Raw genomic sequence first — 57671 nt, 5'->3', positions numbered from 1 at the left:
ATCACCATCAACATGGCAGCAATGCGCGTATAGGGCCAAAAATAGTTGGCTATCCAATCAAGTACGACACTGGCTGGGTATTCCATCGCGTCGCCTAGTAGAGAACTTGCGGCAGACGTTCAATGATCGAGTAGAAATACTCGGTCATCATTTGCGTCATCATATGCCCAAAAAACATCAGTGCCAGTAACGTCACCACCAAACGGGGCAAAAAGCTCAAGGTTTGTTCGTTGATAGAGGTTGCCGCTTGGAAGATCGCCACAACTAAACCAATCAACAAGCTGGGGATCACAATCGCGCACACCATGATAAGCACCATCCACAGCGCGTCACGAAACAGCTCTACAAACATTTCAGGAGTCATAAGCTTCTCCCGCTACAAGGCAAAACTGCCGGCTAAAGTGGACAAAATCAGATTCCAGCCATCAACTAACACAAACAGCATCAGCTTAAATGGCAACGAAACGATCATAGGAGAAAGCATCATCATACCCATTGCCATCAGTACCGATGCCACCACCAAATCGATAATCAAAAATGGCAAGAAAAGCATAAAGCCAATTTGGAAAGCCGTTTTCAGCTCTGAGGTGATAAAGGCAGGGATAAGCACCGCCATTGAGACCTCTTCTGGGTTTTGCGCGGTTGAGCCAGAGATATTAACAAAGGTCTCTAAGTCCTTCACACGCGTTTGCTTGAGCATAAAGTCTTTCATCGGGATCTGCGCTAAGTCAAACGCTTGGCGCGCAGTGATCTGCTCGTTGATATAAGGCTGGACAGCGGTGTCATTTACCTTGCTCAGCACTGGCGACATAATGAAGAAGGTGAGAAACATCGCAATACCGATGATCACTTGGTTGGACGGGGTCTGTTGTAAACCCATCGCCTGACGCAAGATAGACATTACCACCACAATCCGGGTAAAGGATGTCATCAAAATAACCATGGCTGGCAAAAAGCCCAGCATGGTCATTAAGGCTAAAATCTGCAGATTAACTGAATAGTCTTCAGTGCCGTCGCCGTTGGTGGTCACCGTAAAGGCAGGAATGCCGCCGCTACCCCCAGTAATGGTACTGGTCGAGATGGTTTTTGCCGCGCCCGCTTCTCGCTCCATAGCGGAAGCCGTCACTGAACTTGCAGCAACCGAATCATTGAGTGGTGTTTCTAACTCTTGATTGGCAAAAGCCATTGCCGACACGCTTGCCAACAACAATGTTAAAAGCAGCGTCACAAATTGATTAGCCAATGAGCGATTATTTTTTATCATTCTTTTTTAGTAGCTGAGTCAGTTGATTGGCAAATGGACTGGCTGCCAGCTCCTCCTGAGACAAAGGTTTTTCCAGTTTATAGATCAATTGGATCGACTGCGGGGTAATACCGACCAAAAACTGCTCTTCTCCCGCTTGTACAATAGCAATACGCTCGCGTGTTCCTACGGCGATTTGTCGTACCACACTAAGTCCTTTTTGATTGGCAATAGTAGGTACTCGCATACGTTTGAGTAGCCAAGCCAAAAACAAAATCAGGGCAATAACGAACAAGAGCGACCCAAACGTGGTCGCCCAATCAAGCTGACTAGACGGAGCCGCAGGCGCCGCCATTGCCGTTGGAGATAACATCAGTAGCCACGATAAACTCGGCTTCATAGCTTACCTAAGCTTCTTAATACGCTCAGTTTGGCTAATTACGTCCGTGAGACGAATACCAAACTTATCGTTGACCACGACCACCTCACCATGGGCGATCAGTGTACCGTTAACTAATACATCTAATGACTCACCCGCTAGGCGCTCAAGTTCTACCACTGAACCTTGGTTTAGTTGCAGCAGGTTACGAATGCTGATCTGTGAGCGACCCACTTCCATCGAAATCGTCACCGGGATATCTAAAATGGTATCGAGTTTACGACGCTCATCATCAGTAATTGGCGCAGAGGTATCTTGCAACTCATCAAGTTGCGCCGCCATCACCTCATCAACGTCAATACTTGGTGCGCTTGGATCTTCGCCTAATGCTGCCGCCCATTCGTCAGCCAGTCTTTGATCGTCACTTGGTTCCATACCTATGTACCTATCTTATATTGTTAATCTTCAATTTCGCCGTCATCGTGCTCTAACTCGGAGATCACATCTTTACCGAGGAACGCGATGTCGGTTTTCACCACATCAGGGCGTTTAATTTTTTCTGACACTTGCACCGCAAGCTTGTCACCTGAACGACCCATTTTCACGCGATATGTTGGCAATTCTTCCACAAACATCACCGCATGTTCAGGCATATCAATCGGAATAATGTCGCCCGGTTGAAGTTCCATTAAGTCGCGCAGCGAGATGTCTTTTTCCAGCAAATCAACGCGGAAGTTGACCGGAACATCCATAATTTCTTCGCGCAGCGCTGAGCTCCAACGCACGTCCGTTTCCATCTTGTCTGACTGGACACCAGCATCAAGTAGTTCACGGATCGGTTCGACCATCGAGTACGGCATAACCATATGGAAATCGCCGCCACCACCATCAACTTCGATGTGGAACGAGCTCACGACAATCACTTCAGTCGGGCTGACGATGTTCGCCATACTTGGGTTCACTTCCGAGTCGAGATACTCAAACTCAACCCCCATCACCGGAGACCAAGCTTCTTTGTAATCTTCAAACACTATTTTCAGCAACAACTGAATAATTCGACGTTCAGTTGGGGTAAATTCGCGCCCTTCGATACGGGCATGGAAGCGACCATCACCACCGAAAAAGTTCTCTACTAGGATAAACACTAAACGTGCTTCCATGGTGATAAGCGCAGTACCTTTTAATGGTCTAAAGCGCACCATGTTCAAACTGGTTGGTACATACAGCGTATTTTGGTATTCACCAAACTTCATCATCTGAACACCGTTGATCGATACCTCGGCGGTTTTACGCAGCATGTTAAACAAACTAATGCGCATATGACGCGCAAAACGCTCGTTGATAAGTTCGAGCGTCGGCATTCGACCACGAACAATTCGGTCTTGTGACGAGAAGTCAAAGTCGACCGCATCACTATCACTGACGACCTCATCATCATCGACGTCATCAACATCGTCTACGCCATGCAGTAGCGCATCAATTTCGTCTTGGCTTAATAAATCGGTCACTCTAATTCCTACTGAATAACAAAGTCAGTAAACAGCACACGCTCAATCACTGGCTGTCCGACTGCGCGAGTTAAACTCGCTTTAATATCTTCGGTTGCTTTATCACGTAGCTCAACGCGACCGTTGGCACTGCGCAGTTGATCGACGGTTGCCGAGGCAAACGTCGCCAGCAACGAACTTTCAATCAATGGTGAATGGTAACGAGCTAAGTTTTCGTTATCGATACCACGCACCATCATTTGCACATTGATTTGTACTAGGCGATCTTTTTTATCACCTGTAACGTTAAACAAAAACGGTTGTGGGATATTAACGTATGAGACCGGTAGCTCGGTTGAAGCAGGGGTCACTTGAGCGGCGGTGTCAGACTTGGCACTCTCACCCGAACTCATAAAGAAAAACGCTGCGGCACCACCACCGATTAACAGCACCAACACTGCAACGATAATGATGATCAGTTTTCCTTTGCCCTTAGGGGCGTCATTTGCGACTTCTTCTGCTGCCATAATGTAAGATTCTCTCGCTAATCAATCCGTTAATTCCATGCACCTTGGCATAGTCTAAGCGTAATAACTGATTCCATCACGCTTTGCCGCCACATTCAAATCAAGTTTGACGTCCGGTTCAAGGTTTTCTTCTCCTGAGAAGTGCTGACCGCTGCTCCCTTGACCAGTTCCACTGTCATTTCCAGTTGCATAGCGACCTTGTTGTTGTCCAGAGGCTTGTTGTTGAACCGAGGACTCGCCAAGTTGCATTCCTTGTTGTGCGAGCATTTCACGTAGTCTTGGCATCGCTTGTTCGACGATATCGCGCGCTTGTTGGTTAGCAACGGTAAAATGGACCGTGGCGTTATCGCCATTCATGTTCATGCGAATTTGCATGCGTCCCAGTTCCGGTGGATCAAGACGAATGTCGATGTTCTTTAAGTTTTTCGACAACATCATCTGAATGCGCTCGGCTACTTGCTCACCAGCCATTTCACGACTTAGCTGCAGTGCCGGTTGCGCTTGGGCGGTTTGCTCAGCGCGCATCTGTGCCGTCACACCATTTTGCCCAGCCGCTTGCCCTAACTGCTGAGCAAACGAAGCTTCACTGCCGTTACTGTTTTCACCTGGCGTGGCTAACTTGCCGATAGTGGCTGCCGCTTTGGCGCCAAGTGCGCTTTGCAGCATCATTTGCTCAGGTTTCACCGCAGGCGCAGCACTAGCTTGCAATTGCGCGGCAGCAGAAAGATCCATCGGCGTTGCTGGGGTTAGCGCGCTCGCTGGCGTACCAGACACTGCAGGGTTAGCCACTTGGCTGTTAGTTGCGCCATTGGTCACGGTCGCCGCAACGCCCGCTTGCAACTGGGCAGCATTGGTGGCTGGTTTATGGGTTTGCTTATGCAAAAGGTCGGTCTCAACCATTTGCTTGCTAATATCATCGGTAGCGACTGCGCTGTTACTTGACCAAGCAATCGCAGGTGCGATGGCTTCACCATCACCTCTCACAGTTGGCTCACCTTGCTGTTCGGTCATTGGGCTTGTAAGCCCAACCTCATCGGTATCTTGGCTAGTCGTTTTAGCACCACTCACCATATTGGCTTGGCTCGCATGCGCGGCTGCTACCTCAGCTTCGCTCATTGTTGGCGCTTGCTCGCCAGATGCGAGTGCGGCGCTATTAGTTTGCTCGGTTTGAACACCGTTTTCGGTCAGATTTGGCAATGATTCGGCGTTTATCGGCTGCTCACTAGTCGGCGCTTGAGCCGCAACCGCCTGTAAAGTCACACCATCTGTTGAATGGGCAGTTTGTGCTACCATCACGTCATCGCCGAGTGATGATTTTTCATCTAGCGCGGCTGTCTCACTGGTTAGCTCAGCGTCTTGCGGAGGCAAAGTGTTGCCGTCTTTCGCTTGCAAAGCCTTGTTAGCTTGCTCTAATCGACCCAGTAGAGCCTCACTTTCGGCAACGGTCTGTTTAACCTGCTGACTACTGGATTCAAGCTCGTCACTGTTTTCGATAAATTTTTCTAGCTCTTTCGGCACCGCGACCGCGCTTTCTTGCGACTCCTTCGCCGTTAACTCGCTGCTCGCTTCCACTTCAGACGCTTCACCTTCAAGCTCAGCATCAGCACCTGAAAGTAGTGCATCAGTACTCTGCGCTTTGCCGCCTTCAAGCACCTCAGCATCTTCTGAACTTACTTGCTCTGCTGCTTTGCCTGACGCACTGTCAACGCTTTTTAACTCAGACTTACTCTCACCTTTGAGCATCGCCGTCAATTTGGCGAAAAAGCCTTCCGCTTCTGTCGCTTCATCACTCGCTGTCGTCTTATCTGTGACGCCTTTGGTGATTTTGCTCGACTCTGTCGCGGATGTTAAATTTACATTCATGGTCGCTGACTCGCTATAACAAACTGATATTGTTGAAGTGTTTATCTTGCTGTTCACAACCGCTGACATTGAAGATGCCAACAAACAGTCGTACAAAAAACAAACATTTATTTGTATAGAACAAAGCAAAAAACGCGCCAATAAGCTAGGCTAGCTTAAACGATTCGCTTGCTGACGAGAAAACTGCAAGGTCGAGAATTCATCCATCTGCTTCTGCTCACGAATGTTTTCCAAACGCTGCTTTTCAGCCTGTTTTTTCTCAATCAACCACTCGTAAGAGCGGCGCTGCTTGCGACACTCTAACCAATGGTTTTCACAGTTTTCGACTTGATCTTTAAAGTGAGATTCCGCTTGTTTCTGCTTAGACAAGGTATTGTCTAGGGTGGTAAGAAAGCGATTTAAGTGGGTATATTGACTGGCAGTCAGACCTTGTTTTCCGCGATCGACTAACTGCTGACAATAATCTAAACGGTATTGCTCGATTTGCTGTAACTGCTGGTAATAACCATCCAGATCGGTGCGCGCTTTATTGAGTGCCAGAACGGCTTGATTTTCGCGCTCTTTCGCTTGCTCTAAAAGAAAGTCGAGGGCATTATTCATAGACTAGCTACTCCCCTTTCAATAAGCGTCCGAGCATATTGACGCACATGTCATATGGCACGCTCTCTTTCATGCTTTGCTGCAAGAACATATCGAGCTTAGGCTTAAGGGTAAATGCCGCATCAATCGCCGGATCAGTACCCGGTTTGTACGCGCCAATAGACACCAAATCTTGGTTTTTACGACACAATGACAACACTTGGCGCACCGCTTTTGACATCAGAACATGCTCTTCAGTCGTAATTTGTGGCATAACACGGCTAACCGACTTCTCAACATCGATTGCTGGATAATGACCGGCATCAGCCATTTCACGCGACAGGACAACGTGACCATCTAAGATCGCTCGCGAAGCATCAGCGATAGGGTCTTGTAAATCATCCCCTTCGGTAAGCACAGTAAAAAATGCGGTGATAGAGCCTTGTTCAGGACTGCCGTTACCTGCTCGCTCAACCAGCGCGGGTAATTTAGCAAACACAGATGGCGGATAACCTTTGGTTGCTGGAGGCTCACCCACCGACAAGGCAATTTCACGCTGCGCTTGGGCAAAACGTGTCAACGAGTCCATCAACAGCAACACGTCTAAACCTTGATCGCGGAAGTATTCAGCGATGGTCAATGCCGTTTGACAGCCTTTTAGACGCATCAAAGGGGATGCATCCGCAGGCGCGGCGACAACCACAGAACGCTGACGACCATCAACGCCAAGAATCTCTTCGATAAATTCTTTAACTTCGCGTCCACGCTCACCAATCAAGCCCACCACAACCACTTGTGCGGTAGTGCCGCGAGTCATCATGCCAAGTGTGACCGATTTACCCACACCAGAACCAGCAAACAGACCGATACGCTGCCCTTTGCCGACAGTCAGCAAACCATTTATTGCCTTAAGCCCCACATCAAGTGGTTCGGTAATCGGCTTACGTGCCAGTGGGTTAATTGGTTCGGCGTTAAACGAAGCCCGCTTTTCGGTATAGATAGGACCTAAGCCATCTAACGGGTTACCGACACCATCAATCACGCGCCCCAGCAACTCCATTCCAACCGGCAAGCCGGCATCACTGGTTAAAGGGGTTACTTTCGCGCCAGGCAGAACACCTGTGATTTGCTCACTGGGCATCAAGAAAAGGTTGTCACCGGAAAAACCGACCACTTCAGCTTCCATCTCACCATGCATGGTTTCGACTTTACATAAGCTGCCAATTGGCGCGCGGCATCCGGTCGCTTCAAGAGTAAGTCCAACCACGCGAACCAGCTTGCCAGCCGCAACAGGTCGGCAAGTTAATCCTTGGGTTTTGTATTGGGAGAGGCGATCAGCCAGCGCAAGCACTACTCACCACCTTGGTGGCGATTAACGCCGCAAAAACTCTTTAGCACGTTACGAATGCGCTCTTCCATGCGGTAATTGACGCTCGACTCACCCGCTTCGATTTGCACATCGCCGCGGTTAAGAGCTGGCTCGTCAACTAAAGTCCAGTTACGAAACTCGAGTGATTCTTGACCATAAGAAGAGCGAATAATCTCAACATCATCGGGGTGCAATTTTAAGGTGATAGCGTGCCCAGAAACAGGCAGCGCTTCGACTGATTGCTTAATGGTATCGAGAATAACTTGCGGATTAGTTTGTACTTCTACATGGACCACCTCTTTCACTAAGGTCAGCACCATATCGACTAACTGTTTTTCCACTTGCGCATTCATCAACTCAAGTGGCTGAGCAAACTGATTAGCAAGACCAACAAAGGTTTGCACTTGCTGCTGGATAAACTCTTGTCCTGCCGCAACACCTTCAAGCTTACCCGCTTCAAGACCTTCTTGGTGACCTTGTTCAAGGCCTTGCTCTTTACCTTTGTCATAACCTTGTTTAAAACCCGCTTCTTGCCCTTGCAGCAAACCTTCTTGATAAGCTTGCTGCTTAATCAAGTCGATCTCTTCTTGGGTCAACTCCGCCGGCGCTTCTTCTTCAGGCTCAGCAAAGTTTGGGATCCAACTTGGGTCATAATTAAGCGCGGTTGAACGCGCTTCAGAGCGGGTTTCTGGCGTGTAGTCAGGTAAGCCCCACTTCTGGGCTTTTTCGACTTGTTGATCATCATCGAGGCGCAAAAATCCGCGCTTTCTCTCACCTGACATTGTATTCACCTTGCAAGAGCAAAAATATTAGAGGAACTCGTCCGCGCCACCAGAGAGCATCAACTCGCCTGCATCGGCCATGCGACGAGCAATCGCCAGCACTTCTTTCTGTGCAGTTTCCACGTCAGAAACTTTAATCGGTGGCATCGCTTCAAGATCATCACGCATCATCTCAGCGGCACGCTTAGACATGTTCTTGAAGATCTTATCACGCAGTGCATCATCGGCACCTTTAAGCGCACGTTGCAGTACATCTTGTGGTACGTCACGCAGCAGCTTTTGAATACCTTGGTCGTCCACCTCGATAAGGTTTTCGAACACAAACATAAGATCCTGAATTTGGGTCGCCATGTCTTCGTCTTGATCGCGGATTTGCTCCATCAACACGCCTTCGATGTTATTGTCCATGTAGTTCATGATCTCGGCAGCCGCCTTCAGACCACCAATCTTCGCGGCCTGTGCACCAGCTTGACCTGCAAACTGTTTCTCCATGATTTCGTTCAGCTCTGCCAATGCCGATGGCTGAACTTCTTCAAGGTTGGCGATACGCATCATCAAATCAAGACGGTCACGCTCAGCAAACTGAGACAAGATTTCCGCCGATTGATCTGGTTCGAGATAAGACAGAACGATAGTCTGAATTTGCGGGTGCTCATTGATGATAATGCTAGCCACTTGACGTGGGTCCATCCATTTCAATGAATCAAGACCTTTTGAACCGGTACCCAGTAGGATCTGATCGACCAAGTTATTGGCTTTATCTTCACCCAGAGCGGCAACCAGCGTATTACGCATAAAGTCTTCGCTGCCCATACCGATGTTGGTGTATTTCTGAATATCTTCCAAGAAGGCGCGATGAACCGCACCCACTTTATCTTGGCTAAGATCGGCTGCGCGCGCCATCGCACTACCAACGCGCTGCACTTGTTTTGGTTCTAGATGACGGATAATTCCGGCGGCATCTTCTTCATTAAGACTCAGCAGCAAAATCGCCGCGCGCTCTTCACCAGGAATCGTAGAGATATCCACGGTTGCTTCTGCAACTTCGCCGCCTTGGGCTTGTGGGACAATTTCGTTAGCCATCTTTCATCCAGTTCTTCACAACTTGTGCCGCTAGCTCTGGCTCATTAGCCACCAGTGCGCGCACCGCTTTCAATACGTCTTCATCTTTATGTAAGTTTGGCAAATCAATGCTTGAACCAAACTCAAATAGCTCGCCGCCATCAAGATCACCACCAATGAGGCTGGTTTCACCATCGACGCCAATTGGCAGACCATCCGGTCCATACATCTGGTTCTCTTCTTCCGCTGCAGGGTTGAGAAGTTTCTTCATTGCTGGGCGAACCAGAACAAGCACAACGATAATAATCACCAGTGCACTGGCTAACCAACGTACCCAGTCGTTAAAGTTCGGGTGTTCCCAAATCGGCACATCAGCGATGGTTTCAATTTGCGGCTCAGCAAACTGCATACTTAACACGTTGAGTAAATCGCCACGTGCTTGACTAAAGCCCACCGCGCCAATGAGCACTTGACGAATTGAATCCAGCTCTGCCGTTGACAAAGGCTGATAAGTCGTCGCGCCTGTTTCAGGATTAACAATCGGACGGTTTTTGATCGCCACTGCAACAGTTTGGCGGTTAACCACACCGGTTTGACGGCGTTCATGGCTGATGGTCGTATCGAGTTCGAAGTTACGCGTAGCTTCTTTATGTACTGAGCCTTGACCAAGTACTGAGCCATCTTTCATCTGCGCCACATCTTGCGGAATTGAGGCATCAGCTGGCGGCTGATTACTCAGAGCACCTGGTACCCCCGCCACGACACTGCCGTTGTTGTAATCTTCTAGCGTGTATTCACTGCGCGTAGCTGGAGTGTTGGGATCGAAACTCTTACGTGTTTGCTCAACCGCGCTGAAATCAAGTTCAATATCGACCTGTGCGGTGTAGTTACCAAAACCAAGAATTGGAATAAGTACCGAGTCAATTTTTTCACGTAATGCCTGCTCTTGTTTACGCTCAAGCTCATGCTCTTTACGACGTGCCATTGAAGCTTCGTCTTGCGAGCCCGAGCTGAGTAGACGACCATGTTGATCGGTAACCGTTACGCGAGTTGGCTTCATGCCAGGTACTGCGCTTGAAACCATATCGACAACCGAGTCGACTTCTTCTTGCTTCAGACCACTGCCCGTTTTTAAGGTAAGAAAGACCGAAGCCGACGCCTCTTGGTTGTGACGAACAAAAACGCTTTGTTTTGGCAGGGCAAGTAACACGCGCGCGCGGCGAACTTGCTTCATTTCTTCAATCGCTTGAGAAAGCTGACGCTCGCGGCTTAGCTTAAGGCGTTCAAGCTCGAGGCGTTGAGAAACACCAAAGCCCATATCTTGTAGCAAGATATCGTCACCCGCTTCAGTTGCTTGGTTAAGACCTGCTCTGGCAAGGTTTAGCTTGAGGTTGTTGTATTCACTAGTTGGCACCAAAATGGTATTGCCTTCTAGTTTGTATTCGGTTTTTTGCGCATCAAGGTGATCTAAGATCGGGATAAGTTCTTCGGTTTCATAAGCGCCAAGCGGACGCATTTCAGGTTCTTTAACCCAAAAAAACAGCATCACGATGAGTGCCACACAGATCGAAATGGAAAGCACGAGTACGATCTGACGCATTAAGTCGAGATCGCCGACAGCTAAGTCAAACTTGGAGCTGCTTTTTTCATCTAAATCTGGATTTTGACCTTCATGATCTAAATCGTTGTGGGCAACAAGCGCGCCATCCGATGAAGAGCCTGATAAGGCTAAATCTGTTGACTGGTTTTGTTCAGACACTGACGATACCTAAATTAGACTGGCATATTCATCAATTCTTTGTACGACTCAACAAGCTTGTTACGTACTTGAATTGTGGCCTCAAACGCAACACTCGATTTGTTACGTGCGATCATTACATCCGACAACGAAACGTTTTCATCGCCACGATCAAATCGAGTTTGGAGTTCACTGGAAGTTTTGGCGAGGCTATTAACGTTATTAATGGCGTTGTTTAATAGATCTTTAAAATCCGCACCCACGGTTTGACCGGTTGCGACAGGTTTGCTGTTGGTTGCTTCCAACATAAGCGCCTGCATTTCACTATTAAAGCCATCAATTCTCATCGTTACCCCAGAAGTCAATTCTTTGACTGCCAACTCCGTTATTTTAATGACACTGCAAAGCCTATGCCATCAAGTTATGAATTTACGAAAATAGCACGTTAGTTTGGAATATCAATCCCCGCATCGCGCATTTTCGCTAGCTTGTAGCGCAACGTACGCGGGCTGATCCCCAGTTTTTCTGCCATTTCTTTGCGGCGTCCACCGCACTCAACTAAAGTGTCGAGAATAATAGCATACTCTTGATCTCTAAGCTCATTTCCTAACCCTGAATGGTTAGATAATCCGCTCAGCGTCTCGACTTCTGCCACAGGCTTAATCGTTGGTGCGACAACGGTTCCATTTTCTACCACTTGTTGCAGACTTGTTGCATCTTGCCAATCAAGACCTTCTAGCAGGATATGTTCGCCGCTAATGTGTCCGTTTTCACTTAAGATAAGCGCACGTTGCACCACGTTATCCAACTCACGCACATTACCCGGCCATGGATAAGCCAACAGCTTTGCCACCGCATCTTGGTTTAAACTTGGCACTGGCAGGCCTTGTTTTTGACAATGGCGCTCAACCAAATGTCTTGCCAGTGGCTCAATATCACCTTGACGATCACACAGTGCCGGCCATGCGATTGGGAAAACGTTCAAGCGGTAGTATAAGTCTTCGCGGAAGTTACCTTCTTGCACATATTGTTTAAGATCGCGGTTACTGGTTGCCAATACTCGCACGTCCAACTTAATGCTCTTGCGGCTGCCCAAACGCTCCACTTCACGCTCTTGTAACACACGCAATAGTTTGGCTTGTAGGCTCAAGTCCATTTCACTGATTTCATCCAGCAAAATCGTACCGCCTTGCGCTTGTTCAAACTTACCTGGGCAGGCTTGCACAGCGCCGGTAAACGCCCCTTTCTCATAACCAAATAGGGTCGCTTCCAGCATATTGTCTGGAATTGCTGCACAGTTAATCGCCACAAATGGACCATCTTTACGATTCGACGCGTTATGGATGTAACGTGACATCACTTCTTTGCCCGAACCACTTGGACCAAGTACCATCACGTTGGCATCAGTTTTGGCAACTTTCTCTGCCAAGGCGAGCAGTTTTAAACTCTTTTCATCAGCAACGACTGCATCACCATTGTCATCCGATTTCACTGGCGCATAGCGACTGACCATGTTGAGCAGCACTTCTGGTGCGAAGGGTTTAGCCATGTAATCAATCGCGCCATCTTTCATTGCAGAAACCGCATCTTCAATGTTGGCGTACGCGGTCATCAGTAATACTGGTAAATTCGGCCAATGCTGTTTGATATTGCGCAATAGAGCTAAACCGCCCATGCCAGCCATCTGCACATCCGACACTACGATATCGACCGTGTTCGCTTTTAACTTGATCAGTGCATCTTCCGCGCTATCCGCCTCGAGCCACTCGTAGCCCGCAAGCGCTAAAGTATCTACGAGCGCTTCGCGCAAACCCTCGTCATCCTCTACGATAAGTACTTTGCTTTGAGCCATGTTATTCTCCAGTCGTTACTGATTGGTCTTGAGGTTGAGTGCGCTCTAAAGGAATGCATACCGTAAAGCATGCGCCCTCACCCTCTTCAGAAATTAGTTCTAGTCGGCCATCATGTGCTCGACACACCATTTGCACTACTGCCAGACCAAGCCCTGTGCCTTGCGAGCGGGTAGTGAAAAACGGTTCCATGATTTTTTGTTGTAGCTCTGGCGGTACGCCGGGACCACTGTCTTGCACCGAGATTTTTAGCTCGCCGTTCACCGGTCTAAAAAAGACATCAAGCTGAGACTCTTTACCGGCAATCTGAATCGCATTCATCACTAAGTTACTCAGCGCAGAGGCAATCGCATTGGCATTGCCCATCAAACGCGTCTCTTGCTCTTCCACTTCAAGGCAATAATCTATCGCGTTGTTTTTCAGCGCCGTTTCCACCATAGGAGAAAACTCTGCCACCAGTTCAGCAACCGTAAATGGCTTAACCACTTTATTGTCGCCACCTTTCGCAAACAGCAGCATATCATTAACTTGTTTTTCAAGATCTTGCAGGCGATCAAGCAATTTAGTTTGAAATCGTTCTTTGGTTGCCACAGGCAAGTTTGGCGCGCTTAGGTTAGCGGCATACAACATGGCACTAGAGAGCGGCGTACGAACTTGATGGGCTAAAGAGGCGACCATACGTCCTAATGACGACAGCCTTTGCAGATCACTGATGCGCGATTGCAATAAACGCGTCTCGGTCAGATCAGTAATTAGGATAAGTTGTCCGGTGGTTGAAGCCGAGATAGCCAAGCGCACTTTGCTGCCATTGCGCAAAGAGATTTCGTGTCCATCATCCTCACGCGGGGCAAATGCCCACTGAATCACTTCAAACCATTTGTGCCCTACCAGAGGGACTTCTAACAGGCGCTGAGCTTCTGGGTTTGCTTCACGCACTACCCCTTGGGTATCAAGCAGGATCACGCCAGCGGGCATCACATCCAATACCTGTTTATAACGTTCTACTTGTTCTTCTAACGAGCCTAAATGGTTATCCATCCACTGACCAACTTAACTGTTGTTATATTGCTTTAAATACTACAATGGCTTGGAATGCAAAAAGCAAGCCAAGCCATTATTGTTTATTATCAAAAACTTAATTGAGAGTCATTATTTTGACACGCACCAATTAGCGCTGCAAATTGTACTTACGCATTTTTTCCACCAAGGTGGTTCGACGCATGCCTAGCATATCTGCTGCTCGCGCCACAATGCCGCCTTGCGCATCCAAAGCTTGGTTGATCATAGTAACTTCAAGATCCGCAAGCATCTCTTTTAAGTTCACCCCTTCCGGTGGCAGTGCTTGTGGTGCATTGCTCTCTGCAGAGAAGATATCCATGTGATCAACGCTGAAATCTTCCGAGAAAATATTCTGCAGTACATCACGCTCTTGCTCTTCCACCGACATAACCGGGTTATATTCAGGTTGGAACTCTGGAATATCACTATAACGATACTTGGTCGGTAGATGGTTCACATCCACTAAGCTATTTGGATAAAGAATGATCATACGCTCAACCAAATTCGCCAATTCACGCACATTGCCCGGCCAGTTGTGCTCCATTAAGGAGTTAATTGCACGAGGCGTGAAGCAAATTGGCTGCGCACCTTCTGCTTCCATACGCGTCATTAGCTCTTGTAGCAAAAGAGGGATGTCCTCTTTGCGCTCACGCAGTGCTGGCATCTCAATTGGAAATACGTTTAGACGGTAGTAAAGATCTTCTCTAAACAGACCATCATTGATCATTTCTTCAAGGTTACGATGGGTCGCAGCGATAACGCGCACATTGGCACGAATGGTATTGTTACCACCTACTCGTTCAAAACAGCGTTCTTGCAATACTCGCAATAACTTAACTTGCATTGGCATTGGCATATCGCCAATTTCATCCAAAAACAGCGTACCGCCATCAGCCAGTTCAAAACGCCCTTTACGTGCCGTAATCGCCCCGGTAAAAGCGCCTTTCTCATGACCGAACAGCTCACTTTCAAGCAAATCTGGCGGAATTGCACCACAGTTAATGGGCACAAAAGGCCCACCACGACGAGTCGAATGGTAGTGAATATTGCGCGCCACAACTTCTTTACCAGTGCCTGATTCGCCGAGGATCAGCACATTGGCTTCTGTCGAAGAAACTTGTTCGATTAAATGACGAACTTCTTGAACGCCATGGCTCTGTCCGACCAAACTGCGAAATAGCGTATTTTTGCGCGAACTCGCAACAACATTGACCCCTTTACGCCCCAAAAAGTCTTTGCAGTGGCGCAAAGCTTCACTGAGCTGCGGGTAGTTGAGTGGAAATGCTAAATCACCAACATAGTTGGTTAGATCTTCTACGAAAGGAAAGGCAGAATTGGCAATAAGTAGGGGAATATGGCTCGCGCTGGAAAGTCGATCATTCAACTTAGCGGCATCATCAGCATCATTAATTGAGCCGACAATACAACCAGACCAAATGCCTGCGAAGTCGAGCGAATCAATTTGAGCTGCACTGACAACTTCACATTGTTCGCCCACAAAATCTAAAATAGTAGCTAGATTGGTTTGCGCTTGAGCGTCGTCTTCAATGACAAGTAATTTTGCTAAGCCTTGCATAGGTGAGAATGATTGCCTTCGTTAATACTTGGAGTCGCACGAATACAAATACCAACCTCATTAGTTTGAGTCATTTTTAGCTGATATTTAGTTTAAAAAACGCGCAACTGAAATTAGCCACTAGGGTTATAGTGGCTTCTATTCTATTTGATAAAAAAAATAAGGCAACCAAGCAATTATATGGTGTGATGTTTACCCAAGGCTGAAGGTTCTATACCACCAAGTTAATTAGCAATAAATTAACAAACTTTTTATACGCCAACTTCCTTCGCGGTAAGGTTATGAAACTCAGCTGGTATCTGATCCCACGCCGATTTGATCTCACGAATGATGTCTATTACGTCATCTATCAGTTGCGGGTCATTTTTGTGGTTGGCCGCAGTTATCTGTGTAATCATGAATTCGTACAGTTGATCAAGATTTTGAGCGATATCACCGCCATCATCCATCGAAAGACAGCTACGTAGGCTGATAATGATGTCCAATGCTTTACCCAAGCGCTCCCCTTTTGCTGGGATATTGCCTTGTTGCATTGCCGCTTTACCTTGAATCAAACGCTCAATCGCACCAGCCATTAGCATCTGCACAATTTTATGCGGGGAGGCCGCACTGAGCTGGCTATCTACCGATACCTTCTTGTAAGCCTGTAATGAACCGCGCATAACCTTCCTCTTTATAAAAACTTTTTGTATTGCTGAACTGACTTATTACCATGTCGATACTTGTGTAGCGACTGACCGAGTAATGTCGTTTGTTCTTGCATCAATTTGACCACTTGCTGTGTCTGCTGCACTGCAGCCTGCCAACGCTCGCTGTTAGCAAGAGATGGCACTGTCTCTATCATGCTTAACAAGCCCAGCAATAATTGTTCCCTGTTATCGACCAATTGAGCAATTTCTTCAGCATTAATGTCGGGCAATGTAAGCCGACCGATAATTACTTGATCTAAATCACACAAATTCTGCAATTTAGTATAGAAATCATCCTCCAAGTGCATTCATCATCCCCGCGAGTTGCTGTTGCATTTTGCTGGTTGAATCTTGCATCGCCGTAAATTTGGCGTGGGTGCGTTTCTCCAGGCTATCCATACGACGATCTAAATTGGCTTGGTCATCTTGAATGCGGTAATTACGCTCGACCAAACTCTGCTCACGCGTGCGCAGCGCGCCTTGCACTCCGGTAATGCCATGAATGGCGTCTTCCACTTTTTTGGCAAAACCTTGGTTACCACCGAAAAAGTCTTCGAGTTTGTTAAAGTTATTATTGAGCTGGCGATCAAGCATCGAGTAGTTGATTTCCAACGTACCTTGACGCGTTGTCGTAATACCAAACTCTGTCAGCGATTTAAGATCTTCCGGCGCCGGTTCTATTTTCGATGAGAAGACTGCTTTTAAGCGCGAATCGGCGCTGCGAACCACACTGTCACCAGAAAGCGGACCTCGCTGCCCAGTAACTGGGTCAACACTGGCGAGATCTTTTGAGAGCTGATAGAACTGGTTATACGCTGAAACAAATTGCTCGATATCCTCACGCACGCCTTCGCGGTTGTATTCAATATCGATCTCTGACGCTTGTTTACCTGGCTGAGTGCGCCCTTTTAACGTTAGGTCGACACCATCAATGGCATTTTCAATGATGTTATTGTTACTCGAAAGCTGCGCCACGCCATCAAGCATCACTTTAGAATCTTGCGCCGCCTGAACTTGGCTCATACCACCGTAAGCATCAAACGAAGATTGCGCGGCTTTAAGATCTTGCTGCGCTTTTTCAATTCGCTGTAAATAGTCGCGCTGCTCAGGCGGTAACAAATCGAGTTTGGCTTGTTTTGCTTGGTTGTCATTCATTTCACCAGCAGCCAAAGCGGCATCAATCTTATCTATCTCTGTTTGGTTGGCTGCTGCAATCACCGCTTGTTCGGCGGCGAGCTTTTTGTCGAGCGCCGCTTGCGCTTCTTTCGGCGTAACGTAAGAGTCAGTTAAGGTACCTGAAGCCGTGTTGCTCCAGCCCGGGATATCGCCCGATTTTTCAAGCGCTTTATCATCCAGTTCAGGCTCTGGTTCCCAGTAGGAATCGAGTAGCGTGCCCGATGCAGTTTCGGTCCAGCCGGGAATTCGATCTTCTGGCTTAATGTATTTATTCGCCGCTTGCCCTGCACTGGCAGCCGCAGCGACGGCTTTATCCGAAATAGGATTGGTTGGCGTGACATCTTTGGCTGCATTAGGGTCGACAACACTTGCCGCTTGCTTGGTGGCATCGGCAATTTCTTGGTCGACATTTTTTGCCGCATCGATATTGCGCTGAGCAATGCGATCAGCCACCAACTGTTCTTGTTCAGTCAGCGGGCTAAGCAGCTCTTGCGCTTGTGCGCGTGCTTTTTCTAAATCGGAGACACGTTGCTCAAGGGTTTTGTATTCAAAATTCTTCAGCAAGTTATTCGGTTTGTCGGTCTCAACGCTCATGCTAACGGCGTTGTCTTGACCAGATAAGTCTGATGCCACGATTAGACGTGGACCATTGGTATCATTGATCACTGAAGCGCGCACTCCAGGGTTACTTTTATCGCCGTTTATTGTGCGGACGATATCGGTTAACTTGGAGTGCTCTTTTACATCAACAACAAATGACTTGTTGCCCATCGCGATACGCAACTTACCCGCACCAAACTTTGCATCCTCTGGAAGTACATCGGAGGCAATTTTGTGGCTTTGAGCAAGTTGCAACACATCGACAGCATAACGACCTGCGATCGCTTCAGTAGTGGCGGTTGCTGACACTACGGCATCATCGGTCGATTCAACCTTTCTTGCCGCAAACGCCTTTTCCTGACGAAAGCTCGCCATTAAGTTTTTCATCGTATCCAGCGACTCTCTGAGCCGACCATAGGCACTGATACTAGAATCAATCTGGTTAAGCTCATTGTTGATGCGTTGCTGCTTTGGCGCGCGCTCCGCTTCAACAATTTTGCTCACCATGGCATTGATATCCATGCCAGTATTCATCCCTATTGGGCCAAAACTCATTCAATCACCTCAAAAACACGATTACACCTTTTCGATCAAAAGCCCAGAAGAATAGCGGGCTGTTTGTTCTCTAAGACGTCGCAAGACTTCTAGCATTTCCTCATCAGGTATCTGTCGAATAATTTCGCCAGTACTCTCTTCATAGATGGTGACCACATCTCGTCCAGATTGCTCATCAATCCGGAATGACAAACCAGTTTGGATAGAGGAAATAAATTCATTCATCTGCTCTACCACTTTTTCGCGCTCTTGCTCAGAAAGTTTTTGTCTTGCTTGAATAACTTCCGTCGCTTGCTCAACCCCTCGCGAGGTCAACTGGTCTATCTCCGAAGCCACTACCTTGTTAGAAGGTAAGGAAACACCTTGCGGATTATCATACTCCGAAGCAATTTTAGTGCCACTTTGTGAGCCATAAGACTGGATGTTCGATGTGTAGGATGGTATTTCCATAACAATCTCCCTTCCACCTCATAAACGCCAATTTAACTAAGTCATGGCGTCTATTCGGCTCGGCCTTACACGCCTTAACCCAATAGGCTCAATGCCGCAGTTGGTGTCTGCTTCGCTTGTGCGAGTACCGAGGTACTTGCTTGCTGCAGAATCTGCGACTTGGTCATTTGGGTTGTTTCTTTAGCGTAGTCCGTATCAAGAATACGTCCGCGGGATGCGTTCACATTCTCGTTAATATTATCTAAGTTATTGATCGCATGTTCAAAGCGATTTTGGAATGCACCTAATGATGCACGTTGGCTATCAACTGACTTAAGTGCGCCATCAATGACAGAAACCGCCATTTGAGAGCCTGCTACAGATGTTACGTCAACATCGGCAACAGTCACTTCTTTAGCTGCACCAAAGCCTAAATCACCACCGAGTGCGCCGCCAATAGTCACATCACCATCCACTTGGTTTGACGCGGCGAACAATTGCATCTTACCGTCTTCACCAACCGAAGCTTTGATATCGCTGCTTTGGCCATTAATGTAAGTCGCTACTTGCTCTACGTTATCACCCTCTTTCGCATTGATGGTCAACGATTTCGCCTCACCGTGCGTATCGGTATACGCTAGCGTGATATCAGTGGCATCGGCCGCTACACGCCAATCAGCCGCTTTACCCGTTGTCACTTCGTACGCTTTACCGCCCATCGCTTCAGTATCAGAACGCATGTTACCCATGCTCAACTGCACTGCTTCGCCAGAGCCCGCGCCGATTTGGAACGATTTGCTGCCAAATTGACCATTGAGTAGCTTGTTACCACCAAATGAGGTCGTTTCTGCAATTCGATTCAATTCATCGTTCAGAGCCGTCACTTCCTCTTGGATAGCGATACGCTCAGAGCGTGAATTTGAACCATTGGAAGATTGCAAAGCAAGATCACGCATACGTTGCAGAATGTTGGTCGTTTCATTCATTGCACCTTCTGCGGTTTGTGAAATAGAAATACCATCATTGGCATTTTTCACTGCCATATCTAAACCGCGACTTTGAGAAGTTAAACGGTTTGAGATTTGCAGACCTGCTGCGTCATCTTTCGCGCTGTTGATCTTGTAACCTGATGACAAACGCTCCATCGATTTCTGCATCCCGTCGGTTGCATTATTGACATAGCGTTGTGCTGTCATCGCAGACACATTCGTGTTTACGTTGATTGCCATATTTGATCTCCTTAGGCATAGGGCTATGCATATCCGTGTCTCTCACCTCACTTCAATGCATATCATTTCTCTCAGCCCTTTAACGACCGACAAAATATAACCTTTAGAGAAAATTTAATTATTCTTGCGAATATTCTTAGTTATTGAGAAAAACGTGAACCAGTTCCAATCGTGCATATGGATTATTGATAGTTCACATGGCTTTTACCGAGCGCAGAAACAAAAAAATCCAGCCGAAGCTGGATTTTTCATTTGCTCTAGCAATTAGCCTAGTAGGCTTAGTGCTGAGTTTGGCGCTTGTTTCGCTTGTGCCAAGATAGAGCTTGAAGCTTGAGAAAGAATTTGCGACTTAGTTAGTGCCGTTGTTTCTTTCGCGAAATCAGTATCTTTGATACGGCTCTTAGACGCATTTACGTTTTCGTTAATGTTGTCTAGGTTGTTGATAGCGTGCTCGAATCGGTTTTGGAATGCACCTAGTTCTGCACGGTGTGCGTCAACGTACTTAAGTGCTGAGTCGATTACTGCCACAGACTCTTGAGAACCACCCACTGTTGTTACGTCGATTTTATCAACTGTTACAGCAGAACCTGCGCTCATGCCTAGTTCACCAGCTAGTGTACCGCCAAAGCTAACTGCACCATCAACGTTGTTCGCGCCAGCGAAAACTTGTAGACGACCTTCTTCATCAACAGAAGCCGTTACTTTGTCAGTTTGACCGTTAATGTAAGTCGCTAGCTCTTCGATATCATCGCCCGCTTTCGCTTCGATAGAGATCGTTTGAGGAGCCGCTGCGCCTTTTTCAGTTAGCGTGATTTCTAGGACGTTAGAACCTGCTGCCACGTTCCAATCTTTGTCTTTCGCGTTTTCAGCAGATGCTTTGTAGCTTGTACCACCCATTTGCGCGTTATCACTACGCATATCGTTTAGGGTTAGCATTACTGCCTCACCGTTATCTGCACCAATTTGCATTGATTTAGTAGTGAACGTGCCGTTAAGTAGCTTGTTACCACCAAATGAAGTTGTTTCAGCAATACGGTTTAGTTCGTCGTTTAGTGCTGTTACTTCTTCCTGAATCGCTACGCGCTCAGATTTTGAGTTTGAACCGTTCGCTGATTGTAGCGATAGGTCACGCATACGTTGCAGGATGTTGGTTGTTTCGTTCATCGCGCCTTCAGCGGTTTGAGCGATAGAGATACCGTCGTTAGCGTTACGTACTGCTACATCTAGACCGCGACTTTGTACATTAAGACGGTTAGAGATTTGTAGACCAGCTGCATCATCTTTAGCGCTGTTGATTTTAGAGCCAGATGCTAGACGCTCCATTGATGTTTGTTGTGCGCCAGTTGCTTGGTTAAGGTAGCGCTGAGCTGTCATTGCTGAAACGTTAGTATTTACATTCACTGCCATGGTGGTTTCTCCAATTGATTTTCCGATGTTTCCGGTTTCCGACGTCTCGGAAAACCAAGTAGTTCTCTCAAAGTTACTTTTATTAACGGCACGCTTTGGCAAACCTTTAGAAAAAAATTAAGTTTTTTTTGATAAAAAGCACTTTGGTGGGTTTTGCGTGATGAAATAGATAAAAAACAAGAAAAGTCGCAATTATTATTAAAGCTATCAATTTAGCTGCCGATACACTTCGCCTTTAATTATCCCAGCAGAGTTAACGCAAGGTTCGGCTGCTGTTTTGCCTGAGCTAAAATTGAGGTGCTGACTTGCTGCAAGATTTGCTGCTTAAGCATTTGCGTAGTTTCTTTGGCGTAATCGGTATCTTTGATGCGACTGTTTGACGCCGCGAGATTTTCATTGATATTGCTTAAATTATTAATCGCATGCCCAAAGCGATTTTGCATCGCCCCGAGCTCGGCTCGATGGCTGTCTACGTATTCCAACGCAGTATCAATCACCGACACTGCGCGTTGCGCGCCGCCTGCATCGGTAATATCCAAATTATCCACCGCTTCATAGCCAGCTAAATTCATATTCAGTTGATTAGCTAGGCTGCCTGAGAAACTGAGTGTTCCCGAAGTTTCACAACCCGACATATAAATCTGCAACTGCCCCTCTTCATTCACAGAGGCAGAAACTTTATCGGTTTGACCATTGATGTAGCTTGCGAGCTGTTCAATATCGTCGCCGACTTTGGTAGTGAGTTGGATGTTTTCCTGCTCACCTTTAGCTGTGGTAAAGCTGATGTTTAACTTTTCGCCACCCGCGCTAACACGCCAGTCAGGACTCGCTTTTGCTGCAGCAATATAACTAAAGCCTCCCATCGCCAACGTATCGGTACGCATGTTATTTAAGCTCACCTGCACCGCTTCACCCGAATCGGCACCAATTTGAAAAGCGGCTTCTTTAAACGAACCATTGAGCAGTTTTCGACCACCAAAAGAGGTGGTTTCAGCGATTCTATTTAATTCATCATTTAAAGCGGTCATTTCTTCTTGTAAGGCAATACGTTCAGCAGGGCTATTTGAACCGTTAGCCGATTGCAAAGAGAGATCGCGCATACGTTGCAAAATATTGGTCGACTCTTTCATCGCCCCTTCTGCAGTTTGCATGATTGAGATGCCATCATTGGCGTTGCGCATCGCGACATTCAGCCCGCTCATCTGCGTTTCGAGGCGATTAGATATCTGCAAGCCAGCTGCGTCATCTTTGGCGCTGTTAATACGGCTCCCTGAAGCCAGTCGCTCCAGTGATTGATTGAGCAAATGCGTCGCATTGCCTAAGTGGCGCTGCGCTGTCATTGCTGAAACATTGGTATTAACAGTAACACTCATATCGTGATTAGCCTTTTTATTGGTTACTTCTTTATCGGCTAACCCGGCAGAACTTTAAGAATTTTTACAGCAAAAATGAAAAAGCCGAGCATAGGCTCGGCTTAAACTAAATCATTTGCGCTTAGTTAATTGCAAGTTGCTGCAGCATTGCTTCACTTGGAGCAAAGAAGTAGGCACCTGTTACTGCATGAGTAAAGCGTAATAGCTGGTCAGTTTTGCCATCCGTTACACCATACATGCTCTCTAACATGGTTTTAAAGTTGTGTAGTGTGTTGCAGTATGCAATGAACAATAAGCCGTGTTCGCCACTTGCACTGCCGTAAGGCAAGCTATGGCGTACAATTTTCAGCCCTTTGCCTTCTTCTTTAATATCCACGCGTCCAACATGCGATGCCGCTGGTACATCATCAAGCTCGATTGAATCAGGCTTAGTACGACCGATCACTTTCTCTTGCGCTGACACATTGAGACGGTTCCAAGCTGGTAGGTTATGGATAAAGCGCTGCACCATCACGTAACTGCCGCCCGCGAATTCACCTTGAGGGATAATCGCCACTTCTTGGCGAGCCGCCTCTTTCGGGTTTTCTGTACCATCGACAAACATGGTCATATCACGTGCATCTAGGTAACGGAAACCAGCCGTCTCGTCTACGACTGTTACTTCATCTGCCACTTCTGCGAGCAACTTACGCATTACATAGAAATGCAGATCTGGACGACTTGAGTGTAGATGGACTAACACATCCACATCACTGGTTGGCGCCACGATTTCGCCTTCGCCTAACTGAGGAAATTCAATCAACTCTGCTGGCATCGCTTGGTTTAATTGCGACCAAAAACCATGGGTAAATGCCACAGAAAGCGTCAAGTTCGCTTGTGCTTGCTGCTGGTTTAATTCTGCCACCAAAGCTGGCAGCGCTTGTAGCTGTGCCAATACCTGCTGAGGGTTTTGGTTAACTTTCAATAAGGTGTAGTGTGCGAACGGTTCCGCTTCTGGAAGAATCGCCGATTGAGGGTGAGACATTTATTTGCTCCTCATTATTTTAATTTTGCTCAGTGTAATCGTTATAGCGTGCTACGTATTGATTATGATCAGTTAGTTTCGTTGAGTTTAAAACAATCTCGAACGGTTTTGCTTTGATATACGTAAATAGCAAACCAAAGTAGCACCAACATTATCACACCATTGGTCCAACTGAAGGCGCCTGCTTGTAGATAAACATGGTACACGCTTTGAAAAAATTGGCTCAGTGCAGTGATTAAGGTGATCGGTTTTCCCCAAGAAACAATCTTGGCAGCCCAGCGGCGCTCGGGAGAACGAAGGCTAATCAACCACATCAACGCAATACTCGGCACGCCCATTAATAAGCCCAAATACAACATGTCATGATCTGGGTAAACGTAGTTTAAAATAGTGCTGCCGCTATCACGGCTCACCCCTGCAACAATAAAGACCACCCATGCCTTTGCCAATAACATCCAACCGAGCCATAACCACTTAGGGGCAAGGAGAAAGCCGTTTTTATCAAACGATTCGATGGCGTAACGCATAATTGTTCAAAATGGTAATGAATTTGGGCATCACTCTACTCCAATTATCGCAACATGCCATCGAATTTTGCGCTTACCTCCCACCGCTGCCTTCCGCAATTTGCCAGCAGCAACAATTTGTTCAACGTGGTAGCATGAGAAAAACCATTGGAAAACAGCAAACAAAATGAAAAACAAAGCCGTACCCTCAGCACAAACTCAACAAGAAGCAATGAGCGTTGCTAAAGCAACACAAAAACCGGGGCAAACTAAAGAGCAAACCAAACTGATAGCTCAAGGAATTGAGAAAGGCATTGCGCTGTATAAGAAGCAGCAAAAAGAAAAAGCGCGCCAAGCTGATAAAGCTAAGAAGAAAAACCTCAAAGCCAAACGCCTAGATAAAAACCAAGATCACGAAGTTGAACAACCGGTCGTAAACGAGCCAACAAACCAAGCGAAAAACGCTATACTGCCTTGGATGCTGTTGGTCGTCAGTTGGATAGGATTTTATGTTTATGTCACACAAACTGCGTAACCTTACCACCCTTTCATTATTTGCCTTACTTACTGGGTGTGCGGCTCCGTACACTCAAGTGAACCAAGAGGCGCAAGATGTGCATGTACGTTTCGATAGTGGTTTTGACGCCGACCAATGCCAATGGTTAGGTGATGTGACGGGAACAGAAGGACATTGGTATTCCTATCTATTTTTCACCAATGATGCCATGGTCCAAGGGGCTATTAACGACGTAAAAAATCGCGCCAAGAAACTTGGCGCGACGACGGTTTATGTAATAGCTCCACAAGATTTTACCACCTCATTTACCGTGGTGGGGAATGCATATAAATGTGGATGAAGACACCGTTATGCTCTAAAGCCTAAGCTCGCAGCAATATCTGATTCTCGTTCGCTCACCCATTGGCTATCGAATGGTCCCCAATCTGACAATTGGTAGTAGCCATCGTTATGACGTCGACCATCTTGTACAAATGCGAGTTCGATGCCAATGCCCGGCAGCGCTTTGATAACATCTTGAATCGTGCGACGCGGCCAGCCAGTTTGCTCAATTAGTTTCGGAACATTTGGACGCTCTAAACTTTCAACAAGCAGAGCCAAATACAAACGCCTTGCAAACACAGGACTCAGTTCCATTGATACCTCCTATAAACTTCAGTGAACATTATTTCCGTTTGTGCGATAAATATTTTGCGTTTGATCAATAACTCGTCTTCATTCACATCGGTTTAGGGTATTTTTTACTCATCAAAATATATGCGTCACATTTTTTGTTTCCCTGCGAAGTTCCTGATAGGATTCAAAAATAATAAAAAAGTCACTTAAAAAGGTTCAACATGACGATCACTATGTACGGTATTCCGAATTGCGATACGATTAAAAAAGCGAAAAAATGGCTCGATGCCGAAAATATCGGCTATGAGTTTCACGATTATCGTAAACAAGGTATTGATGAGAATTTAGTAAATGCGTTTTGCCAAGCTTTAGGCTGGGAAAATGTGCTCAACAAACGCGGTACGACCTACCGCCAGCTAAGCCAAGAACAAAAAGATACGCTGAACCAGGAGACGGTGATTGCTCTATTAATAGAACAGCCTGCCATGATTAAACGCCCGATTCTACTGGTGGATAACCAATACCACATTGGATTTAAAGCGGATCAATACGCCGCAATTTTTGCATAACGAAAAGGATTTCAAGGATGACTGATAGCCCAGTATTGGCGCTGGCAAAAGACCTGATTAGCCGCCAGTCCGTAACCCCAGAGGATGCGGGTTGCCAACAAGTAATGATCGACCGTTTGCAAGCGCTCGGATTCGAGATTGAAGTGATGGTGTTCGAAGACACAACTAACTTTTGGGCAAGACGTGGCAGCCAAGCGCCACTGTTTGCCTTTGCCGGTCACACCGATGTTGTCCCGGCAGGTCCTCGTGAGCAGTGGCATACACCACCATTTGAACCAACCGTGATTGATGGTTACTTGCACGGGCGCGGCGCTGCCGATATGAAAGGTTCTTTAGCCTGTATGATAGTGGCAGTTGAGCGCTTTATTGCCAAGCATCCCGATCATCAAGGCTCACTGGCGTTTTTGATCACTTCAGATGAAGAAGGTCCATTTATTAATGGCACCACACGCGTGGTGGATACTCTCATGGCGCGCAACGAACCTATTGATATGTGTATTGTCGGTGAACCGTCGAGCACGCACTCAGTAGGCGATGTGGTCAAAAATGGTCGACGCGGCTCAATTACTGGCGATCTGCGTGTGAAAGGCACACAAGGTCATGTTGCCTATCCGCATCTGGCAAACAATCCGGTTCATCAAGCGCTACCAGCGCTGGCGGAACTCGCCAACACGACGTGGGATAATGGCAATCAATACTTCCCGCCAACCAGTTTCCAAATTCCAAATCTTGCCGCTGGTACTGGGGCATCAAACGTAATTCCGGGTGAATTTGATGTGCAGTTTAACTTCCGCTTCAGCACCGAACTGACAGACGGTGAAATTAAACGTCGCGTACATTCTGTATTAGATGCCCATGGCTTAGACTACGATCTAAAATGGACACTAAGCGGTCAGCCATTTTTGACCGACACTGGCGCACTATTGGATGCAGTCGTAAAAGGCGTGTCCGATGTTAACCATATTGCCCCAGAATTACTCACCACTGGTGGCACCTCTGATGGTCGCTTTATCGCACAAATGGGCGGTCAAGTTGTCGAGTTAGGTCCCGTCAATGCCACAATTCACAAAGTGAACGAGTGTGTCAGCATCGCCGATTTGGAAAAACTGACCGATATGTATCAAAACATCTTGGAGAACGTACTCGCGTGAAGATGACGCCTGAGCAACTAAGTGGAGTCAATAGTGACCATTTAACAGAAATCATGTTTGGTCAGAAAGCCTTTCTTGTCCACCTGCAAGTGGTCGACGACCTTTTGGAGCTAAAACACGCCGCTGCTCAGGCGGGATACAACCTTAATATTGCTAGTGGGTTTCGCGACTTTGCTCGCCAGAAACTGATTTGGAATAACAAGATGGCGGGTGACAGCGTTATTCTCGATAGCAATAGCCAACCATTAGACAGCCAAACTCTGACTACCGATGAAAAAATTATGGCTATTTTGCGCTGGTCAGCACTGCCTGGCGCAAGCCGCCATCATTGGGGAAGCGACTTCGATGTATTTGACCGCGATTCGCTACCGAAAGAAACACAGTTGCAGTTAGAGCCTTGGGAATATTTGTCAGGTCACCAAGCAGATTTCTACCTTTGGCTGGCAGGCAACCTCAGTAAGTACGGTTTCTTTTTTCCTTACCAGCATGATCTTGGTGGCGTCGCCCCAGAGCCTTGGCATATTAGCCATAAGCAAGTTGCAAGCCGATGTTTACAACAGTTAACCTTAAAGCATTTACAGCAAAGGCTCAGTTTATCCCCTGTTTTGGGTAACGAAGTGGTACTCGAAAAGCTTGAGACGATCTACAATCAATTTATCACCAACATCAGTGGAGATGAATGATGGACTTACTGACTAACCCTTGGGTGATCATCGCAATTGTTCTTGCCGTTATCATCGGTAACATCAGTGTGCTCAAATACACGGCAAATATGAAAGTCACGCAAATGAAGAAAAAGCCCGCCAACGAAGACCAAGATGACACAAAGCCATCTGACCAAGATACCAGCTCACGCTGATACCTTGGCTCTTCGGTAATTTATCGCGCGGTATATCAATGCGCTACTTCGGGTAGTAAAACTGGTTTTTACCCAAGCGTTTTGCAGTATACATATGACTATCTGCAAGACTTATCATCTCATCTAGACTGGCACTGTCATCATTTGTCCAATAGCTAATACCAAGGCTAGCTGTCACGTCGCACACATGCTGATTTATTACAATCGGACGGGCTAAAGTCTCAATAATTCGCTGTGCAATCGGCTGGCAAAACTGACTCTTCGCAATACCAATTAAAAACTCATCGCCAGCGATTCGCGCCACTAAATCTTGCGATGAAATGCACCCCTTCAGACGCTTAGCGACAACTTTAAGCAGTTCATCACCGACGCCATGCCCATACTGATCATTCACCGCTTTGAAGCCATCCAAATCGAGGAAGAAAATAAACTGTGACTCCCCTCTGTTATGTCCCTCTTCTAGGTGCTTAATGGCTTTAGAGCGATTGGCTAACCCGGTGAGCGGGTCATGATTGGCGGCAAAATCTAAACGTTTGAGTTCCATTCCCACACTTAAATCCACCACACTAACAACAAAAGCTTCGACTCTGCCATCATTGCTTTTAAGCGCTCGAGCGCGCAACTCGTAAGGCATCCAGCCTCGGTGCTGATGTTGGATCTGAACCTTGCGCATCACCAAACCAGTGCCAAGCAGCTCTCGCTTCATCTGCGAGGTAAATTGCAGAGGCTGTTTGAAGACTAAATCAAGTGCAGAGTTAAGCGTACCAAACCACTCAGACGCAGTATTATTCTGCGTTTCTAGCTGTAAATTTCTATCTAGCACTAAGATGGCATCTTGGTACTGATCAAACATCAACTCAAGCAAGATGCGGCGTTTCTCTGCAATATTGATTTGCGTAATATCCTGGAACTGTACCAGTGACTGCTTATCTGCTTCTAGAGGGTGACAACTGACTCGGTAACGCTTGTCACCTTGCCGGGTTCTAAGTTCAACAGGCAGAAGCGGAAGATGGTTATCTATTGCATGCAATACCGACTCAATTGATAGCTTGGGCTCAAAACTGCGCTCCAGCACAAGGCGCGTATTGTCTAATGCTTGATCAGCAAAGATAGTACTAGCAACAGGGTTGCTGTACTCAACTCGGTTGTCCGGGGATACAACCAATACGCCTCGCTGCATAACGTTAAGCGCATTGTGAATATAGCGGTTTTTTTGCTCGACGCTTAACAGCGCATTTTGTAATTGTTTTTCGCGATCAAGCAAGTTGGCGATCATTTCATTAAAGCAGGTGGTGAGCTTACCCACTTCATCATCATGCATTACCTCAATCGTATTGGCTGTCATGCCTTGGGTGATCGTCTGCTCCATTGACGCATGCAAGGTCGAAAGTGGCTTAACAATCAAGCTGTGCAATAGACGAGCAAAAAACCACGAAAAGAGCGAGACAGCCAATCCCAATAATCCAAGATAGCTAAACAGTTGTTTTTCTCTGCTTGATAGCAGCTCGAGCGATTCCCATACCACCAGCGTGCCAAGCGTTTCACCCAACATTTCAATTGGCGTTTCTACACGTTCGTATCGAACCCAGTCACAGGCGAGGCTGCTATCAAGCCAGCGACAACCAGAAGGAAGCTGAGCAATTTCAGCCACGGTCTCACCAGTTTGATTGACCACTTTTGCCGCAATAATCACAGGATCAAACGTCAGATTAATAAGCTGCTCTTTTGCGGTCAGTGGATCATCGAACATCAGCGCCGCTTGCAGCGTCGTCGCAACACCTTGGGATAAAATAGTAACCCTTTGCTCCTGCGCGTCGCGCTGAGAAACGATCAGCAAATGAATCGCCAGCGTACCTATCAAGCCAACGATAAACGTCACAATCAACCAAGTTGGTAGCATCATCTTGTAGCGCAGTGGCCACTGGCGAAAGCTAGTCAGTTTCATTCTGCCTCCGCCTTATACAGTTCAGACACTTCCAATAACTGGGAGCGCAGTAAAACTTGAGACTGCTCGACATTTGCTCGTGCAATCAGGGGGCGAATACGGTTTCTAACCTTAACAAAAGCAATCATGCCGCCATTTTTGACAAAATCGACTCCATCACCGACCAACAAGGCATGAGGATACTGTTGGCGTAGTTGTTCGTTGTTGTCAGCATCACTTTGGCTGGTAAATAAAATATGACAAACCTGCGGATCGCCTCCTTCACTAAGTAAAAAGAAGCGCGCCATTTGCGGTTTACTGGCGATGATCGCCTCAAGGCGTAAACTGATTTCGTTGATGTCTGTCACGCAGTATTCAATATGCTCTGAGCTGACCCCTGTATTTTGCCAGTCTGCCAACAGCGCGAAGCGAAACAGGTAAACCGCTTTTAAATCGGCATCATCTACTTTGGCGATAACTGGCAAGGCGAATAAGTTAAGACCTAATACCGCAAGCATGCTCGATAACGCCGGTTTAAATTTAAATCCTATTGTCATTGGTTTGTTACTCTTGCGCTGCGCCATACGTCCACTCTAGGGTCAACCAGTATTGCGTTCCGTTTTGGAACGCCCCCAAAGAGTCTGGAAATTCTTTTGATTGATCAGTGGTTAAGTTCTCTACGCTAGCGCTAATTCTTGGTGCGCGCTTATGCATTTGCCAACTGGCGGAAGCATCGACATTCACGACTTCCGGCCATGCATAGCCATCTTTGGTGGTGTAATCAGGATGAGGAGATGACTTTGAAACATAGTGCAGCGTCGAACTAACCCACCACTGTGGGTTAATATCCCAAATCACTTGAGCATTAAAAAAGTGATTTGGCTGGTTCTCCAACTGTCGCTTCGCCGCATCACTACCTGCACACAACGCGCCCTTACAATGACCAACAATACGTTTGTAGCTATAGTTGGTATTCAATTGCACATCGGGCAGCGGCTGCCACTTGAGCGCAACTTCACCGCCCATCGTTTCCGACCAAAGAGGATCATCATATTGAGAAAAGAACAATCCATTGCTCGCGCCATTGTGATTAGGGATTTTCTCAAGAAAAAGTCCCGCGCGGATATTGTCATGACGACTGTAATAGGTGCTGATGCTCAGTTGCATCGCATTGCCCTTCCACAGGCGGTAGCCCAGTTCAAAGGTCTCGATTTTTTCAACATCCATGTTGTCGTTACCAGCAAGCAGATCACTGCCGACGTAATAAAACACATCATCTACTGGCTTAATATAGCCATAGTAGTTACGTTGAAAAGTGGTCTCCATTTCAAGCCTTGAAGGCGTAACAACAGATAGCCCCCAGCCCGCCCATAGACGTTGCTCATCAGATAGTTGATAACTGAGACGCACTTGAGGCTGCGCGTATATCTCGTCAGTAAGGTTATGATACTGCCAACGGTTACCTACGGTAAGGTGAGTTTTATCATCCAAAGGGATCTCCCAGTTGGCATAGAGTGCATAACTTTGACTTAAAAAGTCATGCTCATCGGTGACACGCAAATAGGTCATCGAATACTGATCGACCGCGCTGTATTTGCCCAACTGCTCATCAATAATGCGGATATTGCTGCCAAGACTAAGCTGCGTGCCCCACAGTTCGGCGATGGTGTAGTGGGAGTCGAGATCAAAGCGCCAAAAGCTAGCGTTGCGATCAGGACCATCATTATCGCTATAGGTGAGCCAAACTTTGTTATCCCAACTGTCACCATCTTGGAAGTCATAGATGTGCTGTAAACCGGCAAAATACTCTTGCATGGTCATTTCGGTATCGTAAAAATCCCCCGAATATGCCCCTGCAATAGTTGGATGAGGTAAATACTCCACCCACATATAATCTTCACGCGAGCGAATGCCTCCAGCTTGCACGCTCAAGGTATTAGCAAACTTTTGATAATCGAGTCGTGTGCCAAATCGCTCGGTATTCACATTATAATGTTGCTGGGACTGAACGATCTCCTGCTCACTGGTCCACGGCATATGATCGACATACTCTAGATAACCACTTAAGTGGGCATAGTCACCAATCGCGGTTGAGTCATGAAATTGGTATTCTGAGTAGTTGTAATTACCCTCTTTGACGGTCAGTTTTCCTTTCGGCGCCTTTTCGGCTTCTTTCGAGATAATATTGATCACGCCATTGGTGGCATTGCCGCCCCAGATAGTTCCAACCGGACCTAACACCACTTCAATTTGCGCAATATTGGCGAGACTTATCGGAATTAAATCCCAATCAACCCCGGAAAACATTGGGTTAAATACGCTACGACCATCCACCATTACCAGCAAAGTATTGCTCAGTGGCTTGTTTTGACCACGAGCCGTGATCCCCCAGTCATAGTTAGAAAATTTTGCCACATGTAAACCTGGAGCAAGGGCTAGCGCATCCGCGACCGAACGAACGCCTGAGCGCTCAATTTCTTTGGCACTAATCACGTACACCGACGCGGCAACATCCGAGAGACTCTGCGCGTTGCGGGTTGCAGAAACCACTTTAGTGTCGGCTAAGGAATCCAGTGGCATCGCCAACAGCGATTCGAGGTCAAATTCGGCAAAAGAGGGGTAAGACAAACTAACCGCTGACAAAACAGCGAAAGGCAAGATATTACGCATTAAAATCTATTCTCATCATTCGCTACAGTGGTTAATAATGTTATTTATATTGCGTAACGAATGTACAACTAAACGGCAGCGATATTATAGCATCGCGCTGTTGCTCATTCAGTTGAGTATCAGCGGGTATCGAGTTTGATTTTTTATCGACACAACAAAAACACCAACCAATAGATGAAAAAAAAGCCTTTTAATATAAGGCTTTATAAAAGACGAATTTCAGGCGCGACAAAAAAATGTCATGCTAATTCTCAGAGCCAGCAATATTTGCGGCACTACTTGAGATGATCCCAAGAGATATTCGACACGATTCGGCACTCATCACATTTGAAATAGAATACGTCATGAATCGGCTCATCCAACAGCCACTCGCCACCACATTTTGGGCATTTGCGTGCTTGTTCATCAGCGAGACTCTGACCACCAACGCGATACTGATAGTAATAGGTTGGAATTTTCGTAATGTATTCAATGCGACCACGCAAGTCCCAGCCACGACGAAACAGCACACTGTCCACATCGCAGATCTCATGTAGAGCGGCATGTTCAGCACGGCAACCACCGGCCATTTGCAGCTCGTCGCACGCTTGCCATTCCGTTTGCCATTTCACCACCGCTTTATGATCGCCATTTAGCGTTGCTGGATTGCGATAAAGGGGGATAGGCAACAGGGTTTCACCGCTGCGCAATGGCGAGCAGGTGTGCACATAAGTGGTGTAGAGCACCTGCCAACTTGGCGTCTCTTCTTCAGCCGCTTGTTCTGAATTTAAGTCACGCCCAAGCAAACGCACTTTTGGTGCCAGTAGGCATGCCTCTGCCAAGCGGTTGATGCACACTTTCACAAAGTCAGAATGGTGCTTAGGATGCAAACTCTCTTTTTCAGGGCACACTGCGCGAACGTAAAACTCCCCCTCGCCCATCACGATAGGAAACTCTCTGCCCAAAACTTGACCATTGTAACGCAGCGCGTCCATTAAACCGTTAATGGCTTTGTCGACGGCACTCACCGTGGTGTTATCAAAGCACTCAAACTGCATTTCAACTACGTACATGATTACACCGCAGGCTCAAGGTTGGTTAAGAACTCTGCCAGATTCTCTGCCAGCACATCACGCTTGTCGGTACCTAGTCTTTCCAGTAGCACATTCCCGGTGATATTACAGATTGAAATCACATCCAATTCCGCATCTGTCGCAGCAATAAACACAGTTGGTTTGAGCTTAAGGCGGCGCTGCGTGACTAAGTGACCAAGAATGTTTTCTTGCAAACGCACAAAATCTTCGTCGTTCCACACTTGCAGTAACGCGAGTTCATTACCATTCCATGTCGCTTCCATATCCGCACTGTATTGCGCGCCATAAAAGGTTTTAATGTCTTGGTGCAGTGTAAGTTCAATACCATTTTCGACGTTGCTAAAATCCGCAAACTGCTCACGAGGATAAGCCTGCCATTCAACCCCATCTGCGCGTTTTTGCTCGACACAAGGAGACACCAACTCAGCTAATTCCTCACTAAAAGGCAAACTGCGATGTTTTTCTTGGTATGCAGAACGGTATTTTTCACTAAATGAGCGTAGGGCGAGCAAGGCATTATCAGCCATTCGGGTCTCCAAAGTCTTTGTGTTAATGACACTGAGTGCGAGTTTGCGTAAAATTCTCGGTATTCTAATCGAAATCTATTCAAAGTATGAGCAAATATTCCAACGCTAAAGAACTTGCCGGGCTAACCCTAGGTCAAAAAACTGAGTATGCCAGCCAATATGATCCCTCGTTGCTGCAACCAGTACCACGCAGTCTAAACCGTGATGACCTTGAACTGGGTGATAGCCTGCCCTTTAAAGGTTGCGATGTATGGACACTTTACGAGTTGTCTTGGCTCAACGAAAAAGGATTACCACAAGTCGCGGTGGGTGATGTTAGCATTCCTGCCACCAGTGCTAACCTGATTGAATCTAAATCATTCAAGCTCTACCTCAATAGCTTCAACCAAACTCGTTTCGCTTGTTGGGATGATGTAGAAAAAACCTTGGTTAACGATTTGTCAGCCTGTGCCGGTGAAGAGGTTACGGTCACTGTCCGCTCGGTAGTCGATTATACCGACAGCCTGATTGTGACTATGCACGGTGAATGCATTGATGAGCAAGACATCGAAATCACCAATTACGAGTTCGACGCTTCATTGCTTGCCAATTCAACCAGTGACGAAGTGGTTGAAGAAGCACTACATAGCCACCTTTTGAAGTCTAACTGCTTGATTACTAACCAGCCTGATTGGGGCAGTGTCGAGATCCAATACCAAGGTCAAAAAATCGATCGTGAGGCTCTGTTACGCTATATCGTCTCGTTCCGTGAACACAACGAATTCCACGAGCAATGTGTTGAACGCATTTATACCGATATTATGAAATATTGCCGCCCAGAAAAGTTGACGGTATATGCACGTTATACTCGCCGCGGCGGATTGGATATCAACCCATTCCGCTCTAGCGAATTAACGCAACCAAATCACAATCAACGCATGGCTCGTCAATAAGGAAAAAGCTAAGGATGCTAAAACTGCGCTGGGAGCATTGGCTCTGTGTATTGATGCTAATGCTAACAAGCCATACCATGGCTAACCCTGTTTATACTTCGCCAACGTTAAATGAAGCGAACAGTCTGGTTGACATTGTGCCTAAACAGGCTCGCCAACTCGCTAGCGACTATTTAACCCAGCGCAAGCTATCGGATAATTCAGAAAAGAGCCCTGCGGCGATTTCTCGTGACGAGTCTGATAGCCGCATCCGAACACCCGGAGCCACCATTGATGCTTTAAGCATTCTTGCCGATGCTGAATTTAACCTTGGCAACCCTAAAGATGCCCTCAAACATCTCGCTGAAGCCAAAGCGCTGACTGAAAAATATGATCTTCCTTACTTGGGTGTTGGCGTACAGTTGCACCAAGTACGACTTGAGTGGCGCTTTTCAGGCAACGGCATTTTAGCTCGCGAGCAGCTACACAAAATCGAGCAGAGCTACAAAAAAGTTAAAAACCCAGAGCAGTTAGCCAAAGGGTTGAAATACCAACTTACCATGCTCAAAGCTGAAATTGCCTCTAAGGAAGGCGAGTTGGAGCTTGCCAATCAACTGTTTGCGCAAACAACTCCATATATTGATACGGCGAAGTCATCATATGTGGTGATCAGTCACCATATTACCGTGGGTACTCACCTACTAAATCACAAGCAATACAACAAAGCCTTATCGGAGTTTCTGGTTGCCTATTGGATGGCAATCGAGGAAGACTCACGGGCACTACTTGGCAAAACCAACTACTGCTTAGGCAAACTCTTCTACGATCGTAAAGTGCTGGACAAAGCGAACAACCATTTGTCTCAAGCCGCTGACTTTTACGACAATTACGAAGACTCTCCGGTATTACCTGAAATCCTCAAACTGATGGGTGACAGTTACTACTACCAAGGAAAATACAACCTCGCATTGGTGCAATACTTTAATGCCATGGATCATGAGCGCACCAACAACAAGATCGAAAACGAAATTGACGTGCGCATCGCTCTGTCTGCCACGTATCTAAACCTAGTCAATTTTCCTTTGGCTGAGCAATATTTAGAGCGCGCTGAACAGTTATTGCAGTATGCCGATGTGCCGCGTTTACAAGCCTACGCCTACCTATTGCGTGCAGGGCTTTCGGCGGAAAAACATTTTGCCGATGAGACAATCGAGAACGGTCGCAACGCACTGACTATCGCGCAGAAAATCGATGATCTCACCACGCAAAAACATGCTTATCGCCTGATCAATCGCGGTTATGAGCTCAAAGGAGACTACAAAACCGCGCTGGAATACTTCAAACACTACAATGCGTTGGTCTCAATTGAGCAGCGACAGATGGACATGCTAAGTGAAGATGCGTTTCGCCAACAAAAAGATTTCGTTGAACGCAATATTCACTTAACCGGACAAAAGGTTGAGCTTGAACACGCGCAAACCGAATATCGCAAGTTTCAGAAAATTGCCTTTGCGATGTTCTTAGCCGCCTCATTACTGTTCATTTTCTTACTCCGCCGCGGGCATCTTTTACGTTTGCAAAAAGAAGAAATTAACAATCTCAACCAAAACCTATTTACCCACTCTCGCTCAGGGTTGCGTAACTTGCGGATGCTCAACGCAAAATTGCCAGCATCTCTGGAAGCCAGTAGCGACCAATTCGAGCGCTGGCATGTCGGTGAGCTTATCCACGAACCGCTCAATGATCGATTGCGCTTTGTGATGATCGATGTGCCATTTTTGCGTAACTTACATATGCAGCATGGCTATTTAGAAGGTCTCAAACTTGAAAAAGAGTTTGGCGCTTACTTACAAGAAAAGGTCACCTCACCAGCTAGGGTTTATCATTTTTCTGATGCACATTTGCTCTACATCGAACCAAATAGTGACCGCAATAGCTCACCAGAAGTATTGGTTAATAAAGTGCAGCAGTGGATTAATGAATTTAAGCCACAACGCAATCTAAACCGCGTGGTGCGTTTGGGAATGGTGGATTACCCATTTTTGCCACGCGCCTACACCGCTCTTAATGACAAAGAACTGCTCGATATTTTATTGATGGCCACCAGCGCTGCACGTACGCTAAGCCTTGAGGATCATGCGAGCCATTGGGTATATCTCAAAGCGATTGAAAATGCGCCTGCAGCAAGTTTAGCCACCGGCAATGTACGCAAAGCATGTAAACATTCCATTAACCAAGGGCTAATAAAAGTGCATTCTTCTTTCAATAATGAGGAGAGTCTCAAAAAAATATTAAAAGATGACTGAATTCAACAAGTTCATGAGTTATAGGCGATCATGGAGCGAATTTATTTGTTATTATCAACAGATTAATTAATAGAGGCATCGCGCCCCGATTATAAAAGAATTCGTTACATGAGCGTGCTTGAACAAGATATTCAGTCTCAGCTTCACAATCTGAAATCTCAATTGGAACAAGCTCGTTTGACTCAAAGAGACACCTCTTTCAAATTCAAACGAGAAATCCAGGTATTACAACGCGTTGTAACTTCATTAAGTACTACGTGTGTCAGTGACAATCCCAATTTGCAATCTGGGCTTCAAGAGCTTAAATTGGCGATTGAGAAGCAAAAAGACATCAGTGCACTAATACCTCAGCTTTTGGTATTGGAACGTTTAATAAAACAAAACAAAGTGGCTATGGATTCAGACAGGGAAAAGTTAGATTCACAAATAAAGCAGACTGGTGAAACACTCCTTCGTATCGCTGGTATACCATCGAAAATTAAGCGCGACTTGCGCGATCTGTTAAGCTTTGCCGCGACCAATGAAGTGCCGCTGAATCAACAGGCATTCCAACTACTGACGATCTATGAACGCTCAGTCAAAATCCTTATTTCAAATTCAGATTCAACCACCGCCATTTTGGCAAACGATGCCGATAAAGAACTCCTTTCACGTCTCAATGATGAGTTACAGCACTTGATCACTGAACTGGACTTTAGTGGTGAATCTGGCGAGTTGCTCAATGATATTCGCGCCAAACTGTTACTCGGCGTCAACACGCACTCTTTGTTAGAAGAAACCTTACGCATCCTTAAACTGGTCATCCAAGGCACGCATGCTGAGCGCAAAACATCACAACAGTTTTTGCTGCAAGTGAATGACTCCTTGGCAACCTCGATCAAAAGCTCTGCGCAAATTGCCGATCAAAGTGAAAGTTATTTTGAGCAGCGAGTCGATCACAGCAACGAATTAGAATCACTAGTTTCGAACAGCCATAATGTGCTCAATCAAGCCAAATCTATCGAAGAAGCTCAGAACCACTTATCCCCTCTTTTAAGCCAAATTGGTTCATTGAATGAGCGCTTAAAATTGGTAGAAGAACGTGAAAAGTCACTGCTTGAGCGCATGAAGTTCAATCACTGCCAACTCGAAGCGCTGTATGAAACCACGCAAGATTATCGTCGCCGACTCGATGACCAAGCAGAGCGCATCCAACAAGATCCGTTAACTCGGCTATTCAACCGTTCAGCCTTTAACGAACGCTTAGAAGTGGAGTACCGCCGTTGGATACGTAACCAACATAGCTTACGAGTAGTAAAATTTGATATCGATAGCTTTAAAGCTATTAATGACAGCTTTGGCTACACCGCAGGCGATAAAGCACTGAAAATCATCGCTCGCTGTATCAAAGCAGAGCTCAATGATGGCGATATTATTGCTCGTTATACTGGCGAAGAGTTTATCGTTTTACTGCCAGAACGAGCAGATCAAGAGTGCTATGAGTTGGTGAAGAATATTCAGCGTCAGATCTCGCATCTGCCATTTAAGTTCCGCGAACAGCAAATCACGATCACGGCAACCTCTGTCAGTACCAGTTTTAAAGACTCCGATACCCCAGAAGAAGTATTGGAGCGCCTGCGTGTTATGCTTCGTGAAGCCAAAAGCTTAGGACCTGAGCAAATTTTGTGGAAGTAATTTCAAAGCCAAAACGACAAAGCCGCGGGGTTGAATAACTCAGCGGCTTTTTTATTTTGGCTATTTTGTGATAGGTTTAAAGATATCAAATGCTTACTAACATGGACTCCGGCATTTGATGTTATACCCATACTATGGTTTCGCTCGCTAAGCGAAAGCTTGCGTCAAACAAAGATAAAAATAGGTAGACCATAACAATAAAAAATGGCTGGGCGTTCGTAGAACTTAACACAGCCTATCGATAGTCAAGGAGGTCACGATGATCACCCATATCAGTCCTGCTGGTAGCATGGATTTACTTTCTCAACTTGAAGTTGAGCGCCTTAAAAAGACCGCATCGAGTGATCTTTACCAACTCTACCGCAACTGTACGCTGGCGGTATTAAACTCAGGTAGCCATACCGATAACTCAAAAGAGCTGTTGGACAAATACAAATCCTTTGACGTTACCGTGATGCGCCGTGAACGCGGCATCAAGTTAGAGCTCGCGAACCCACCCGAGCATGCCTTTGTCGACGGACAAATCATTAAAGGCATTCAAGAACATTTATTTGCAGTGCTGCGTGATATTGTTTACGTCAATATGCATCTTGCTGATAATCAGCGCCTTAACCTCACCAATGCCACGCATATTACCAACCTCGTGTTTGGTATTTTACGTAACGCCAGCGCGCTCACGCCAGGCATAGAGCCGAACTTAGTCGTTTGTTGGGGTGGGCACTCTATCAACGAAACCGAGTACCAATACACGCGTTTAGTCGGTAATGAACTGGGCTTGCGAGAGCTAAACATTTGTACCGGTTGTGGTCCAGGTGCAATGGAAGGTCCAATGAAAGGTGCTGCGATTGGTCACGCCAAGCAACGTTATACTGAACAACGTTATTTAGGTTTGACTGAGCCGTCAATCATTGCCGCAGAGCCGCCAAACCCTATAGTCAACGAACTGGTGATCATGCCAGACATCGAAAAGCGCCTAGAAGCATTCGTGCGTATGGGTCACGGTATCGTAATCTTCCCTGGTGGTCCGGGTACCGCAGAGGAGCTACTGTATATCTTGGGCATTATGATGCACCCAGAAAATGCTGACCAGCCATTACCAATCGTCCTGACCGGTCCAAAAGAGAGCGAAGCGTACTTCCGCTCTATTGACCAATTTATTGGCGCGACACTGGGCGAAGCGGCACAGAAACATTATCAGATCGTTATCGATGATCCTGAAAAAGTCGCGCGCATCATGAAGCAAAGCATGGAAGATGTGCGCCAGCACCGCAAAGAAACCGGAGATGCGTACAGCTTCAACTGGTCGTTAAAAATTGAACCTGAATTCCAACTACCATTTGAGCCAACCCATGATGCAATGGCAAGCTTAGACCTACACCTTAACCAACGCCCAGAAAACTTGGCAGCAGCTCTACGCCAAGCCTTCTCTGGTATTGTGGCAGGTAACGTCAAAGCAGAAGGCATTCGTGAAATTGAGCGAAAAGGTCCGTTTATTCTCGACGGCGACGCCGATTTGATGAAAAAGATGGACAGGCTACTTAAAGACTTCGTTGCCCAGCACCGCATGAAACTACCTGGCGGTAGTGATTACGTCCCTTGCTATAAAATTGCCACTGAGACGAAGTAAGACTTTTGCTACTCGTTCCATTACAATAAGGGCCATCGGCCCTTATTTTTTATACCTTTATGTCTATTCATCTTGTTATTATCGATGCACTCAACTTAATCCGACGTGTTCACTCGGTGCAACCCGACCCTACTGATATCGCGAGAACAATAGACACCACCAGCCGCACCCTGACGCGGATCCTGAACGAAGCTCAACCTACCCACATTATTGCGGTGTTTGATCATCACCTCCAAGATAGAGGCTGGCGCGCTGAAATCCTCCCAGAGTACAAACAAAATCGTAAACCGATGCCTGAGCCGTTAGTTAACGGGTTAGATGCGATTCAAGATGCATGGTGGAAGTTAGGTATCGACTCATTGCTGTCTGAAGGCGATGAAGCCGATGATCTGGTGGCGACCTTAGCGATAAAAGTTGCCAGCCACAATGAGAAAGTGACTATCATTTCAACCGATAAGGGTTACTGTCAGCTGCTTTCCCCAACGCTACAGATTCGCGATTATTTTCAACATCGCTGGTTAGATGAACCTTTTATTGCCAATGAGTTCGGTGTCAAACCAAGCCAACTGGCTGATTATTGGGGGCTGACCGGGATTAGCTCCAGCCAAGTGCCTGGCGTAGCGGGGATTGGTCCTAAAGCTGCCAAAGAAATTTTGACTCAATTTAGCGATATTGAACAAGCATTTGCCAGTGACGAACTGCCATCCAAGTATCGTAAAAAGATGGACAAAGACATTGATATGGCGCGTAAATGCAAACAAGTCGCCGCACTAAAAACCGATATCGAGCTAGGCTTTAACTTACAAGATCTACGCTATAACGGTCCAAACCAGTAATTCATCACGAGGCACAATACGCCCACTTGTGCCTCTGACTCTCAGCTCTCAAGCTTCAACGCCCTCAATCCTCAATCCTCAATCCTCAATCCTCAATTCTCAATTCTCAATTCTCCCTCTCTAAACTCTCGGCTCTCAAGCGCCAGCACTCTCAACTCTCTCTCTAAACTCTCAATTTCAATTCTCGCAAAGATAGTTTTCACTACTGTCACATCGCAAAGCGCAGGCATACACTGCGATCAACCCCGCGCAATAACAGCGCTTATGGGAATAAGGCGAAAGCCCAAGATGATTTGAGGACTTGGTGATATGACTCCACAAGAACAAACCATGATCGAGCAATTAGCGGATAAGCTTGCTGCGAAACAAGATATCAACCGAGACCTTGCTGCTGCAGAGCTGATTGACAAAAAAATCGCGGCACAACCAGACATTGTTTATCGCCTTAGCCAATTGGCATTGGCGCAAGAACTCGCACTCAGCGAGTTAAAAAAACGCAATGACTACTTACAAAGCAACGCCGAGTACTATCAGCAAGAGGCAAAACGCAGCACCATGAGCAAAATGTTTGGTGAGACTCGTCAGCCACCACGCCCTCCAGCACCCAGTTACCAACCTAGCGCCTTTGGTGGCTTTATGCAGACTGCTGCTGGTGTAGCGGCGGGTATGGTCGCAGGCAGTGCACTAAGCCATTTGCTCTTTTCTGACTCTCACGCTGCAGAACCAATGACAGAAAACATTACCAACAATTATTATCAGCAGCCCGACGATAACGCAGATAGCAATGTTGATAATAGTTCGATCGACAATACTCAGAGTGACACAGCAACGACGGATGATAGCACCAGTTCATTTTTAGCGGGTAGCGATGATTATACCCAAAGCTACACCGGGGGTTGGAACACCGATACCGGATTTGGCAACCCAGATGAACTCAATTTTGATAACCCAAACTTTAGTGATTCGAATGTGGATGACTCGAGCTTTAGCGATGACTCAACGCGCTGGGGCGGTGATCAAGATTCTGGAGACGGTTTTGACTTTGGTGGTGATGATTCCGGCAGTTGGGGCGACGACGACTCCTGGTAAGCAAAACCCTCGATACAAAAAACCCGCTTTAAAAGCGGGTTTTATCCATTACAACGGCATTACTGTCATTAGTGTGGCGAGATGTTCGATAGGCACTGAACGTGCACTGTGATCTCTTCACGGTCATGATATAGATGCTTCGCTTGCAGCTTAAACTTCACGTCGTTCTCGATTAAGAACACCTTTAGGTTTTCGATATCTTGCAGAACCTCGTCGTAACGACCTTTCATTGGCAGCTTAAGGTTAAAAATCGCCTCTTTTGCCCAACCACTGATGATCCACTCACCCATAAGTTGTGCAACGCGAGATGGTTTTTCAATCATGTCACACACCAACCAAGTCACGTTTTTACGCGCAGGCTCAAACTTAAAGCCATCTTCTTGGTGGTGGCGCACTTGACCGGTATCCATCAAGCTTTGTGCCATCATGCCGTTATCCACCGAGTGAACGAACATCGAGCGCTTAACTAACTGGTAAGTCCAACCACCCGGACAAGCGCCCAAGTCCACACCCCACATACCCGAAGCTAAACGCTCATCCCACTCATGGCGAGGAATAAAGACGTGAAAAGCTTCTTCCAGTTTTAGGGTTGAACGGCTTGGCGCATCAGCTGGAAACTTAAGGCGAGGAATACCCATAAAGAACTGCGAGTTATTACCCGGCAATGAGTAACCAATGTAGCAGTGACCCGGCTCAACAAAGCAGATATGCAGAACTGGTTTTTTCGCGTGCTCTTTATTCATCAATACGCCTTTGCCACGCATAGCTTGGCGCATCGGTACAGTAAACTTACGGCAGAACTTCAGTAGCTCTTTCGCTTCGTTGGTGTCTGGCGTTTCGATACGGATATCACCGCACAGTGGCATTGCATCCACTTCACCTAGCTGATCAAGGATCGGTGAAATGCGGTCTTCACGCGGTAAATCGGTCACTTCAGCCGCCACTGCAAACATTTGGCGAGCGAAGATCAATGAGCTGAAATCTAGCTCTTTAACCAATTTTTGCGCATCACCTGATTGGTAGCACTCAAACAGCACGTAGCCTGAGTTCTTTTGTAAACGTGGAAAACCAAACACTTCCAACGCCGTAGCACGGTCTTGAATTTCACCGGCACACTCTTTTTCAAAGCCCGAACGGCAATAAAGCATCAGTTGTTTCACTTACTCACCTCTTTTGATCTGTAGTGCTGCGAAAACGAACAGTGCCCAACCTAGCATAAAGGTGAATCCACCCATCGGCGTGATTGGTCCAAACCACTTCACTCCAGTTAACGCTAGCGCATAGAGACTGCCGCTAAAACAAAAGATGCCGATGATAAAGCAAATTGCGGCGATGAAAAAATACTTTCGTGCTTTCTCACCAAGATTAAGCAATAACAAGACGCCACACAGAGCGATCGCCGTCGCGTGGATAAATTGATATTGCACCCCGATGCTAAATACTTCCAACAAATAAGGTGACAGTATTGTCTTTAAACCATGGGAAGCAAAAGCGCCAAGCGCGACGCCAAGCCCAGCAAGCGCGCCCCCCACAGCCAGAAGATTGTTCGCGCGCATTACTTCACTCCTTGATAGCAGGCAAAAATAAACTCGCTCAGCGCTTCTACCGCATGAGCAATATTGCCCGCCTCAGTATGACCTGAACTTTTACGCGGTTTAAAGCTATGGTCGCCATCGGCAATAAACTCAACCTGCACGCAGTCTGCCAAAGCAAAATCGATAAACTCTTCGCGCTTACCAAAGGTATCGCGCTCGCCTTGCAAGATAAGACATGGCTTCGCAAGGTTAGCTAAATGCTCACCTTTATACTTTTCAGGCTTACCCGGCGGATGAAATGGGTAACCCAGACAAGCAATACCTGCTACATGTGGATTGTCTGCAAGCAAGCTCGCCATACGACCGCCCATCGATTTGCCACCAATAACGATCGGTTGCTCAGCGTATTCGGCAATCACCTGTTCAAACGCTTCAAGCAATTTAGGCGCGCGATCGGGCGGGCGCTTTTTACCATCTTCAGCACGCTTAACCATATAAGGAAAGTTAAAGCGGATAACTTGAATGCCTTTTTCCGCTAGCCCTGTCGCGACTTGCTGCATAAATGCGTGGTCCATCCCAGCGCCTGCACCATGGGCAAATACAAATAATGGCGAACCCTGTTCGCCATCTATTAATCGATTATTCGTCATCTTCTAGCAGTTCCTCTTGCTCACTTTGCGCTTTGGCTAACATCCAATCACGGAAGGTGGCAATTCGCCCCATGTCGGCTTGTTTCTCATGGCAGACCACATAGAAAGCATTTTTTGAGACCAACACCTCATCAAACGGTGCAATCAAACGCCCTGCTTCAAGCTCTGGCTGCGCTAATACGTTGTTGCCTAAAGCCACACCTTGACCATGAGCGGCAGCCTGCAACACCATGGTTGAGTGACTAAAGATTGGACCGTGGTTAACGTTCACCCCTTCAATACCATGGAACTTAGCAAAATGTTTCCAATCTTTACGTGATGTATCGTGCAGTAAAGTATGGTTTTTGAGATCCGCTAATTCAGCCAGTGGCTTGGGACCAAGTAGCAGTGATGGTGAACAGAGTGGGATTAGAAATTCTTGATAAAGTTTGTCCGCGCGCAAGCCTGGCCAATTGCCTCGACCGTAGTAAATGGCCACATCCACGTCATCGGTCAAAGAACCTTCCTCAATATCAACCGCTTTAATGCGAACATCGATGTCTGGCTCTTGCTGGTTAAAGTCCGCTAAGCGAGGAACCAACCATTGGATCGCGAAACTTGGTGACAAACTAATCGTCAATGCGCCTTTTTCACTACGTTCTAGTACTTTATCAGTGGCTTCTGCTAACGAGGTAAAAATATCTTTGATATCGAGAAAGTAACTCTGACCTTCTTCTGTCAACAGTAACGAACGATTGCGACGACGGAACAGTTTTAGACCTAGAAATTCTTCTAAAGCCTTGATTTGATGGCTAACTGCGGCCTGAGTCACAAATAGCTCTTCTGCTGCTCGGGTAAAACTTAAGTGTCGAGCGGCAGCTTCAAACACCTTCAATGAGTTCAAAGGCGGTAGTCTTCTGGACATAGGAAGCCCTCAATATATTGGATTAGTTTTTTTTATCTGAAACATTATAAAATGTCCATTGCCTGACGACCAGAGAAATTCTATATTTCATTCCGCAACGCGAGCCTGAACGGCTTGGTTTTTACCAATTGGCTTTGTTGTTGCGATGTTGTGTTTGCAAACTCGTATTTCGAGTTCGGTAGATTTCTACCATGGTTTTGTTTCACTTATCCCAAGAAACAAAACGTATACTTCCTGTATTTATTTTGACCTGTCTGTCAAATTTTTTAGCACCGCCTAATAGGCGGTGTTTTTTTATGCCCGGAATCTACTCCCACCCTGAGCTCAAACACCCAAAGCGAGATTCATGACTATGCCCTGCGAAGTATCAGGAGTGACAAAAACAATACAAAAAAAGCGCAAACCGAATGAACGATTTGCGCTTAATTGATTCTTTTAACAACGCTAATTAATTAACGCTACACCACCATTATGGGCGGTAAACCTTCACGTTAGCAAAGCCTTGCTCTTGCAAGTAAAGCGCTTGCAAGCGGCTCATTACGCCACGCTCACAGTACAGTAGGTAAGTTTTGCTCTGATCAAGATCGCCAAACTGGGTCGATAGCTTGTAGAAAGGTAGGTGCTTAACTTCAACACCATCGATTTCTAGTGGGCTTTCATCTTCTTCGTCTGGGCTACGGATATCTAGCACAATTGCGTGCTCTTCTACCGCTTGAACCTGCTCAACTTCAGGAGCTGCTTGTTCGGTCTCTTTTGCGATGTCACGAATGTCCATTTGACGTGCTTCGTACACCACTTTCTCTAGAATAGAGAAGTCAAATTTCTCTTCTTCTGCTTCTAGACGACCTTTAACCGCTTTCACAGTCGGTTTTTTCGAGATCACGCCGCAGTATTCCGGCATGGTCTTAGCAAAATCTTCCGTACCGATTTCACGCGCTAGGTTGATGATGTCTTCTTTGTCCCAGTTAATTAGTGGACGAAGAATCAAAGTATCTGTTACACCATCAATATGACGTAGGTTAGTCAAAGTCTGGCTTGATACCTGACCTAGAGCTTCACCAGTTACTAGCGCCTGAATGCCAAATTTCTCAGCGATCATACCTGCCGCGCGCATAAACATACGCTTAAGGATCACGCCCATTTGACCGTCGTCCACTTTCTCAAGGATCTCTGCCACTACTGGCTCAAAATCAACCGAGATAAAGCGTACTTTTGCCGAAGAGCCGTACTTGTTCCATAGGTAGTGAGAAACTTGCTTAACGCCGATCTCATGCGCAGGACCACCTAGGTTAAAGAAACAGTAATGCACTTTTGAACCGCGCTTGATGTGTAAGTAGCTTGAGACACCAGAGTCGAAGCCACCAGAGATAAGGCTCAACACATCTTCTTGCGTTCCTAGCGGGAAACCACCTAAACCTTTATGGCGTGCAAGCACTTGGTTTAGTTTGTCACCAGATACTTCAATATTGATAGTCACTTGTGGGTTACGCAGCTTCACGCTTGCGCTTTCTACCGCTTGGTTTAGACCGCCACCAACATAACGCTCAAGTTCAAGTGAATTGAACTCATGCTTGCCACGACGCTTAGCGCGCACGACGAAAGTTTTGTTCTCGATAAGTGAACCACTTAGTTCAAGCACTTGCTCGTAGATATTGTGCATATCGGTAAAGTCAGATTGCTTTACTTCCAATACGTGGTGGATACCTGGAGTGTGAGTTAGGATCTCTAACACTTCAGCATGGTATTGGTCGCTTTCTGACGTCACTTCGATATGGTCACGACGGTTAAACACCGCTACAGACTCGGTACGAAGCTTGATAATGTTGCGAATGTTACACTCAAGAATCTTTGTGAAGCGCTTACGCACCGACTCACTTTTTACAAAAATTTCTGGATGGGGCTTTACAATAAATTTCATACTTCACTTCACTGGTTAACAGTTTTCGCAATCATCACTGGTATGCGGTTCAATTTGGTAAACATGGCACACAGGACCTTAAGGGCGCAAGATTATACATGATGAATAGAGCATAAAAAAGACGAGCGTGATGCTCGTCTTATAGTTTAGCTCGAATTCGCGATTAGTTTTGCGTAGCAGGAATCGCCTCGCTGTAAATCGGCTCACCCTGCATAATGCTAATCTCAACCCTGCGGTTACGCGAGCGCTGCAATTCAGTATCATTTGGACCTAACGGCTCAGTATCTGCCATCCCTCGCACACGCAGGCGCTGATGGGAGAATCCACGTACTTTTTCCATCTCTTGCGCCACCGAAACAGCTCTTTGCGCTGATAAGTCCCAGTTCGAACGATATAGCTCAGAATCCAAGCGCTGGTTATCGGTATGACCAGATACCCGTACAATGCCCGGTACATCTTTGACTAATTCGGCCACTTGGCGCACCAATGGGCGGAATTTAGGCTGCAAGAATGCCGAACCTGCCGGGAAGGCGCCCTGCTCACGAATACGGATTACAATCTGCTGTCCAAGGTTCTCTACTTCAATCGCACCTTGATCAATTTCACGCTCAAGCGCTTTCTTAATGCTTTCAGTCAGCGTTTCCATCTCTTCAGAAGATTGGGCTTGTTGTTGCTGCTCTTGATCCGATTCGGAGTTTTGGTTGTTTTTGGTCGATGTCTCTGGTGACTGACCACCGGTCAACTTACCTTGATCACGCTGAGTACCGCCGGCGCGATCTGACTCCCCTTCGTGAAACTCAAGCGTCTGTTGAGTAATATCGATGGTTTGTTGCATGATCACATCGATAGGCGTTGGTTCAGGACGACCGGGACGAAACTCTTGCGCAATAATGCTGGTTCCTTTCGGAATATCTTTAACTTCCAGACGATTTTGCACACCAAAAGCGAACTTCATTGAACCTGCAATCTGTTTAAACTTCAGTACATCCATTTCCGAAAAAGAAAGCAGTAGTACAAAGAAACACATCAGCAGCGACATCAAGTCCGAAAAGGTGGTCATCCACATGGGCGCGCCAGGGGGTGGACATTTGCAGTCGTTATCATCATCCATAGCGCAACCTTAACTATTGTCGATATCGAGTGAACGCTTACCTTCATTGAGGTAGTTCTTCAGATAACTGTCAATCACGCGCGGGTTTTGACCGTCTTGTATCGCTAACACACCATCCATGATCAAACGGCGGTTAAGCTTTTCTTGCTCACGGCGTAACGTTAACTTATCCGCTATCGGGAAAAACACCATGTTCGCCAGAACCGCACCGTATAGTGTGGTCAATAGTGCGACCGCCATCGCAGGACCGATCGCTTTAGGATCGTCCATGTTCGAAAGCATCGCTACCAGACCGACTAGCGTACCGATCATACCCATTGCTGGAGCTACGTCACCATAGGCTTTAAATACGTTCGCCCCTTTTTCATGGCGCTCATCGGTTAGCGAGATATCTTTTTGCAATGCAGAGCGCACGACATCAGCATCGTGTCCGTCCACCAGCAGATCAATCCCCTTTTGCATAAAGCTGTTGGAGATTTCCATTTCCTCTAGCGCCAGGAAACCACCTTTACGTGCTGCATCTGCCATCTCAACAATTTTCGCAATCAGATCTTCAGGCTCGTCGGTTTTAAACGCAAACGCCTTACCCGCAATTTTTGCGGCGCCCAAAAACTGCCCAACGGTGAATTTCATTAGCACAACGAAGGTCGAGCCACCGACTACAATCAGAATCGAGGTAGTATCGACGTACATACCTATGCTTCCGCCCAAGACCATTGCCATGATAACGAAAGCGAAGCCGCCAATCAGACCCAGAAGGGTTGCTAAATCCACACAGCACTCCTCATGCTAACTTATTACTCTACTTAAGGAATTATATCGGCAGCCGTTGTGAATCTTTAGCTTTTTATTGGTACCACTCTCACAAACTATCCAAATCGCCTTCCATTCTCGTTGCTTATTGGCTTTGGTTTCGCACAATTACGCCAATTAACTTAATGTTCTCCCTTAACAACGTCGACTTTTCTGACAAATTTACTCGGTTAAATTTGACCATCATTAGCCGCTAAGGTAACTTTCGTGCATCTTTCCAAAACAAGTAAAATTATGGCGAGCAAGAAACCTGAAAATATGACCTTTGAAGCAACTATTGAAGAGTTGGATTCGATTGTTGAAGATCTCGAAAATGGTGACCTAGCCTTAGATGAGGCACTGAAAAAGTTCGAACGTGGCATCTCTTTAGCTCGCTCTGGCCAAACTAAACTTAACGATGCGGAACAACGTGTTAGCATTTTATTGCAAAATGATGATAATGCGCCCCTGTCTGAATTTAACTCACAGCCTGAATAATATTGTTAGAAGATCGCGTCATGCAAGAGGCCTTAATCTCGTTCCAGCAACGAAATAACCAACAACTCGAGTGGTGGCTTAGTCAGCTTCCTCATCAAAACCAAACACTGATCGAAGCCATGCGCTATGGCTTATTGCTAGGTGGCAAACGTGCTCGCCCATTTTTGGTCTACATCACAGGACAAATGCTTGGCTGCAAAGCCGAAGACTTAGATACGCCCGCTTCTGCGGTTGAGTGTATTCATGCTTATTCGCTTATCCATGATGATTTGCCGGCAATGGACGATGACGAACTGCGCCGCGGTCAACCGACTTGTCATATCAAATTTGATGAAGCAACCGCCATCTTAACTGGTGATGCGCTGCAAACCTTAGCGTTTTCAATTCTTGCCGATGGTCCACTCAATCCAAATGCCGAATCCATGCGTATTAATATGGTGAAGGTATTGGCGCAAGCCTCTGGCGCTGCGGGGATGTGTATGGGACAAGCACTCGATCTTCAGGCTGAAAATCGCTTAGTTAACTTGCAAGAGCTGGAAGAGATTCATCGCAACAAAACTGGCGCCTTAATGAAGTGCGCAATCCGCCTTGGCGCCCTAGCTGCCGGCGAAAAAGGTCGCGAGGTGTTGCCGCTGCTTGATAAGTACGCCGATGCGATCGGTTTAGCCTTCCAAGTACAAGACGATATTCTTGATATTATTAGTGACACAGAGACGCTGGGTAAACCACAAGGCTCTGACCAAGAATTAAACAAAAGCACCTATCCTGCTCTGCTAGGATTAGAAGGTGCGATTGAAAAAGCTAATAATCTGTTACAGGAAGCGCTTCAAGCACTGGACGCAATACCATACAATACTGAGTTACTGGAAGAGTTCGCCCGATATGTCATCGAGCGCAAAAATTAACACTATAAGCGCGCAAAATTTATGACTCTTGATATTTCAAAGTACCCAACACTGGCTCTGGCTGATACGCCTATTGAGCTACGCAGCTTACCAAAAGAGGTGCTGCCAAAGCTATGTGATGAGTTACGCACTTACTTATTGAACTCTGTAAGCCAATCGAGTGGGCATTTGGCTTCAGGTCTTGGCACGGTTGAGCTGACCGTGGCACTTCACTATGTCTACAATACACCGTTTGACCAACTGATCTGGGACGTCGGCCACCAAGCTTATCCGCACAAAATTTTAACTGGTCGCCGTGAGCAATTATCTACGATTCGTCAAAAAGACGGACTGCACCCATTTCCATGGCGTGAAGAGAGCGAGTACGACACACTGTCAGTCGGTCACTCTTCAACCTCAATCAGTGCCGCTTTGGGTATGGCAATCTCTGCTCATAAAGAAAACCAGAACCGTAAAGTAGTGAGCGTAATCGGTGACGGCGCAATTACTGCGGGTATGGCGTTTGAAGCGATGAACCACGCGGGTGATATTCACCCAGATATGCTGGTAATTCTTAACGACAACGAAATGTCGATCTCAGAAAACGTTGGCGCTTTGAACAACCACCTTGCGCAGCTACTATCTGGCAACTTCTACACTTCGATTCGTGAAGGTGGCAAACGCGTTCTGTCAGGTGTGCCGCCAATTAAAGAGCTGGTGCGTCGCACTGAAGAGCACCTTAAAGGCATGGTGATCCCAGGCACTTTGTTTGAAGAGCTGGGCTTTAACTATATTGGTCCTGTTGATGGTCACGATGTGGTTGAGTTAGTCAAAACATTGAAGAACATGCGTGAACTAAAAGGTCCACAATTTCTGCATATTATGACCAAAAAAGGCAAAGGCTATGAACCAGCGGAGAAAGATCCGATTGGCTACCATGGCGTGCCTAAGTTTGACCCAAGCCACTCTAGCCTGCCAAAAAGCTCAAGCAGCAAGCCAACGTTTTCTAAGATTTTCGGCGATTTTCTCTGTGATATGGCGGCGCAAGATCCTAAGCTGATGGCAATCACGCCAGCGATGCGTGAAGGCTCGGGAATGGTTCGCTTCTCGAAAGAGTTCCCAGAACAGTACTTTGACGTTGCAATTGCAGAGCAACATGCCGTAACGCTGGCAACGGGGATGGCGATTGCGGGCAATAGCCCTATCGTTGCGATCTACTCAACATTCTTACAGCGTGGCTATGACCAACTGATTCACGATGTTGCCATCATGGACTTACCTGTGATGTTTGCCATCGACCGTGCAGGTCTAGTTGGCGCTGATGGTCAAACTCACCAAGGTGCGTTCGATATTAGCTTTATGCGCTGCATTCCAAACATGGTGATCATGACGCCAAGTGATGAAAATGAATGCCGCCAAATGCTCTACACTGGACACAAACACTCTGGTCCAAGTGCGGTACGTTACCCACGCGGTAGCGGTATGGGTACACCAATCGAGCAAGAATTTACTGCACTTGAAATCGGTAAAGGTCGCATGGTGCGTCAAGGCGAGAAAGTTGCCATTCTAAACTTCGGCACCTTTATGCCAAATGCCCTAGAAGCGGCTGAAGCTCTTAATGCTACAGTGGCTGACATGCGCTTTGCAAAACCACTTGATCATGAGCTAATCAAACAACTCGCTGCAGAGCATGATGTGCTGGTTACCCTAGAAGAGAACGCCATTGCAGGCGGCGCAGGTGCAGGTGTGATTGAGTTTATGATGCAAGAGAAGATCATTAAGCCGGTGCTAAATCTCGGTTTGCCTGATCGCTTTATTGCTCAAGGTACACAAGAAGAGCTGCATCAAGAGCTTGGTCTTGATTCTCACGGCATTGAGCAATCGATCCGCGCTTACTTAAACAAGTAAGACGTTTGCTACGTCAAACGCACCTTGAGTAAATAGCACAAAGCCCTCGCATGAGGGCTTTGTTTTTATCTGGCTGTTACTTTAACTATCGTTCTAGCTACACCTGCGGCTCTTGCCAATCAAACTGGGCAAACAGACGCTGCCAAGTATTATCAAAACCGGCTTTAATCACTAACGTCTCACCACTAAATGGATGAACAAACTCTAAGCTTGTTGCGTGTAACAACAAACGGTGCGAGTCATACACATCACGGAACAGCTTGTTGTGCTTGCCATCACCATGAGTGGTGTCACCCACCATAGGATGACGTAGGTGCGCCATATGGCGACGAAGCTGGTGCTTACGCCCAGTATGAGGGTTAAGCTCCATCATGCAGTAGCGTGTGGTTGGGAAGCGTCCAGTTGAATGCGGAATTTCCACTTTAGCCAGTGGCTGATAGTCAGTCACTGCATCTTGCGCTTCTTTCTCTTGGCTGGCGAACTTATCGGCAATTTTATCCAGCTCGACTTTCAATGGATAATCGAGCGTGCCGCCCTCTTCAATCCAGCCGCGCACAATTGCATGATAGGTTTTCTTCATCTCATGATTGGCAAACATTGGCATCACTTGCGCAGCTATCTCACTCGATAACGCAAAAATCAACACGCCGGAAGTTGGTCTGTCTAAACGATGTAACGGAAATACATGCTGACCAATTTGGTCACGCAGGGTTTGCATCACAAACTGCGTTTCATGCTTGTCGAGCCAACTGCGGTGTACCAACATGCCCGCTGGCTTGTTAACCGCCACAAAATACTTATCCTGATAAACGATGTCTAACACTTAAGCTGCCTCTGAATCAATCTGGCGAATGACCGCAATAACGGATACATAGTGAGTATGCTGTTTCCAGCATTCTTCAAAATAGGGCGCAATGGCAAAACCTTGCGGGAGCGAAAGCTCGGCTTCAATCAACTTACGCATCTTAGGCAAGAAGATCCATTGTAGCCATTCATGCGGCTCTAAAGTGTCAATGGCGAAAGGTTGCTCGCTGGCAAGCGCCTGCGCAGACGGTGGCAGATCCTGCCACAATTCTACCTCGCGAAGTTGTTGCTCAAGCTGGTTAAGTAAAACCGTGAGCGAAGTATCCTGTTTCATTTATCTTTTGTCGTTGACCTTGAAATTAGCCCATAGAGTACCATTTATAAGGGAAAGAAAGTTAGGAAAAGTCTTCCATGGATACCATTCATACCCTGAGCGAACTGCTACGTAATAGCGACTGTACATTCAAGATTTTTGACTTAGGTCGTCGTATTAAAACCATCGACAACCAAGTCTTTGAACAGATTGAAAAAGGTCAGCAGCCTTACCCTTATCCTCTACAGCGCAAAGCGCATCTCGCGATTGCCTATTGGAACCAAGCTAAACAACCTTGGATTTGGTTTCTCAAATTTGAGCTAGATGAACGTGGTCTGCTAAAACAAGCTGAGGTAGGTAACTTTATTAAGTTTGTCGTTGAAGCGATGGGGACACGCTTAAATCAGGAGATGAGTGAAGAGCAGCAACAAAAGCTGGCGAATAACCCTTACACCTATAAACCCTCTGAAGACAAAATGGCGGTATTCCATAGCCAAATTCGCGCTTATCTCGATCTACCATGCAGCCAGTATTACGAACATGCCCAACACTACTTTAAAGGTGGTTTGGGGTGGCAAAACTGGCAAACGGTCGGGTTACAGGGGATCACTGATATCGCCGCGCGCCTTGGCACTGAACAAAACGGCGTGGAGCTGCGTAAAGCACTACCGAATCTGCCCTCTGAGCCGCTCTACGCCCTACTCGGCGCACTTGAGCATACAGAGCTAACAGACAAACTGGCGCACCGTATCGCCGAAATGGCGCAAGTGCAGATTGAGAGTCAAGAGCCGGATCTCTTCCTCCTCTCTGCGCTCATGCGCGCGTTAGCGGGTGCCGACGTCACAATCGCACAGCCGGTATTAGAGCAAGTGTTAGCCAGTCCGCGTCTTAGCCACCAAGAAATACTAATTGGTGTCGCTGGTCGCTGTTGGCACCTACTCACCAATGCTCAAATCGCTGAACAGTTCCTGTTGTGCCTAGCTCAAACTGGTAACCAGAACCTCTTCAACCAACTGTTTGCTGATTTAGTTATGCTACCCGAGCTGCGTATGGTGTTACTACCGCTGTTGCATTCATCACCTTCAGCTGAGCTCGCCAATGCACTTATCAATCTACAACAAGCGGCAAAGGCTTAAATTTAAGCAGGTAACCAATAGACATGATCACGGACTTGTTGGCTATTTTACTTCTTTGCCTTGTGTGCATGTTATTTTGGCAGCAACGACGCCAGTCTGAGCTTGCCAAAATAGCCATTCAGCGCAAGTGTGACCAACTCGATTTGCAGTTGATTAGCACAGCGTTAAAAGCGCATAAAATAAAAACACCAGACGGAGTCTGGCGCTGGCATACAGTATATCAATTTGAGTTTTCATCACTTGGCGATGACTGCTACCAAGGTGAACTCACTATGATAGGCTTTCAAATAGTGCATTTTCATTTACCGCCTCATCGGATGTAAACTGAAACTGATAAAAAGGTCCATACATATCGCTGTTGAGACCTTTTTTTTCAAAACCCAATTTTTCCAATAGACGAATAGATGCAACGTGATCCACATTGGCGGTAGCTTTTACACTATTCAAATTTAGATCTCTCAGTGCTTTACTAAAAAACGCACCGAGTGCTTCACTGGCAATGCCCTGTCCCCAATAAGCTTTATCAAAAATAAACACTAATTCAGGTTCCGTTGACAAGCCTTGGACACTAATATGCCCGATGTATTCGCGAGTAAAGCTATCAAGCACCGCGCGGTCATAACGCGTATCGTCGCTTAATATATTCTCAAACAGTTCTCTTGCTTTGGATACTGAATAAGGACCGTTCATATGCGCACGGTTTTTTACACAGCAGTTAAGAACCACAAAGTCAGACAATAACGAGTCGTTATATGGCACTAATAATACGCGTCGAGTTGCGATTGTCACAAATCTTCCTTGCTTTCAGCAAACTTAAATTAAGCTCTTCACTTCTCAATAAAAATATATATACAGACCAAATTGTTTTTACTTGGTTGCATATATAAGCCAATACGTTAGCCGACGTATAGCAGCACCCAAAGCTATTGCTCTGGATTTATCGCGTGTAATTTTTATTATAAATAAAGACAGGTGGTAGCCAGACGCTGAGGTCTGGAAATAGAAAAGCGAGGCAAGCCTCGATGAATCCATTCGTCTATCATCCTTAATGGCTATTTCCTAACTTATAGCCGCAATGTAACCATCGTAAACGAGTGAAGTTACACTTCCTTATTGTCAACCTTGTTATTAAGGTCCTATTTTGAACGCACAATTTAACTGAAAATCCAAATCAAACAATGATCTAGTTCTCATCTCGGCAATTGTAGGAATCGACAACTTAGCTATCATCCATCGATTTTTCAATCACTTAATCTATATGCCGAACAACTACACTGTCGTGATATCATCAATCTCCTACAAAGCGAATGGTTAATATCTCACATTTCTCTACCTTTTTTTCCATTCCAACTAAGTTGCAGGTAGCCGCCATTTCACAACATCAGCTAACTTAAGTACGTCACCGCAAGCTTTCAGTCACGCCACCTTGGTAAGCTACTTGGGTATCTATTAATATCACAGTAAAATCAGCATTAGATTATGATTGTGGATCACCACCGACCAAGGAAAGACCATGCTTACCAAAGATGTCAGTCAAGAGCTTGAACAGGCTATTGAACAATTGATTCAAGAAGGCAAAGAACCAACCGTTGCTCTTGTTAAGGCACGCTTAAAAACTTCAGTGCCGATGCCTGCACTTATCAGTACGATTAAGAGTTGGAAAAACTCGCAACGCGTACCAAAAATCGAAGTCGCGGCAGAGAGCAAAGCTGAACCTGACCGCATCGCTGAATTGGAAGCACAAGTGAAAGAGCTGCAACAACGTTTAGCGGCAATAGAAGCGAAGCTAGCTTAGAGTGGAACGTTCAGCGCCAGTGCGCTGACTACGGATTACGGATTACGGATTACGGAGATTACGGATTACGGATTACGGATTACGGATTACGGATTACGGATTACGGATTACGGATTATCGTTACACCATGTAACGACACTATCAACATTTAAACCGAAAAATTTATCCCGAATTGAAGCTTTAACTTCATGTTCCCAGTTCCGTAGATGAATCTTTGATTCGCGTTCCCAAAGCAAAACCTCAGCTTTGCGTTCCCGACTCCGTAAACGAATCTCTGATTCGTGTTCCCCAAGAAAAAAGCTCAGCCGAAGCTGAGCCTTTGATCTTCTTTTTGACCCGTCCTAAATAAGGTTGACACAACCCAATCAGAAAATTGGAGAGTGTTATGAAATCAGCAGCTAGACGAACCCAACGTGACTATTCACTCGCTTTTAAATTGGATGTCGTTGACCAAGTTGAAAGAGGTGAACTGACTTATAAACAGGCTCAAGAGAAGTACGGCATACAAGGTTGTTCTACAGTATTAGTGTGGCTCCGAAAACACGGTCGACTTGACTGGTCTAGGGGCACTCC

General features: G+C 46.5%; 60 protein-coding genes and 1 pseudogene (1 of these 61 running past the window's edge). 19 read left to right on the top strand and 42 right to left on the bottom strand.

Features of this window, described 5'->3' with window-relative positions:
* The 26 genes from fliR to DPF93_RS05425 all read right to left on the bottom strand — a co-directional run.
* On the bottom strand, positions 1–86 hold the beginning of the coding sequence (gene fliR / locus DPF93_RS05550; RefSeq protein WP_114765228.1) for a flagellar biosynthetic protein FliR. It extends 697 nt beyond the left edge of the window; only the first 86 of its 783 coding nucleotides appear in the window; its start codon is at positions 84–86; its stop codon lies off the left edge, out of view.
* A gap of 8 nt (positions 87–94) precedes the next feature.
* Positions 95–364: a flagellar biosynthesis protein FliQ gene (gene fliQ / locus DPF93_RS05545; protein WP_075650576.1), complete on the bottom strand. Its 270-nt coding sequence runs from the start codon at positions 362–364 to the stop codon at positions 95–97.
* 12 nt (positions 365–376) lie between these two features.
* On the bottom strand, positions 377–1264 hold the full coding sequence (fliP, locus tag DPF93_RS05540) for a flagellar type III secretion system pore protein FliP (protein WP_114765227.1): 888 nt from the start codon (positions 1262–1264) through the stop codon (positions 377–379).
* Complete coding sequence (gene fliO, locus DPF93_RS05535; RefSeq protein WP_244204689.1) at positions 1251–1616, bottom strand: flagellar biosynthetic protein FliO; 366 nt, start codon at positions 1614–1616, stop codon at positions 1251–1253. The genes fliP and fliO overlap by 14 nt, the downstream gene beginning before the upstream one ends.
* A gap of 30 nt (positions 1617–1646) precedes the next feature.
* Complete coding sequence (fliN, locus tag DPF93_RS05530; RefSeq protein WP_114765225.1) at positions 1647–2057, bottom strand: flagellar motor switch protein FliN; 411 nt, start codon at positions 2055–2057, stop codon at positions 1647–1649.
* Positions 2058–2080: 23 nt separating this feature from the next.
* Positions 2081–3130, bottom strand: a complete 1050-nt coding sequence (fliM, locus tag DPF93_RS05525) for a flagellar motor switch protein FliM (RefSeq protein ID WP_114765224.1) — start codon at positions 3128–3130, stop codon at positions 2081–2083.
* An 8-nt stretch (positions 3131–3138) separates the two neighbouring features.
* Complete coding sequence (gene fliL / locus DPF93_RS05520; RefSeq protein ID WP_114765223.1) at positions 3139–3636, bottom strand: flagellar basal body-associated protein FliL; 498 nt, start codon at positions 3634–3636, stop codon at positions 3139–3141.
* A 54-nt stretch (positions 3637–3690) separates the two neighbouring features.
* Positions 3691–5499: a flagellar hook-length control protein FliK gene (locus tag DPF93_RS05515; protein ID WP_114765415.1), complete on the bottom strand. Its 1809-nt coding sequence runs from the start codon at positions 5497–5499 to the stop codon at positions 3691–3693.
* A 150-nt stretch (positions 5500–5649) separates the two neighbouring features.
* Positions 5650–6099: a flagellar export protein FliJ gene (gene fliJ, locus DPF93_RS05510; RefSeq protein WP_114765222.1), complete on the bottom strand. Its 450-nt coding sequence runs from the start codon at positions 6097–6099 to the stop codon at positions 5650–5652.
* Positions 6100–6106: 7 nt separating this feature from the next.
* Positions 6107–7429, bottom strand: a complete 1323-nt coding sequence (fliI, locus tag DPF93_RS05505) for a flagellar protein export ATPase FliI (protein ID WP_114765221.1) — start codon at positions 7427–7429, stop codon at positions 6107–6109.
* Entirely contained in the window at positions 7429–8229 is an 801-nt protein-coding gene (gene fliH / locus DPF93_RS05500) for a flagellar assembly protein FliH (RefSeq protein ID WP_114765220.1), read from the bottom strand. The genes fliI and fliH overlap by 1 nt, the downstream gene beginning before the upstream one ends.
* Positions 8230–8256: 27 nt before the next feature.
* Positions 8257–9312 carry a flagellar motor switch protein FliG gene (gene fliG / locus DPF93_RS05495; protein ID WP_114765219.1) on the bottom strand — a complete coding sequence of 352 codons (1056 nt, stop codon included), beginning with the start codon at positions 9310–9312 and terminating at the stop codon, positions 8257–8259.
* Complete coding sequence (gene fliF, locus DPF93_RS05490; protein WP_114765218.1) at positions 9305–11050, bottom strand: flagellar basal-body MS-ring/collar protein FliF; 1746 nt, start codon at positions 11048–11050, stop codon at positions 9305–9307. The genes fliG and fliF overlap by 8 nt, the downstream gene beginning before the upstream one ends.
* A 14-nt stretch (positions 11051–11064) precedes the next feature.
* On the bottom strand, positions 11065–11376 hold the full coding sequence (gene fliE / locus DPF93_RS05485; RefSeq protein ID WP_114765217.1) for a flagellar hook-basal body complex protein FliE: 312 nt from the start codon (positions 11374–11376) through the stop codon (positions 11065–11067).
* 98 nt (positions 11377–11474) lie between these two features.
* Positions 11475–12881 (bottom strand): sigma-54-dependent transcriptional regulator, encoded by a 1407-nt coding sequence (locus DPF93_RS05480; RefSeq protein ID WP_114765216.1) that lies wholly within the window; start codon positions 12879–12881, stop codon positions 11475–11477.
* 1 nt (position 12882) lies between these two features.
* Complete coding sequence (locus DPF93_RS05475; protein ID WP_114765215.1) at positions 12883–13917, bottom strand: sensor histidine kinase; 1035 nt, start codon at positions 13915–13917, stop codon at positions 12883–12885.
* Positions 13918–14047: 130 nt separating this feature from the next.
* Positions 14048–15514, bottom strand: a complete 1467-nt coding sequence (locus DPF93_RS05470) for a sigma-54 dependent transcriptional regulator (protein WP_114765214.1) — start codon at positions 15512–15514, stop codon at positions 14048–14050.
* A gap of 251 nt (positions 15515–15765) precedes the next feature.
* Complete coding sequence (gene fliS / locus DPF93_RS05465; protein WP_114765213.1) at positions 15766–16176, bottom strand: flagellar export chaperone FliS; 411 nt, start codon at positions 16174–16176, stop codon at positions 15766–15768.
* A gap of 11 nt (positions 16177–16187) precedes the next feature.
* On the bottom strand, positions 16188–16511 hold the full coding sequence (gene fliT / locus DPF93_RS05460) for a flagellar protein FliT (protein WP_114765212.1): 324 nt from the start codon (positions 16509–16511) through the stop codon (positions 16188–16190).
* Positions 16495–18534 carry a flagellar filament capping protein FliD gene (gene fliD / locus DPF93_RS05455; protein ID WP_114765211.1) on the bottom strand — a complete coding sequence of 680 codons (2040 nt, stop codon included), beginning with the start codon at positions 18532–18534 and terminating at the stop codon, positions 16495–16497. Before fliD ends, fliT begins: the two co-directional genes overlap by 17 nt.
* Positions 18535–18555: 21 nt before the next feature.
* Positions 18556–18984, bottom strand: a complete 429-nt coding sequence (gene flaG, locus DPF93_RS05450) for a flagellar protein FlaG (RefSeq protein ID WP_114765210.1) — start codon at positions 18982–18984, stop codon at positions 18556–18558.
* Positions 18985–19058: 74 nt separating this feature from the next.
* Positions 19059–20192, bottom strand: coding sequence for a flagellin (locus DPF93_RS05445; protein ID WP_114765209.1), 1134 nt, complete (start codon positions 20190–20192; stop codon positions 19059–19061).
* Positions 20193–20456: 264 nt separating this feature from the next.
* On the bottom strand, positions 20457–21599 hold the full coding sequence (locus DPF93_RS05440; RefSeq protein ID WP_114765208.1) for a flagellin: 1143 nt from the start codon (positions 21597–21599) through the stop codon (positions 20457–20459).
* Positions 21600–21838: 239 nt separating this feature from the next.
* Positions 21839–22972, bottom strand: coding sequence for a flagellin (locus DPF93_RS05435; protein WP_114765207.1), 1134 nt, complete (start codon positions 22970–22972; stop codon positions 21839–21841).
* A 121-nt stretch (positions 22973–23093) separates the two neighbouring features.
* Positions 23094–23996 (bottom strand): Dyp-type peroxidase, encoded by a 903-nt coding sequence (locus DPF93_RS05430; RefSeq protein ID WP_114765206.1) that lies wholly within the window; start codon positions 23994–23996, stop codon positions 23094–23096.
* 68 nt (positions 23997–24064) lie between these two features.
* The gene (locus tag DPF93_RS05425; protein ID WP_114765205.1) at positions 24065–24523 is read right to left on the bottom strand and encodes a DUF2919 domain-containing protein; all 459 of its coding nucleotides are present in this window, start codon (positions 24521–24523) and stop codon (positions 24065–24067) included.
* A 166-nt stretch (positions 24524–24689) separates the two neighbouring features.
* Here DPF93_RS05425 and DPF93_RS05420 point away from each other — a divergent pair, with 166 nt between their 5' ends.
* Positions 24690–25037 (top strand): DUF2956 domain-containing protein, encoded by a 348-nt coding sequence (locus tag DPF93_RS05420; protein ID WP_114765204.1) that lies wholly within the window; start codon positions 24690–24692, stop codon positions 25035–25037.
* A complete protein-coding gene (locus DPF93_RS05415) occupies positions 25018–25359 on the top strand; it encodes a DUF4156 domain-containing protein (RefSeq protein ID WP_114765203.1) in 342 nt (113 codons plus the stop codon). Before DPF93_RS05420 ends, DPF93_RS05415 begins: the two co-directional genes overlap by 20 nt.
* Positions 25360–25367: 8 nt before the next feature.
* Here DPF93_RS05415 and DPF93_RS05410 read toward each other — a convergent pair whose 3' ends face one another.
* Positions 25368–25655: a winged helix-turn-helix domain-containing protein gene (locus tag DPF93_RS05410; RefSeq protein ID WP_114765202.1), complete on the bottom strand. Its 288-nt coding sequence runs from the start codon at positions 25653–25655 to the stop codon at positions 25368–25370.
* 200 nt (positions 25656–25855) lie between these two features.
* On the opposite strand from DPF93_RS05410, the gene DPF93_RS05405 reads away from it, so the two are divergent.
* The 4 genes from DPF93_RS05405 to DPF93_RS05390 are packed head-to-tail and all read left to right on the top strand — an operon-like array spanning position 25856 to position 28213.
* Positions 25856–26203 (top strand): ArsC family reductase, encoded by a 348-nt coding sequence (locus tag DPF93_RS05405; protein ID WP_114765201.1) that lies wholly within the window; start codon positions 25856–25858, stop codon positions 26201–26203.
* 17 nt (positions 26204–26220) lie between these two features.
* Positions 26221–27354 carry a succinyl-diaminopimelate desuccinylase gene (dapE, locus tag DPF93_RS05400; protein ID WP_114765200.1) on the top strand — a complete coding sequence of 378 codons (1134 nt, stop codon included), beginning with the start codon at positions 26221–26223 and terminating at the stop codon, positions 27352–27354.
* Positions 27355–27356: 2 nt separating this feature from the next.
* Positions 27357–28037 (top strand): M15 family metallopeptidase, encoded by a 681-nt coding sequence (locus DPF93_RS05395; protein ID WP_114765199.1) that lies wholly within the window; start codon positions 27357–27359, stop codon positions 28035–28037.
* The gene (locus tag DPF93_RS05390; RefSeq protein ID WP_114765198.1) at positions 28037–28213 is read left to right on the top strand and encodes a DUF2897 family protein; all 177 of its coding nucleotides are present in this window, start codon (positions 28037–28039) and stop codon (positions 28211–28213) included. Before DPF93_RS05395 ends, DPF93_RS05390 begins: the two co-directional genes overlap by 1 nt.
* A gap of 43 nt (positions 28214–28256) precedes the next feature.
* Here the strand turns inward: DPF93_RS05390 and DPF93_RS05385 are convergent, their stop codons facing one another.
* From DPF93_RS05385 to syd, 5 genes are all read right to left on the bottom strand, one after another.
* Complete coding sequence (locus DPF93_RS05385) at positions 28257–30158, bottom strand: sensor domain-containing diguanylate cyclase (protein ID WP_114765197.1); 1902 nt, start codon at positions 30156–30158, stop codon at positions 28257–28259.
* Positions 30155–30694, bottom strand: coding sequence for a YfiR family protein (locus DPF93_RS05380; RefSeq protein WP_244204685.1), 540 nt, complete (start codon positions 30692–30694; stop codon positions 30155–30157). Before DPF93_RS05380 ends, DPF93_RS05385 begins: the two co-directional genes overlap by 4 nt.
* 7 nt (positions 30695–30701) lie before the next feature.
* A complete protein-coding gene (locus DPF93_RS05375) occupies positions 30702–32807 on the bottom strand; it encodes a TonB-dependent receptor plug domain-containing protein (protein WP_114765196.1) in 2106 nt (701 codons plus the stop codon).
* 275 nt (positions 32808–33082) lie between these two features.
* Complete coding sequence (locus DPF93_RS05370; RefSeq protein ID WP_114765195.1) at positions 33083–33859, bottom strand: Zn-ribbon-containing protein; 777 nt, start codon at positions 33857–33859, stop codon at positions 33083–33085.
* A gap of 2 nt (positions 33860–33861) precedes the next feature.
* Positions 33862–34407 (bottom strand): SecY-interacting protein, encoded by a 546-nt coding sequence (gene syd, locus DPF93_RS05365; protein WP_114765194.1) that lies wholly within the window; start codon positions 34405–34407, stop codon positions 33862–33864.
* An 86-nt stretch (positions 34408–34493) separates the two neighbouring features.
* Between syd and queF the strand changes: the two genes are divergently transcribed.
* The 6 genes from queF to DPF93_RS05335 all read left to right on the top strand — a co-directional run bounded on the left by queF (position 34494) and on the right by DPF93_RS05335 (position 42850).
* Positions 34494–35339: an NADPH-dependent 7-cyano-7-deazaguanine reductase QueF gene (gene queF / locus DPF93_RS05360; RefSeq protein WP_114765193.1), complete on the top strand. Its 846-nt coding sequence runs from the start codon at positions 34494–34496 to the stop codon at positions 35337–35339.
* Between the two features lie 14 nt (positions 35340–35353).
* A complete protein-coding gene (locus DPF93_RS05355) occupies positions 35354–37624 on the top strand; it encodes a tetratricopeptide repeat protein (protein ID WP_114765192.1) in 2271 nt (756 codons plus the stop codon).
* Positions 37625–37732: 108 nt separating this feature from the next.
* Positions 37733–39298, top strand: coding sequence for a sensor domain-containing diguanylate cyclase (locus tag DPF93_RS05350; RefSeq protein WP_114765191.1), 1566 nt, complete (start codon positions 37733–37735; stop codon positions 39296–39298).
* Positions 39299–39557: 259 nt separating this feature from the next.
* Complete coding sequence (gene ppnN, locus DPF93_RS05345) at positions 39558–40925, top strand: nucleotide 5'-monophosphate nucleosidase PpnN (protein ID WP_114765190.1); 1368 nt, start codon at positions 39558–39560, stop codon at positions 40923–40925.
* 59 nt (positions 40926–40984) lie between these two features.
* Positions 40985–41761 (top strand): flap endonuclease Xni, encoded by a 777-nt coding sequence (gene xni / locus DPF93_RS05340; RefSeq protein WP_114765189.1) that lies wholly within the window; start codon positions 40985–40987, stop codon positions 41759–41761.
* 309 nt (positions 41762–42070) lie between these two features.
* On the top strand, positions 42071–42850 hold the full coding sequence (locus tag DPF93_RS05335) for a DUF2076 domain-containing protein (protein WP_114765188.1): 780 nt from the start codon (positions 42071–42073) through the stop codon (positions 42848–42850).
* A 68-nt stretch (positions 42851–42918) separates the two neighbouring features.
* Here the strand turns inward: DPF93_RS05335 and rlmM are convergent, their stop codons facing one another.
* The 7 genes from rlmM to pomA form a co-directional block, all read right to left on the bottom strand.
* A complete protein-coding gene (gene rlmM / locus DPF93_RS05330; RefSeq protein ID WP_114765187.1) occupies positions 42919–44010 on the bottom strand; it encodes a 23S rRNA (cytidine(2498)-2'-O)-methyltransferase RlmM in 1092 nt (363 codons plus the stop codon).
* The gene (locus tag DPF93_RS05325) at positions 44011–44406 is read right to left on the bottom strand and encodes a DUF423 domain-containing protein (RefSeq protein ID WP_114765186.1); all 396 of its coding nucleotides are present in this window, start codon (positions 44404–44406) and stop codon (positions 44011–44013) included.
* Entirely contained in the window at positions 44406–45035 is a 630-nt protein-coding gene (locus DPF93_RS05320) for an alpha/beta fold hydrolase (RefSeq protein WP_114765185.1), read from the bottom strand. Before DPF93_RS05320 ends, DPF93_RS05325 begins: the two co-directional genes overlap by 1 nt.
* A complete protein-coding gene (locus DPF93_RS05315; RefSeq protein ID WP_114765184.1) occupies positions 45025–45939 on the bottom strand; it encodes a transcriptional regulator GcvA in 915 nt (304 codons plus the stop codon). The genes DPF93_RS05320 and DPF93_RS05315 overlap by 11 nt, the downstream gene beginning before the upstream one ends.
* Before the next feature lie 469 nt (positions 45940–46408).
* Positions 46409–47857 (bottom strand): tRNA uracil 4-sulfurtransferase ThiI, encoded by a 1449-nt coding sequence (gene thiI / locus DPF93_RS05310; protein WP_114765183.1) that lies wholly within the window; start codon positions 47855–47857, stop codon positions 46409–46411.
* Positions 47858–48020: 163 nt separating this feature from the next.
* Positions 48021–48968, bottom strand: coding sequence for a flagellar motor protein MotB (locus DPF93_RS05305; protein WP_114765182.1), 948 nt, complete (start codon positions 48966–48968; stop codon positions 48021–48023).
* Between the two features lie 9 nt (positions 48969–48977).
* Positions 48978–49742 carry a flagellar motor protein PomA gene (pomA, locus tag DPF93_RS05300; RefSeq protein WP_114765181.1) on the bottom strand — a complete coding sequence of 255 codons (765 nt, stop codon included), beginning with the start codon at positions 49740–49742 and terminating at the stop codon, positions 48978–48980.
* A gap of 273 nt (positions 49743–50015) precedes the next feature.
* Here pomA and xseB point away from each other — a divergent pair, with 273 nt between their 5' ends.
* Genes xseB through dxs form a run of 3 tightly spaced genes read left to right on the top strand, consistent with a single transcriptional unit; the run spans position 50016 to position 53050 of the window.
* The gene (gene xseB / locus DPF93_RS05295; RefSeq protein WP_114765180.1) at positions 50016–50258 is read left to right on the top strand and encodes an exodeoxyribonuclease VII small subunit; all 243 of its coding nucleotides are present in this window, start codon (positions 50016–50018) and stop codon (positions 50256–50258) included.
* Between the two features lie 20 nt (positions 50259–50278).
* A complete protein-coding gene (gene ispA, locus DPF93_RS05290; RefSeq protein ID WP_114765179.1) occupies positions 50279–51163 on the top strand; it encodes a (2E,6E)-farnesyl diphosphate synthase in 885 nt (294 codons plus the stop codon).
* 21 nt (positions 51164–51184) lie between these two features.
* A complete protein-coding gene (gene dxs / locus DPF93_RS05285) occupies positions 51185–53050 on the top strand; it encodes a 1-deoxy-D-xylulose-5-phosphate synthase (RefSeq protein ID WP_114765178.1) in 1866 nt (621 codons plus the stop codon).
* Positions 53051–53147: 97 nt separating this feature from the next.
* Here dxs and truC read toward each other — a convergent pair whose 3' ends face one another.
* Entirely contained in the window at positions 53148–53873 is a 726-nt protein-coding gene (gene truC / locus DPF93_RS05280) for a tRNA pseudouridine(65) synthase TruC (protein ID WP_114765177.1), read from the bottom strand.
* Entirely contained in the window at positions 53874–54188 is a 315-nt protein-coding gene (locus DPF93_RS05275; RefSeq protein ID WP_114765176.1) for a YqcC family protein, read from the bottom strand.
* Between the two features lie 77 nt (positions 54189–54265).
* On the opposite strand from DPF93_RS05275, the gene DPF93_RS05270 reads away from it, so the two are divergent.
* Positions 54266–55303: a DUF3549 family protein gene (locus DPF93_RS05270; protein WP_114765175.1), complete on the top strand. Its 1038-nt coding sequence runs from the start codon at positions 54266–54268 to the stop codon at positions 55301–55303.
* A gap of 23 nt (positions 55304–55326) precedes the next feature.
* The gene (locus DPF93_RS05265; protein ID WP_114765174.1) at positions 55327–55626 is read left to right on the top strand and encodes a DUF3301 domain-containing protein; all 300 of its coding nucleotides are present in this window, start codon (positions 55327–55329) and stop codon (positions 55624–55626) included.
* On the opposite strand, the gene DPF93_RS05260 is transcribed toward DPF93_RS05265, so the two are convergent.
* On the bottom strand, positions 55574–56092 hold the full coding sequence (locus DPF93_RS05260) for a GNAT family N-acetyltransferase (protein ID WP_114765173.1): 519 nt from the start codon (positions 56090–56092) through the stop codon (positions 55574–55576). The two genes, DPF93_RS05265 and DPF93_RS05260, sit on opposite strands and share 53 nt — an antisense overlap.
* Positions 56093–56816: 724 nt before the next feature.
* Here DPF93_RS05260 and DPF93_RS05255 point away from each other — a divergent pair.
* Both DPF93_RS05255 and DPF93_RS05250 read left to right on the top strand, forming a co-directional pair.
* Positions 56817–57098 (top strand): hypothetical protein, encoded by a 282-nt coding sequence (locus DPF93_RS05255; protein ID WP_114765172.1) that lies wholly within the window; start codon positions 56817–56819, stop codon positions 57096–57098.
* A gap of 385 nt (positions 57099–57483) precedes the next feature.
* Positions 57484–57671: pseudogene (locus DPF93_RS05250) on the top strand (IS3 family transposase); the annotation flags it as partial.

This window comes from Vibrio rhodolitus, from assembly GCF_003350325.1.
In the GTDB taxonomy this organism is placed as follows: domain Bacteria; phylum Pseudomonadota; class Gammaproteobacteria; order Enterobacterales; family Vibrionaceae; genus Vibrio; species Vibrio rhodolitus.
This window is presented reverse-complemented; position numbering and strand designations above follow the sequence as displayed.

Bases quoted from the DNA above. Each gene is read 5' to 3' on its own strand.
- fliQ (WP_075650576.1), bottom strand. From the start codon at position 364: ATGACTCCTGAAATGTTTGTAGAGCTGTTTCGTGACGCGCTGTGGATG.
- fliP (WP_114765227.1), bottom strand. From the start codon at position 1,264: ATGATAAAAAATAATCGCTCATTGGCTAATCAATTTGTGACGCTGCTT.
- fliO (WP_244204689.1), bottom strand. From the start codon at position 1,616: ATGTTATCTCCAACGGCAATGGCGGCGCCTGCGGCTCCGTCTAGTCAG.
- fliN (WP_114765225.1), bottom strand. From the start codon at position 2,057: ATGGAACCAAGTGACGATCAAAGACTGGCTGACGAATGGGCGGCAGCA.
- fliL (WP_114765223.1), bottom strand. From the start codon at position 3,636: ATGGCAGCAGAAGAAGTCGCAAATGACGCCCCTAAGGGCAAAGGAAAA.
- DPF93_RS05515 (WP_114765415.1), bottom strand. From the start codon at position 5,499: ATGAATGTAAATTTAACATCCGCGACAGAGTCGAGCAAAATCACCAAA.
- fliJ (WP_114765222.1), bottom strand. From the start codon at position 6,099: ATGAATAATGCCCTCGACTTTCTTTTAGAGCAAGCGAAAGAGCGCGAA.
- fliH (WP_114765220.1), bottom strand. From the start codon at position 8,229: ATGTCAGGTGAGAGAAAGCGCGGATTTTTGCGCCTCGATGATGATCAA.
- fliG (WP_114765219.1), bottom strand. From the start codon at position 9,312: ATGGCTAACGAAATTGTCCCACAAGCCCAAGGCGGCGAAGTTGCAGAA.
- fliE (WP_114765217.1), bottom strand. From the start codon at position 11,376: ATGAGAATTGATGGCTTTAATAGTGAAATGCAGGCGCTTATGTTGGAA.
- DPF93_RS05480 (WP_114765216.1), bottom strand. From the start codon at position 12,881: ATGGCTCAAAGCAAAGTACTTATCGTAGAGGATGACGAGGGTTTGCGC.
- DPF93_RS05475 (WP_114765215.1), bottom strand. From the start codon at position 13,917: ATGGATAACCATTTAGGCTCGTTAGAAGAACAAGTAGAACGTTATAAA.
- DPF93_RS05470 (WP_114765214.1), bottom strand. From the start codon at position 15,514: ATGCAAGGCTTAGCAAAATTACTTGTCATTGAAGACGACGCTCAAGCG.
- fliS (WP_114765213.1), bottom strand. From the start codon at position 16,176: ATGCGCGGTTCATTACAGGCTTACAAGAAGGTATCGGTAGATAGCCAG.
- fliT (WP_114765212.1), bottom strand. From the start codon at position 16,511: ATGCACTTGGAGGATGATTTCTATACTAAATTGCAGAATTTGTGTGAT.
- fliD (WP_114765211.1), bottom strand. From the start codon at position 18,534: ATGAGTTTTGGCCCAATAGGGATGAATACTGGCATGGATATCAATGCC.
- flaG (WP_114765210.1), bottom strand. From the start codon at position 18,984: ATGGAAATACCATCCTACACATCGAACATCCAGTCTTATGGCTCACAA.
- DPF93_RS05445 (WP_114765209.1), bottom strand. From the start codon at position 20,192: ATGGCAATCAACGTAAACACGAATGTGTCTGCGATGACAGCACAACGC.
- DPF93_RS05440 (WP_114765208.1), bottom strand. From the start codon at position 21,599: ATGGCAGTGAATGTAAATACTAACGTTTCAGCAATGACAGCTCAGCGC.
- DPF93_RS05435 (WP_114765207.1), bottom strand. From the start codon at position 22,972: ATGAGTGTTACTGTTAATACCAATGTTTCAGCAATGACAGCGCAGCGC.
- DPF93_RS05430 (WP_114765206.1), bottom strand. From the start codon at position 23,996: ATGTCTCACCCTCAATCGGCGATTCTTCCAGAAGCGGAACCGTTCGCA.
- DPF93_RS05425 (WP_114765205.1), bottom strand. From the start codon at position 24,523: ATGCGTTACGCCATCGAATCGTTTGATAAAAACGGCTTTCTCCTTGCC.
- DPF93_RS05420 (WP_114765204.1), top strand. From the start codon at position 24,690: ATGAAAAACAAAGCCGTACCCTCAGCACAAACTCAACAAGAAGCAATG.
- DPF93_RS05415 (WP_114765203.1), top strand. From the start codon at position 25,018: ATGTCACACAAACTGCGTAACCTTACCACCCTTTCATTATTTGCCTTA.
- DPF93_RS05410 (WP_114765202.1), bottom strand. From the start codon at position 25,655: ATGGAACTGAGTCCTGTGTTTGCAAGGCGTTTGTATTTGGCTCTGCTT.
- DPF93_RS05405 (WP_114765201.1), top strand. From the start codon at position 25,856: ATGACGATCACTATGTACGGTATTCCGAATTGCGATACGATTAAAAAA.
- dapE (WP_114765200.1), top strand. From the start codon at position 26,221: ATGACTGATAGCCCAGTATTGGCGCTGGCAAAAGACCTGATTAGCCGC.
- DPF93_RS05395 (WP_114765199.1), top strand. From the start codon at position 27,357: ATGACGCCTGAGCAACTAAGTGGAGTCAATAGTGACCATTTAACAGAA.
- DPF93_RS05390 (WP_114765198.1), top strand. From the start codon at position 28,037: ATGGACTTACTGACTAACCCTTGGGTGATCATCGCAATTGTTCTTGCC.
- DPF93_RS05385 (WP_114765197.1), bottom strand. From the start codon at position 30,158: ATGAAACTGACTAGCTTTCGCCAGTGGCCACTGCGCTACAAGATGATG.
- DPF93_RS05380 (WP_244204685.1), bottom strand. From the start codon at position 30,694: ATGACAATAGGATTTAAATTTAAACCGGCGTTATCGAGCATGCTTGCG.
- DPF93_RS05375 (WP_114765196.1), bottom strand. From the start codon at position 32,807: ATGCGTAATATCTTGCCTTTCGCTGTTTTGTCAGCGGTTAGTTTGTCT.
- DPF93_RS05370 (WP_114765195.1), bottom strand. From the start codon at position 33,859: ATGTACGTAGTTGAAATGCAGTTTGAGTGCTTTGATAACACCACGGTG.
- syd (WP_114765194.1), bottom strand. From the start codon at position 34,407: ATGGCTGATAATGCCTTGCTCGCCCTACGCTCATTTAGTGAAAAATAC.
- queF (WP_114765193.1), top strand. From the start codon at position 34,494: ATGAGCAAATATTCCAACGCTAAAGAACTTGCCGGGCTAACCCTAGGT.
- DPF93_RS05355 (WP_114765192.1), top strand. From the start codon at position 35,354: ATGCTAAAACTGCGCTGGGAGCATTGGCTCTGTGTATTGATGCTAATG.
- DPF93_RS05350 (WP_114765191.1), top strand. From the start codon at position 37,733: ATGAGCGTGCTTGAACAAGATATTCAGTCTCAGCTTCACAATCTGAAA.
- ppnN (WP_114765190.1), top strand. From the start codon at position 39,558: ATGATCACCCATATCAGTCCTGCTGGTAGCATGGATTTACTTTCTCAA.
- xni (WP_114765189.1), top strand. From the start codon at position 40,985: ATGTCTATTCATCTTGTTATTATCGATGCACTCAACTTAATCCGACGT.
- DPF93_RS05335 (WP_114765188.1), top strand. From the start codon at position 42,071: ATGACTCCACAAGAACAAACCATGATCGAGCAATTAGCGGATAAGCTT.
- DPF93_RS05325 (WP_114765186.1), bottom strand. From the start codon at position 44,406: ATGCGCGCGAACAATCTTCTGGCTGTGGGGGGCGCGCTTGCTGGGCTT.
- DPF93_RS05320 (WP_114765185.1), bottom strand. From the start codon at position 45,035: ATGACGAATAATCGATTAATAGATGGCGAACAGGGTTCGCCATTATTT.
- DPF93_RS05315 (WP_114765184.1), bottom strand. From the start codon at position 45,939: ATGTCCAGAAGACTACCGCCTTTGAACTCATTGAAGGTGTTTGAAGCT.
- thiI (WP_114765183.1), bottom strand. From the start codon at position 47,857: ATGAAATTTATTGTAAAGCCCCATCCAGAAATTTTTGTAAAAAGTGAG.
- DPF93_RS05305 (WP_114765182.1), bottom strand. From the start codon at position 48,968: ATGGATGATGATAACGACTGCAAATGTCCACCCCCTGGCGCGCCCATG.
- xseB (WP_114765180.1), top strand. From the start codon at position 50,016: ATGGCGAGCAAGAAACCTGAAAATATGACCTTTGAAGCAACTATTGAA.
- ispA (WP_114765179.1), top strand. From the start codon at position 50,279: ATGCAAGAGGCCTTAATCTCGTTCCAGCAACGAAATAACCAACAACTC.
- dxs (WP_114765178.1), top strand. From the start codon at position 51,185: ATGACTCTTGATATTTCAAAGTACCCAACACTGGCTCTGGCTGATACG.
- DPF93_RS05275 (WP_114765176.1), bottom strand. From the start codon at position 54,188: ATGAAACAGGATACTTCGCTCACGGTTTTACTTAACCAGCTTGAGCAA.
- DPF93_RS05270 (WP_114765175.1), top strand. From the start codon at position 54,266: ATGGATACCATTCATACCCTGAGCGAACTGCTACGTAATAGCGACTGT.
- DPF93_RS05265 (WP_114765174.1), top strand. From the start codon at position 55,327: ATGATCACGGACTTGTTGGCTATTTTACTTCTTTGCCTTGTGTGCATG.
- DPF93_RS05255 (WP_114765172.1), top strand. From the start codon at position 56,817: ATGCTTACCAAAGATGTCAGTCAAGAGCTTGAACAGGCTATTGAACAA.